This is a genomic window from Psychromicrobium silvestre, assembly GCF_013408295.1.
Classification (GTDB): Bacteria; Actinomycetota; Actinomycetes; order Actinomycetales; family Micrococcaceae; genus Renibacterium; species Renibacterium silvestre.
In genome coordinates this window covers 113,227-167,945 of sequence record NZ_JACBYQ010000002.1, presented here as the reverse complement: position 1 = coordinate 167,945, position 54,719 = coordinate 113,227, and the positions used below count along the sequence as shown (strand labels likewise).

The 54,719-nt window shown below is 60.3% G+C and carries 61 protein-coding genes (2 of these 61 only partly in view); 36 read left to right on the top strand and 25 right to left on the bottom strand.

The features are described from left to right. Positions 1–345, bottom strand: partial view of a C1 family peptidase gene (locus tag FHU41_RS08855; protein ID WP_179389329.1) — the start only. 1,011 nt of this gene lie to the left of the window's left edge; 345 of the gene's 1,356 nt are visible here — the first part of the coding sequence; the start codon lies at positions 343–345; the stop codon falls past the left edge of the window. Between the two features lie 70 nt (positions 346–415). On the opposite strand from FHU41_RS08855, the gene FHU41_RS08850 reads away from it, so the two are divergent. After that, positions 416–589 carry a hypothetical protein gene (locus FHU41_RS08850; RefSeq protein WP_179389328.1) on the top strand — a complete coding sequence of 58 codons (174 nt, stop codon included), beginning with the start codon at positions 416–418 and terminating at the stop codon, positions 587–589. Positions 590–711: 122 nt separating this feature from the next. Here the strand turns inward: FHU41_RS08850 and FHU41_RS15125 are convergent, their stop codons facing one another. Next, complete coding sequence (locus FHU41_RS15125) at positions 712–1,440, bottom strand: MBL fold metallo-hydrolase (protein ID WP_179389327.1); 729 nt, start codon at positions 1,438–1,440, stop codon at positions 712–714. A 52-nt stretch (positions 1,441–1,492) separates the two neighbouring features. Between FHU41_RS15125 and FHU41_RS08840 the strand changes: the two genes are divergently transcribed. From FHU41_RS08840 to proC, 3 genes are all read left to right on the top strand, one after another. Then, the gene (locus FHU41_RS08840; RefSeq protein WP_179389326.1) at positions 1,493–2,479 is read left to right on the top strand and encodes a Ppx/GppA phosphatase family protein; all 987 of its coding nucleotides are present in this window, start codon (positions 1,493–1,495) and stop codon (positions 2,477–2,479) included. 4 nt (positions 2,480–2,483) lie between these two features. After that, entirely contained in the window at positions 2,484–3,269 is a 786-nt protein-coding gene (locus FHU41_RS08835; RefSeq protein WP_179389325.1) for a sugar phosphate isomerase/epimerase family protein, read from the top strand. 272 nt (positions 3,270–3,541) lie between these two features. Further along, the gene (proC, locus tag FHU41_RS08830; protein ID WP_179389324.1) at positions 3,542–4,384 is read left to right on the top strand and encodes a pyrroline-5-carboxylate reductase; all 843 of its coding nucleotides are present in this window, start codon (positions 3,542–3,544) and stop codon (positions 4,382–4,384) included. A gap of 27 nt (positions 4,385–4,411) precedes the next feature. Here the strand turns inward: proC and FHU41_RS08825 are convergent, their stop codons facing one another. After that, positions 4,412–5,050 carry a potassium channel family protein gene (locus FHU41_RS08825; protein ID WP_425503321.1) on the bottom strand — a complete coding sequence of 213 codons (639 nt, stop codon included), beginning with the start codon at positions 5,048–5,050 and terminating at the stop codon, positions 4,412–4,414. A 40-nt stretch (positions 5,051–5,090) separates the two neighbouring features. After that, complete coding sequence (locus FHU41_RS08820; RefSeq protein ID WP_179389322.1) at positions 5,091–6,500, bottom strand: TrkH family potassium uptake protein; 1,410 nt, start codon at positions 6,498–6,500, stop codon at positions 5,091–5,093. Positions 6,501–6,626: 126 nt separating this feature from the next. Here FHU41_RS08820 and FHU41_RS08815 point away from each other — a divergent pair, with 126 nt between their 5' ends. The 4 genes from FHU41_RS08815 (at position 6,627) to FHU41_RS08800 (ending at position 8,986) form a co-directional block, all read left to right on the top strand. After that, the gene (locus FHU41_RS08815) at positions 6,627–7,835 is read left to right on the top strand and encodes an acetoin utilization protein AcuC (protein WP_179389321.1); all 1,209 of its coding nucleotides are present in this window, start codon (positions 6,627–6,629) and stop codon (positions 7,833–7,835) included. 68 nt (positions 7,836–7,903) lie between these two features. Continuing rightward, positions 7,904–8,362 (top strand): ArsR/SmtB family transcription factor, encoded by a 459-nt coding sequence (locus FHU41_RS08810; protein WP_179389320.1) that lies wholly within the window; start codon positions 7,904–7,906, stop codon positions 8,360–8,362. Between the two features lie 228 nt (positions 8,363–8,590). Next, on the top strand, positions 8,591–8,803 hold the full coding sequence (locus FHU41_RS08805) for a helix-turn-helix domain-containing protein (protein ID WP_179389319.1): 213 nt from the start codon (positions 8,591–8,593) through the stop codon (positions 8,801–8,803). Positions 8,804–8,887: 84 nt separating this feature from the next. Continuing rightward, on the top strand, positions 8,888–8,986 hold the full coding sequence (locus FHU41_RS08800) for a 30S ribosomal protein bS22 (protein ID WP_003792170.1): 99 nt from the start codon (positions 8,888–8,890) through the stop codon (positions 8,984–8,986). 71 nt (positions 8,987–9,057) lie between these two features. On the opposite strand, the gene FHU41_RS08795 is transcribed toward FHU41_RS08800, so the two are convergent. After that, complete coding sequence (locus tag FHU41_RS08795; protein ID WP_179389318.1) at positions 9,058–9,870, bottom strand: HAD family hydrolase; 813 nt, start codon at positions 9,868–9,870, stop codon at positions 9,058–9,060. Positions 9,871–9,954: 84 nt separating this feature from the next. Between FHU41_RS08795 and FHU41_RS08790 the strand changes: the two genes are divergently transcribed. Together FHU41_RS08790 and FHU41_RS08785 are read left to right on the top strand one after the other, a co-directional pair. Continuing rightward, positions 9,955–10,224 (top strand): glutaredoxin family protein, encoded by a 270-nt coding sequence (locus FHU41_RS08790; RefSeq protein ID WP_179389317.1) that lies wholly within the window; start codon positions 9,955–9,957, stop codon positions 10,222–10,224. A gap of 88 nt (positions 10,225–10,312) precedes the next feature. Further along, positions 10,313–10,978, top strand: a complete 666-nt coding sequence (locus tag FHU41_RS08785; RefSeq protein WP_425503320.1) for a redox-sensing transcriptional repressor Rex — start codon at positions 10,313–10,315, stop codon at positions 10,976–10,978. A gap of 2 nt (positions 10,979–10,980) precedes the next feature. Here FHU41_RS08785 and FHU41_RS08780 read toward each other — a convergent pair whose 3' ends face one another. The 3 genes from FHU41_RS08780 to FHU41_RS08770 all read right to left on the bottom strand — a co-directional run bounded on the left by FHU41_RS08780 (position 10,981) and on the right by FHU41_RS08770 (position 13,276). Further along, positions 10,981–11,658 (bottom strand): hypothetical protein, encoded by a 678-nt coding sequence (locus FHU41_RS08780; protein WP_179389316.1) that lies wholly within the window; start codon positions 11,656–11,658, stop codon positions 10,981–10,983. A gap of 97 nt (positions 11,659–11,755) precedes the next feature. Beyond that, positions 11,756–12,562 (bottom strand): hypothetical protein, encoded by an 807-nt coding sequence (locus FHU41_RS15295; RefSeq protein WP_179389315.1) that lies wholly within the window; start codon positions 12,560–12,562, stop codon positions 11,756–11,758. A 162-nt stretch (positions 12,563–12,724) separates the two neighbouring features. Further along, positions 12,725–13,276: a YceI family protein gene (locus FHU41_RS08770; protein ID WP_179389314.1), complete on the bottom strand. Its 552-nt coding sequence runs from the start codon at positions 13,274–13,276 to the stop codon at positions 12,725–12,727. A 138-nt stretch (positions 13,277–13,414) separates the two neighbouring features. On the opposite strand from FHU41_RS08770, the gene FHU41_RS08765 reads away from it, so the two are divergent. From FHU41_RS08765 to ccsB, 5 genes are all read left to right on the top strand, one after another. Beyond that, a complete protein-coding gene (locus FHU41_RS08765) occupies positions 13,415–14,077 on the top strand; it encodes a histidine phosphatase family protein (RefSeq protein ID WP_179389313.1) in 663 nt (220 codons plus the stop codon). Positions 14,078–14,154: 77 nt separating this feature from the next. Next, on the top strand, positions 14,155–14,754 hold the full coding sequence (locus FHU41_RS08760) for a TlpA family protein disulfide reductase (RefSeq protein WP_179389312.1): 600 nt from the start codon (positions 14,155–14,157) through the stop codon (positions 14,752–14,754). Between the two features lie 46 nt (positions 14,755–14,800). Then, positions 14,801–15,550, top strand: a complete 750-nt coding sequence (locus FHU41_RS08755; RefSeq protein WP_179389311.1) for a cytochrome c biogenesis protein CcdA — start codon at positions 14,801–14,803, stop codon at positions 15,548–15,550. Positions 15,551–15,592: 42 nt separating this feature from the next. Beyond that, positions 15,593–17,245 (top strand): cytochrome c biogenesis protein ResB, encoded by a 1,653-nt coding sequence (gene resB / locus FHU41_RS08750; RefSeq protein WP_179389310.1) that lies wholly within the window; start codon positions 15,593–15,595, stop codon positions 17,243–17,245. Beyond that, complete coding sequence (ccsB, locus tag FHU41_RS08745) at positions 17,245–18,342, top strand: c-type cytochrome biogenesis protein CcsB (RefSeq protein ID WP_179389309.1); 1,098 nt, start codon at positions 17,245–17,247, stop codon at positions 18,340–18,342. The genes resB and ccsB overlap by 1 nt, the downstream gene beginning before the upstream one ends. 171 nt (positions 18,343–18,513) lie before the next feature. Here ccsB and FHU41_RS08740 read toward each other — a convergent pair whose 3' ends face one another. Continuing rightward, complete coding sequence (locus FHU41_RS08740; RefSeq protein ID WP_179389308.1) at positions 18,514–18,882, bottom strand: PLD nuclease N-terminal domain-containing protein; 369 nt, start codon at positions 18,880–18,882, stop codon at positions 18,514–18,516. A gap of 79 nt (positions 18,883–18,961) precedes the next feature. Between FHU41_RS08740 and FHU41_RS08735 the strand changes: the two genes are divergently transcribed. Next, entirely contained in the window at positions 18,962–19,339 is a 378-nt protein-coding gene (locus FHU41_RS08735) for a DUF4229 domain-containing protein (RefSeq protein WP_179389307.1), read from the top strand. A gap of 54 nt (positions 19,340–19,393) precedes the next feature. On the opposite strand, the gene FHU41_RS08730 is transcribed toward FHU41_RS08735, so the two are convergent. From FHU41_RS08730 to FHU41_RS08720, 3 genes are read right to left on the bottom strand one after another with little or no spacing between them, the layout of a single operon-like run. Beyond that, positions 19,394–20,275, bottom strand: a complete 882-nt coding sequence (locus tag FHU41_RS08730; protein WP_179389306.1) for a 1,4-dihydroxy-2-naphthoate polyprenyltransferase — start codon at positions 20,273–20,275, stop codon at positions 19,394–19,396. Between the two features lie 4 nt (positions 20,276–20,279). Beyond that, positions 20,280–21,383 (bottom strand): AMP-binding protein, encoded by a 1,104-nt coding sequence (locus FHU41_RS08725; protein ID WP_179389305.1) that lies wholly within the window; start codon positions 21,381–21,383, stop codon positions 20,280–20,282. 7 nt (positions 21,384–21,390) lie between these two features. Further along, positions 21,391–22,320: a 1,4-dihydroxy-2-naphthoyl-CoA synthase gene (locus tag FHU41_RS08720; protein WP_179389304.1), complete on the bottom strand. Its 930-nt coding sequence runs from the start codon at positions 22,318–22,320 to the stop codon at positions 21,391–21,393. A 134-nt stretch (positions 22,321–22,454) separates the two neighbouring features. Here FHU41_RS08720 and FHU41_RS08715 point away from each other — a divergent pair, with 134 nt between their 5' ends. Further along, positions 22,455–22,880 carry a VanZ family protein gene (locus FHU41_RS08715; RefSeq protein ID WP_179389303.1) on the top strand — a complete coding sequence of 142 codons (426 nt, stop codon included), beginning with the start codon at positions 22,455–22,457 and terminating at the stop codon, positions 22,878–22,880. Positions 22,881–22,884: 4 nt separating this feature from the next. Here FHU41_RS08715 and FHU41_RS08710 read toward each other — a convergent pair whose 3' ends face one another. Beyond that, on the bottom strand, positions 22,885–23,316 hold the full coding sequence (locus FHU41_RS08710; RefSeq protein WP_179389302.1) for a VOC family protein: 432 nt from the start codon (positions 23,314–23,316) through the stop codon (positions 22,885–22,887). 172 nt (positions 23,317–23,488) lie between these two features. On the opposite strand from FHU41_RS08710, the gene FHU41_RS08705 reads away from it, so the two are divergent. The 6 genes from FHU41_RS08705 (at position 23,489) to FHU41_RS08680 (ending at position 29,403) form a co-directional block, all read left to right on the top strand. Continuing rightward, on the top strand, positions 23,489–25,141 hold the full coding sequence (locus FHU41_RS08705) for an ABC-F family ATP-binding cassette domain-containing protein (RefSeq protein ID WP_179389301.1): 1,653 nt from the start codon (positions 23,489–23,491) through the stop codon (positions 25,139–25,141). A gap of 124 nt (positions 25,142–25,265) precedes the next feature. Continuing rightward, a complete protein-coding gene (locus tag FHU41_RS08700; protein ID WP_179389300.1) occupies positions 25,266–26,462 on the top strand; it encodes an acetyl-CoA C-acyltransferase in 1,197 nt (398 codons plus the stop codon). Beyond that, positions 26,459–27,226 carry an enoyl-CoA hydratase/isomerase family protein gene (locus FHU41_RS08695; RefSeq protein WP_179389299.1) on the top strand — a complete coding sequence of 256 codons (768 nt, stop codon included), beginning with the start codon at positions 26,459–26,461 and terminating at the stop codon, positions 27,224–27,226. Before FHU41_RS08700 ends, FHU41_RS08695 begins: the two co-directional genes overlap by 4 nt. Then, positions 27,223–28,071 carry a 3-hydroxyacyl-CoA dehydrogenase family protein gene (locus tag FHU41_RS08690; RefSeq protein WP_179389298.1) on the top strand — a complete coding sequence of 283 codons (849 nt, stop codon included), beginning with the start codon at positions 27,223–27,225 and terminating at the stop codon, positions 28,069–28,071. The genes FHU41_RS08695 and FHU41_RS08690 overlap by 4 nt, the downstream gene beginning before the upstream one ends. A gap of 21 nt (positions 28,072–28,092) precedes the next feature. Next, positions 28,093–28,800: a tyrosine-protein phosphatase gene (locus tag FHU41_RS08685; RefSeq protein WP_179389297.1), complete on the top strand. Its 708-nt coding sequence runs from the start codon at positions 28,093–28,095 to the stop codon at positions 28,798–28,800. A gap of 9 nt (positions 28,801–28,809) precedes the next feature. Beyond that, positions 28,810–29,403, top strand: coding sequence for a GNAT family N-acetyltransferase (locus FHU41_RS08680; protein WP_179389296.1), 594 nt, complete (start codon positions 28,810–28,812; stop codon positions 29,401–29,403). A 161-nt stretch (positions 29,404–29,564) separates the two neighbouring features. On the opposite strand, the gene FHU41_RS08675 is transcribed toward FHU41_RS08680, so the two are convergent. Beyond that, positions 29,565–29,960 carry a hotdog fold thioesterase gene (locus tag FHU41_RS08675; protein WP_179389295.1) on the bottom strand — a complete coding sequence of 132 codons (396 nt, stop codon included), beginning with the start codon at positions 29,958–29,960 and terminating at the stop codon, positions 29,565–29,567. Positions 29,961–29,985: 25 nt separating this feature from the next. Between FHU41_RS08675 and FHU41_RS08670 the strand changes: the two genes are divergently transcribed. The 3 genes from FHU41_RS08670 (at position 29,986) to FHU41_RS08660 (ending at position 33,653) form a co-directional block, all read left to right on the top strand. Continuing rightward, positions 29,986–30,753, top strand: a complete 768-nt coding sequence (locus FHU41_RS08670) for a class I SAM-dependent methyltransferase (RefSeq protein WP_179389294.1) — start codon at positions 29,986–29,988, stop codon at positions 30,751–30,753. A 215-nt stretch (positions 30,754–30,968) separates the two neighbouring features. Further along, positions 30,969–33,092, top strand: coding sequence for a phenylacetic acid degradation bifunctional protein PaaZ (gene paaZ, locus FHU41_RS08665; RefSeq protein ID WP_425503287.1), 2,124 nt, complete (start codon positions 30,969–30,971; stop codon positions 33,090–33,092). 21 nt (positions 33,093–33,113) lie between these two features. Beyond that, entirely contained in the window at positions 33,114–33,653 is a 540-nt protein-coding gene (locus FHU41_RS08660) for a GNAT family N-acetyltransferase (protein ID WP_179389292.1), read from the top strand. Between the two features lie 2 nt (positions 33,654–33,655). On the opposite strand, the gene FHU41_RS08655 is transcribed toward FHU41_RS08660, so the two are convergent. The 5 genes from FHU41_RS08655 to FHU41_RS08635 form a co-directional block, all read right to left on the bottom strand. Further along, positions 33,656–34,087: a universal stress protein gene (locus FHU41_RS08655; protein WP_179389291.1), complete on the bottom strand. Its 432-nt coding sequence runs from the start codon at positions 34,085–34,087 to the stop codon at positions 33,656–33,658. Continuing rightward, positions 34,084–35,562: an MFS transporter gene (locus FHU41_RS08650; RefSeq protein ID WP_179389290.1), complete on the bottom strand. Its 1,479-nt coding sequence runs from the start codon at positions 35,560–35,562 to the stop codon at positions 34,084–34,086. Before FHU41_RS08650 ends, FHU41_RS08655 begins: the two co-directional genes overlap by 4 nt. Before the next feature lie 173 nt (positions 35,563–35,735). Next, a complete protein-coding gene (locus FHU41_RS08645; RefSeq protein WP_179389289.1) occupies positions 35,736–36,332 on the bottom strand; it encodes a TetR/AcrR family transcriptional regulator in 597 nt (198 codons plus the stop codon). After that, on the bottom strand, positions 36,329–37,648 hold the full coding sequence (paaK, locus tag FHU41_RS08640) for a phenylacetate--CoA ligase PaaK (protein ID WP_179389288.1): 1,320 nt from the start codon (positions 37,646–37,648) through the stop codon (positions 36,329–36,331). The genes FHU41_RS08645 and paaK overlap by 4 nt, the downstream gene beginning before the upstream one ends. After that, the gene (locus FHU41_RS08635; RefSeq protein WP_179390375.1) at positions 37,645–38,061 is read right to left on the bottom strand and encodes a hotdog fold thioesterase; all 417 of its coding nucleotides are present in this window, start codon (positions 38,059–38,061) and stop codon (positions 37,645–37,647) included. Before FHU41_RS08635 ends, paaK begins: the two co-directional genes overlap by 4 nt. A 249-nt stretch (positions 38,062–38,310) precedes the next feature. Here FHU41_RS08635 and FHU41_RS08630 point away from each other — a divergent pair, with 249 nt between their 5' ends. From FHU41_RS08630 to FHU41_RS08615, 4 genes are all read left to right on the top strand, one after another. After that, complete coding sequence (locus FHU41_RS08630; protein WP_179389287.1) at positions 38,311–39,990, top strand: LCP family protein; 1,680 nt, start codon at positions 38,311–38,313, stop codon at positions 39,988–39,990. Between the two features lie 74 nt (positions 39,991–40,064). Beyond that, positions 40,065–42,164, top strand: a complete 2,100-nt coding sequence (gene pta, locus FHU41_RS08625; protein ID WP_179389286.1) for a phosphate acetyltransferase — start codon at positions 40,065–40,067, stop codon at positions 42,162–42,164. After that, complete coding sequence (locus tag FHU41_RS08620; RefSeq protein WP_179389285.1) at positions 42,164–43,291, top strand: acetate/propionate family kinase; 1,128 nt, start codon at positions 42,164–42,166, stop codon at positions 43,289–43,291. Before pta ends, FHU41_RS08620 begins: the two co-directional genes overlap by 1 nt. A 43-nt stretch (positions 43,292–43,334) precedes the next feature. Continuing rightward, a complete protein-coding gene (locus tag FHU41_RS08615; protein WP_179389284.1) occupies positions 43,335–43,904 on the top strand; it encodes a GNAT family N-acetyltransferase in 570 nt (189 codons plus the stop codon). Here FHU41_RS08615 and FHU41_RS08610 read toward each other — a convergent pair. The 3 genes from FHU41_RS08610 to FHU41_RS08600 form a co-directional block, all read right to left on the bottom strand. Further along, positions 43,897–46,050 (bottom strand): S9 family peptidase, encoded by a 2,154-nt coding sequence (locus FHU41_RS08610; RefSeq protein ID WP_179389283.1) that lies wholly within the window; start codon positions 46,048–46,050, stop codon positions 43,897–43,899. The two genes, FHU41_RS08615 and FHU41_RS08610, sit on opposite strands and share 8 nt — an antisense overlap. A 45-nt stretch (positions 46,051–46,095) precedes the next feature. After that, the gene (locus FHU41_RS08605) at positions 46,096–47,121 is read right to left on the bottom strand and encodes a Rossmann-fold NAD(P)-binding domain-containing protein (protein ID WP_179389282.1); all 1,026 of its coding nucleotides are present in this window, start codon (positions 47,119–47,121) and stop codon (positions 46,096–46,098) included. 216 nt (positions 47,122–47,337) lie between these two features. Further along, a complete protein-coding gene (locus FHU41_RS08600; RefSeq protein WP_179389281.1) occupies positions 47,338–48,072 on the bottom strand; it encodes a hypothetical protein in 735 nt (244 codons plus the stop codon). Between the two features lie 438 nt (positions 48,073–48,510). Between FHU41_RS08600 and paaA the strand changes: the two genes are divergently transcribed. The 6 genes from paaA to FHU41_RS08570 are packed head-to-tail and all read left to right on the top strand — an operon-like array spanning position 48,511 to position 53,150. Beyond that, positions 48,511–49,506, top strand: coding sequence for a 1,2-phenylacetyl-CoA epoxidase subunit PaaA (gene paaA, locus FHU41_RS08595; protein ID WP_179389280.1), 996 nt, complete (start codon positions 48,511–48,513; stop codon positions 49,504–49,506). 2 nt (positions 49,507–49,508) lie between these two features. Next, on the top strand, positions 49,509–49,829 hold the full coding sequence (paaB, locus tag FHU41_RS08590; RefSeq protein WP_179389279.1) for a 1,2-phenylacetyl-CoA epoxidase subunit PaaB: 321 nt from the start codon (positions 49,509–49,511) through the stop codon (positions 49,827–49,829). Then, on the top strand, positions 49,829–50,656 hold the full coding sequence (paaC, locus tag FHU41_RS08585; RefSeq protein ID WP_179389278.1) for a 1,2-phenylacetyl-CoA epoxidase subunit PaaC: 828 nt from the start codon (positions 49,829–49,831) through the stop codon (positions 50,654–50,656). Before paaB ends, paaC begins: the two co-directional genes overlap by 1 nt. After that, on the top strand, positions 50,653–51,147 hold the full coding sequence (gene paaD, locus FHU41_RS08580; protein WP_343046296.1) for a 1,2-phenylacetyl-CoA epoxidase subunit PaaD: 495 nt from the start codon (positions 50,653–50,655) through the stop codon (positions 51,145–51,147). Before paaC ends, paaD begins: the two co-directional genes overlap by 4 nt. Further along, positions 51,147–52,337, top strand: coding sequence for a 1,2-phenylacetyl-CoA epoxidase subunit PaaE (gene paaE, locus FHU41_RS08575; protein WP_179389276.1), 1,191 nt, complete (start codon positions 51,147–51,149; stop codon positions 52,335–52,337). The genes paaD and paaE overlap by 1 nt, the downstream gene beginning before the upstream one ends. Positions 52,338–52,370: 33 nt before the next feature. Beyond that, positions 52,371–53,150, top strand: coding sequence for an enoyl-CoA hydratase/isomerase family protein (locus FHU41_RS08570; protein WP_179389275.1), 780 nt, complete (start codon positions 52,371–52,373; stop codon positions 53,148–53,150). A 25-nt stretch (positions 53,151–53,175) separates the two neighbouring features. Here the strand turns inward: FHU41_RS08570 and FHU41_RS08565 are convergent, their stop codons facing one another. The 3 genes from FHU41_RS08565 to FHU41_RS08555 all read right to left on the bottom strand — a co-directional run. Then, the gene (locus tag FHU41_RS08565; protein WP_179389274.1) at positions 53,176–53,637 is read right to left on the bottom strand and encodes a GNAT family N-acetyltransferase; all 462 of its coding nucleotides are present in this window, start codon (positions 53,635–53,637) and stop codon (positions 53,176–53,178) included. Between the two features lie 13 nt (positions 53,638–53,650). Then, the gene (locus FHU41_RS08560; RefSeq protein ID WP_179389273.1) at positions 53,651–54,586 is read right to left on the bottom strand and encodes a hypothetical protein; all 936 of its coding nucleotides are present in this window, start codon (positions 54,584–54,586) and stop codon (positions 53,651–53,653) included. An 81-nt stretch (positions 54,587–54,667) separates the two neighbouring features. After that, a protein-coding gene (locus tag FHU41_RS08555) for an Lrp/AsnC family transcriptional regulator (protein ID WP_179389272.1) crosses the window boundary here: on the bottom strand, positions 54,668–54,719 show its 3' end. It continues 386 nt past the right edge of the window; the window shows 52 of its 438 coding nt (coding positions 387–438); the start codon falls outside the window, past its right edge; it ends in the stop codon at positions 54,668–54,670.

The following is a 54,719-nucleotide window of genomic DNA, read 5'->3' as shown; positions in this document are numbered from 1 at the left end:
AGCTCGTTCCAGCTTGTCGAAATACATCGGGTAGTTCTGTGAGAACTCAAAATTCTTCAGATTGAGTGCTTGCCTGGCCTCGGCGCGGAGTAAGTTGAGGGCGGCGAACAGCCAGCAGCGGCCCGACTTCTTCTGATTCGTCACCTTCCAGTCATCGAGCCGGGTGGACATGGTGCGAGAGGTGGAAGCCACAACGCTGTGGTTGACCGCGAGGTCGTTGAGTGCGGTTCGGGTGACCGCGTTTTTCGCCAGAACTGCGGCAGGATCGGCGGCGAATCCCGCGGTGAGATCTGCTAGCTGATCGATGGTGATGGATTTTGTGGCCAATCGTTGTTGTTCAGTCATAGCTTCAGTCCTATAACGGATGCCTCAAGCAATCAATGGCTAGCCCTGGGTGAAGCGCTACACACCTACTATGGGGCTATCTCTCTGCCACGCCCACGAGCCGGATCTCGTCGATTTCCTGCCACCCGAAAAGATCGGCCACAAGCCTGCGCCACCCGACAAGTCGTGGGAGGAACTGGTGAGCACCTTGGATGCGGTGCGCGACTGGGCGGAGGAACGTATCGCCAAGGTGGATGCCTCCTGAGAAGCCTTCGACGCCGTGCGCCGGAACGCCAAAATCGGAACGCCAGCCCACAGAACAAGAGCCCACAGCACCTAAGCCAACAGAACGCCGGAACACGCTGATAGCGCTGAGCCGCAACTACCCTAGCCAGGGAGCCGATCTAGGGGAGCCCAGCTGAAGCCTTCCCGCTGCGCGTGCACGCGCCCCAATTGCTGTCCGGAGAAATGGCCAAAGCCAAGAATCTCACCGGAATCTGCCGCCCGCCGCAGTGGCTGCTTGCCGGTGTTGAGGGCCAGTTCGACGTCGTCATCCACCCGGAAGGCTATCTCCGGTTCCGCTAGCTGGGCTTCGTGATGAACCACGTCTCCGAGCAGGAGCATCGGGCCGAGCATGGACTCAACGGCTAGGGAGAGATGCCCCGGAGTGTGTCCCGCGGTGCTCCAATGCAGCCATTCCCGGCGATTAACCAGATGCCGAGCGTTCGGGAAGGATAGGGCATCGGCTCCGGGGAAGACTGTCCAGCCCAGATGATCGTCATGGAGATGGGTGTAGAAGACCTCGCTCACCATTCGACGACCAATTCCATGCTGGTTCGGGCTTTCCAGCAGAGCACCGCTACGGTAGCGGGCCGCGGCTGGGAGTTCGAAATTGGCCGGGCCGAGGCCCAGATCCACCCGCACTATCCGCTCACCCTTGGACAGCAGGAAGCTGCCAATACTCGCCTTTAGCCAGCCCTCGCCGTCGAGCATTTCAGCCAATCGGGGATGACGCAACCAGCTTTCGGTACCGCTGTTCGGGAACATTGAATGCGGATCGGCCCGGACTTCCCCGTCCGGCAGGTAGTTACAGGTAGTTACCGGTCTGGAACGCACTTATAAGTAACCCTGACGACTATCCGAGCCTCCGATGCATAAACTTGGCCACATGCGACTTGGCGTTCTCGACATCGGTTCAAACACCGTCCACCTGCTGCTTGTCGATGCGCATCCGGGTGGCCAGCCTGTTCCCTTTGCCTCCCATAAGCGACCGCTTTCGCTGGTGCAGTACCTGGACCAAGATGGTGCCATCACCGAAACAGGGCAGCATGAATTGGTGGAGTTCGTCCAGGAAGCTAAAGTCTTTGCCGCTCAACATAGTGCCGAGGATTTGCTGGCTTTCTGTACCTCCGCGATCCGGGAAGCCAGCAATGGCGAGAGCGTGTTGGAGCGGGTGCGGACGGAGACCAGTATCCAGTTGCGTGAGCTGACCGGGCCGGAGGAAGCCGCGATGACCTTCTTCGCGGTCCGCCGTTGGTATGGCTGGGGAGCCGGCACCGTTCTTGATCTGGATATTGGCGGTGGTTCCTTCGAGCTAGCAATGGGCGCCGACGAACTGCCAAGCAAGGCCGTTTCGGTGCCGCTCGGCGCCGGTCGGTTGACCCGCGACTGGCTCCCCGAGGATCCGCCCACTGCGAAGAGTGTCAAAGAGCTGCGTAAGTACATTCGATCAACGCTCAAGGCACCAATCAAGGAATTCTCTCAATTGGGGACTCCGAATCTGGTGGTGGGAACCTCCAAGACCTTTCGTTCGCTCGCTCGGATTACCGGAGCCGCTCCCAGCGCGATGGGACCCTTCGCGCGCCGTGAACTACACGCAGTCGATCTTGGCCTGTGGACTCAGCGGCTCACCGCAATGAGCGCCGCCGACCGACTGCATTTGCCCGGAGTCTCCGCAGCACGGGCCCTGCAACTCCTGGCCGGAGCCCTAGTGGCCGAGGCTGCCCTGGAACTTTTCAAGGTCTCCACCTTGCAGATTTGCCCTTGGGCACTGCGTGAGGGCCTGATCCTGCGCCGCCTGGACCAGTTGGTTTTTGACGGCCCGCTACAGCCGCCGCGCCACGTCAGCGCGCGTACGGTGGCCGAGGGAAGCTGAGGCGATGGCGATTTCGGTCTTGCTTTCCAGCGCCTCGGTGTATCCGCTGTCGGTGCACGATGCCTTTGCCACGGCTCAGGATCTGGGCTATGACGGCCTCGAAGTGATGGTGACCAATAATGCGAGCAGCCAGGATTCTGCCGCGCTGAGGACGCTGTCTGAGCGCTACCAGCTGCCGATTGGGGCTATCCACGCACCCACCCTGCTGCTGACTCAACAGGTCTGGGGAAACTACTGGAACAAGCTTGAACGCTCCATCACCCTGGCCGCCGAGGTGGGAGCCCAAGTTGTTGTGGTGCATCCGCCCTTCCGCTGGCAGAGCGACTATGCCCGGAGCTTCGCGCCCGGAGTTCGGGATCTTGCCGAGTCCAGCGGAGTGCGGGTAGCGGTGGAGAACATGTACCCATGGCGGGTTCGCGGGCGCGAGGTCAAGGCCTATCTGCCGGATTGGGATCCGTTGCCGCAGGACTATTCGGATGTCACCTGGGATTTCTCCCATGCGGCCACTGCGGGCGTATCCTCCCTGCAGGCGGTTGAAGCTCTGGGCAACAGGTTGCGTCATGTTCACCTGACCGATGGCTCGGGTTCCGGACGGGATGAGCATCTGATCCCAGGACATGGGAATCAAGAATGCGCGGAAGTTCTGCGATACCTGGCCCGCAAGGAGTTCGACGGCGCCGTGGCGGCTGAGATTTCGACCCGGAAGGTCAAAGGGGTGGGGGAGCGAGAGGAATGGCTCGCCGAGACCCTGAGCTTTGCCCGCAAGCACCTCGCCGATATCGAGTCTTAAATGAGTAAGCACCGGAGAGTCGATGTGGTCAGCGGTTGGGGGGAAACACTGACCGACTCTCCGGTGCTGTAACCGATCGCTTGGCAACGATCGATCCGCAATCACTCGCACCTTAATGAGGTAGTAACTACGTTAGGGGGCCACTCTGGGGGCAAGCTGCTACCAAGCTGGGAATTGGCTGGTAATCGGAAAAACTTCGGAATCTGGCTTTTAGTGAACCGCTTGAAGCGGCTGGACTCGTAAGCGCAGCGGGATGGTGGAAGGATGAAGTCATGATCAATCGGATTGCATTTCTGGGCTGCGGATCAATGGGCGAAGCTATTCTGGCCGGGCTGCTAGCCGGACCGCTAGAACCTGCCGCCGTGGTGGCAACTGTACGTCGAGCGGAGCGCGCCGAAGAGCTTGCCCTGAGGCACGGGGTGACGGCGATTGCGAACTCCGAGGAAGCAGAGGCGAACTCTTTCGCGGTGGCCGGCGCCGACGTCGTAGTGCTGGGTGTGAAACCCGCCCAAATAGCCCCACTATGCCGGGAGATCGCTGGGGCGCTTGGCCCGGAGACAGTGGTGCTGAGCGTGGCGGGCGCGGTCACCCTTGAACAGATCGAACGCGAGCTTCCGGCCGGTCAGCCGGTGGTGCGCACCATGCCCAATACCCCACTAATGGTGGGCCGAGGCGTGGTCGCGTTGTCACTGGGAAGCTCCGTGAGCGAGGCGCAGGCCAAGCTGGCTCACCAGGTCTTTGCCGAATCCGGAGTGGTACTGCAAGTGCCTGAGGAACAGCTGGCGGCTATTGGTGCCATTAGTGGTTCCGGCCCCGCCTACGCCTTCTATCTGGCCGAAGCGATGGCGACGGCGGCAAGAGACTTTGGCCTGGATGAGCAGACCGCCAGGATCCTGGCCAATGAGACCGTGGCGGGGGCCGGTCTGATGTTGGCACAAGACGGTGCCGATGCCACTGCTCTGCGCAAGGCCGTGACCAGCCCCAAGGGGACCACCGAACAGGCTATTGCGGTTTTTGACGCGCAAGGCCTGCCGGGAATTGTCCTTGCGGGGGCTCAGGCCGCAGCCCGTCGCTCCGAGGTAATTACCGCTGAACTGCAGAATCCGAGCGCTTAACGTCCGAATTCTGGCGCCCGGTCTTAGCTAGGGCCGGGCCGCGAAACGTTCCAGCAAATCGACGTGCCCGGAGACGATGAGCATATGCCGGGCGGAGACCTTGGTGTCCGGCTGGGCGTAGGTGAAATCCTCGCCCGGCGATTTCACGCCTACGATGGTGACACCGTATTTTGAGCGCACCTTGGACTCGGCCAGGGTAAAGCCCTGGGTTTCTTTGGGCGGGTACATTTTCACGATCGCAAAATCATCGTCGAACTCAATGAAGTCCAGCATTCGCCCGGAGACCAGGTGTGCGGCGCGGACCCCGGCATCGGCCTCGGGATAGATCACGTGATTTGCACCGATCCTGGTCAGGATCTTGCCATGCGACTGGGTGATCGCCTTGACCCAGAGATGCTCGATGCCCAGATCTACCAGATTTACCGTGATCAGTACGCTGGACTCGATGGAGGTACCCACCCCGACGACGGCGGAATTGAAGTCCTGCGCCCCCAGTTGCCGGAGCGCGTCGATATTGGTCGCATCGGCCTCCACCACATGGGTCAGAGCCCCCGACCATTTCTGCACCAAGGAGGGGTCACGCTCGATGGCGAGCACCTCGCGACCCTGTTTGACCAATTGCTCCGCAGTAGCCGAACCGAAGCGACCTAGCCCGATCACCAGCACGGGTGCATTATGGGCGGGACGCGAATTGGAGCCAGATTTATCAGCCAATGATCGGCCTCTCTTCCGGGTAGTGGAACAATTGACGGCGTTGCCTCAGGGCCAGTCCGGCGGCAAGGGTAATGGTGCCGACACGGCCGGCGAACATCAGAACGGTCAGCACATAGACCCCGGCTGGCGGCAACTGGCTGCTCAGGCCGGTACTCAGTCCGCAAGTAGCGAAGGCCGAGATCACCTCGAAGAGTACCTGATCCAGCGGGGCGTTGCTGATGATCAGCAGGGCACCGGTGGCCAGTAGCACGAAGGTGGCACCCATAATAATGACCGAAATGGCCACCCGCATGGTGCCCTGGGGGATGGTTCGACCATAAATCTTCACATCGGCGTCACCGCGCGCTTCGGCGGCAATGGCAAGGAACATTACCGCGAGTGTGGTGACCTTAATGCCGCCGGCTGTCGAGGCGGAACCGCCACCGGCAAACATCAGGGCATCGGTGAAGACCCGTGAAACAGGTTCCAGTGATTGCATATCGACCAGATTGAAGCCACCGGATCTAGTCATGATGGAAGCAAAGATTGAATGCAGCAGCTTGTCGCCATCGCTGAGATTGCCGATGCTTTTGCTGTTGTTCCACTCAAAGGCGGCGAAGCCGACCATACCGACCAGCACCAGGATCAAGGACACCTGGATGGTCAGCTTGGTGTGCAGGTTCCACTTGCGGATTCGGAAGCCCTGGCTGAGCAGGATCATCATCACCGGAAAGCCGAGGGAACCGAGGAAGACGCCAACCATCAAAGGGGTCAGAATCCAGGGGTCAGCCTCGTAGGGCACAAGTCCGTCGGAATGCGGGGTAAAACCGGCATTGTTAAAGGCCGAAATGGAATAGAAGACGCCGTGCCAGACGGCTTTGCCGAAGGACTCGCCCAGAATCATGAAGCGCGGAACGAGCACTAGGGCTAGCACGATTTCGACCACCACGGAGGTGGTGATCACGATCTTGAGTAGGGTGCCAACCTCGCCAAGCCGACCGGCGTTCATCGCCTCTTGTGCGATTAGCTTGCCTCGGACGCCTAGCCTGCGGGAGACCATTAGAGCCATTAAGGAAGCCAGCGTGAGAATGCCGAGACCGCCAACGAAAATCGCGATCAGGATCACCAATTGACCGAAGAAGGTCCAGTGCAGAGCGGTGGAAACCGTGGTTAAACCGGTAACACAGACCGCGGATACGGCTGTGAAAAGCGCATCGTGAAAGGGCGTCACCTGGCCGTTGCTCGCGGCCGCCGGCAGGGAAAGCAAGGTGGTGAACAACATGATCACCAGTACGAACACGATCAGGGCCAGACGCGCGGGAGAGGAACTTGCTACCGAGTCGATGAAATCCCGCAGCGCCACCACAAAGGCGAAACGACCGCGCTCGCTGCGCGGCTGCCAGGCAGCCTGACTCTTAGCCATCGTCGGGGAAACTTTCTGCTGGGTGGAAATAGAGACCTGACAAGTAGTAAATCACTTTTGCCGCAGGCAGGGCGCAGGAAGCCTTCGATTGCACCAGTGTGCCCGGAATCACGTAGCCTGTCAGAGATGTCTTCGCCAAGCAATGCAGCGCCGCAATTACCCGCCACCTGTGTGGTGTGGGACCCCGCGCTGACCGCCTACAATTTCGGCCCGAGCCATCCGATGTCCCCGGCACGGTTGTCCTTGACCGCGGAGCTTGCCGGACAACTGGGACTCTTTGATCGAGCCGGGGTAACGCTTACCGAACCCTATGTGGCCAGCGATGCCGAGTTGCTCACCGTACATGAGGCCGAGTACCTAGAGGCGGTCCACTCGGTCAGCGCCAATCCGCATGCCGTGGCCGAACGCGGCCTGGGGACCGAGGATGATCCAGCCTTCGCGGGCATGCATGAGGCGAGTGCGCGGTTGGTGGGCGGTTCGCTCCGAGCCGCTGAGGCGATCCTGGATGGCAGTGCGCAACGCGGAGTGAACTTCTCCGGTGGCATGCATCATGCCAGCCGCGGCAAGGCGAGCGGTTTTTGTATCTACAACGATGCTGCGGCTGCCGTGCAGCGACTGCTCGATGCCGGAGTGCAGAAGGTGGCTTACGTCGATATCGATGCTCATCACGGAGATGGCACCGAGAGCATTTTTTATCACGATCCGCGAGTATTGACGGTCTCCCTGCACGAAAGCGGGCTCTCGCTGTTTCCCGGAACCGGCTTCGCCAATGAGACCGGAGGCCCTGAGGCTATCGGCAGCGCAGTGAATATCGCGCTACCGGCCTACACCGGTGACGGGGGCTGGCTACGGGCCTTTCACGCCGTCGTGCCTCAAATTCTGCGCGCCTTTAGGCCGGAGATGATCGTCTCCCAGCACGGTTGCGATTCGCATCGGGATGATCCTCTGACGCATCTGGGCACTAGCGTCGACGCGCAACGCGAAGCCGCACTAAGTATTTCGGCGCTCGCGAACGAACTCTGCGAGGGCCGATGGCTGGCGGTGGGCGGCGGTGGTTATAACGTGGCCAATGTGGTGCCCCGGGTTTGGTCGCATTTGATTGCGATCGTGGCAGGGAAACCGATCCCACTGCGGACGGAGGTGCCTTTGGCCTGGCGGGAGAGGGTAAGCGCTACCTTCGGCAGCGAAGTACCCGCACTGATGGGCGACGATGTTGAGCTCTGGTGGCGCTCCTGGGAGGTCGGCTACAACCCGGCGGATGCCGTGGATCGCGCTGTGATGGCGACGCGGAAGGAAATCTTCCCGCTCTACGGCCTGGACCCTTGGTTCGACTGAACTGAAGCTACTCCACCAGGAGTGCCGTTCTAGATGCCTTTTCGGTTATATATCGCTAGGGTAGTTCTATGGTGAACGAAGACGTCTTTACCGTGCTTGCCGAGCGGACTCGTCGAGACATCCTGAAAGCCCTGCAAGGTGACGATAAGGCAGTGGGCGAGTTGGTCGAGGAAATCGGGGCCAGCCAACCCACGGTTTCCAAGCATCTACGGGTGCTGCGAGAGGCGGGGCTGGTGTCGATGCGCGCCGAAGGGCAGCGCCGCTATTACCGTCTGGACGTCGAGCCGCTATATCGGATCTCTGAATGGCTCGATGACTTTGGCCTGGCTTCGGTTGAGCCGAGACAGTCAGCAAGTGATCCAGCTGAGGCTGATCAGGCCCTGGTAGTTACGGAAGACCAGCTTCTGGAAACAGGAATGGACCCCGATTCGATGCCACAGCAGATTGGCCGCAGCGTGGGCAGAGCCGCCACAAAAGCGGCCGATCTATTGGCTAATCTGCCAAAATTTGGTCGTCGCAAAGATTAGCCAGCTCCCTTGAGTGCCGGATTCACCGGGATTCGATGAGCAAGAACCGGGTCTAAACCCGTCTAAGTTGAGCATCGACTGGCCCGGCGCTGAGGATCCGCTGTATAAATTTCTGGTAAAGCACTTTCACATTGGTCATTCCACCGTCTAGAGTATCCTTGACGCGGTCAGGTGTTCCTGCCGCCTGTGGGTTGTGCTTTCAACTCAAGAGTGAAGGGTTCTTAGGATATGGCCGAGAAAAACACATTCTCCGATGTGCGCTTTCTAACCGTGGCTGAAGTTGCGGATGTAATGCGTGTTTCGAAGATGACGGTGTATCGGATGATCCGTTCCGGAGAGCTTCCCGCGGTCCAATTCGGACGTTCTTACCGGGTTCCGGAGAATGCCGTGAATGAGCACTTGCGCAGCGTCGGGCTGGGCAGTTCGGCGGAGACAGCCTAAAGGCTGTACCCTGGTAAAGATCCAGATCGGTCAATATGTTGATAATCCTTGGCTCTCGCCGGGAAACAAGTTTGTGAGGACTTTGTGGGTTCAGTAATCAAGAAGCGCCGCAAGCGGATGGCGAAGAAGAAGCACCGTAAACTGCTTCGTAAGACTCGTCACCAGCGTCGCAATAAGAAGTAAGGCTTTCAGCCTGGCCCGTCACCAAAGGTGGCGGGTTTTTCTTTGCCCGCTAGCTTTCCTTCAAAGCCTATTTAGCGGTTGCGAATCCGGCTGAAACCGCGCCACAATCCGTACACCACGCCTGCCGCGGTTGCTAGCCGGAGCCCCCGAGTGGCGGCCCGTCGGCCGGAACGGAAATCGTAGATTGGCCAATTATTGTCCCGGGCATGACGGCGTAGCTTGGCATCGGGGTTAATCGCCACTGGATGTCCTACTGAGGTGAGCAATGGAATGTCGTTATAGGAATCGCTATAGGCCCAACTGCGCTCCAGGTCTAAACCTTCTCGTTCGGCTAGTGCCCTAAGCGCCACGGCCTTGGCCGGGCCGTGCAGGATGTCTCCGACTAATCGGCCGGTGTAGAAGCCGTCCTTGATCTCGCCCACGGTGCCCAATGCCCCGGTCAGTTTCAGCCGGGAAGCGATCACCTCGGCCACCTCAATCGGGGTGGCCGTGACTAGCCAGACCTTACGACCTACCCGTAGATGCTGTTCGGCCAGTGCGCGGGTTCCCGGCCAGATCTTGGAGGCGATCATCTCGTCGTAGACTTCCTCGCCTACATTCGTGACGAAATCAGCCTTGATTCCGGCGGCCAGCGTGAGGGCTGAATCCTGCACCGAATGAATATCGTCCATATCCTCGCCGCGGACGATGAACTTAGCCTGCTTCCAGGCGAATCCAGCGACCTGGCGCAAGGTGAAAGCCTTCTTCTGATACATCTTCCGGGCCAGATGAAAAAGGCTGGCACCGCGCATCAGGGTGTTATCAACGTCGAAAAAAGCTGCCTCTCCCGGGTGAACTACGCTAGCCGAGGGCTGCTCGACAACGTCGCTCTTCACTTCGGGCATACTTCGAGTTTAGTCAGTATTCTCAAAGATTCCTGACTTTACGCTCCGTCTTCGCAACTTATGGTGTCGAAGTAGGGTGGTTACATGCCCGATTTTTCCTCGCCCACAGTGCTGACCTTACTGGTCAAGGACGGCTGTTCACTCTGCCAGGACGCACGGGAGGTAGTGGCGCAGGTCGGCGCAGAGTTTGGCCTGGGTTTCAGCGAGCTCTCGATTGTGGTGGACGGGGAACCACTGCCCGAATATCAGCAGTATCTAGAAGAGCTGCCGGTGCTATTGATCGACGGCGTGCAACGCGATTTTTGGCGGATCGACCCCGAACGCTTGCGCAGATTGCTACGTGCACGGCAGTGACTTGGGCTTGGACAAGCCGAGGACCTAAAGTTGTTCTGTGTCCACGCCGCGAGTTCCGCTGAATGCCGATCCGGGAGCTGAGGCGGACCTGCCCGAGCTGGAACCGCAAGTTCCCGCCTTGCCTGCTGCCGCCGTCGCCCGCCTTACCTTGTACCTTCGGGCGCTGAACGCTTTTCTGGCCGAAGGAGCTGAGCGAGTTTCCTCCGAGGACCTAGCCGAGGCTTCCGGAGTGAGCTCTTCCAATGTGCGCAAGGATCTTTCCTACCTGGGTTCCTATGGAACCAGGGGAGTCGGCTACGAGGTGCAGTATCTGAGCCGCCGGATTGCCACCGCGCTGGGCCTGACTCAGGACTGGCGGGTCGCCATTGTGGGCGCCGGTAACCTGGGCCGTGCGCTGGCTCGCTACGCGGGCTTCGAGTCCCGAGGCTTCGACGTCGTCGCCTTGTTGGATCGAGATCAGCTGATGATCGGCCAGGAGGTTGGCTGGTTGCGAATCTCCGATGCGGAGCAGCTCGAGGTGACACTGGAGCGCACCAAGGCAAATATGGTGGTGTTAGCGTTGCCTGCCGAAGCCGCGCAGCAGGTTTGTGATCGGGTGATTGCTGCCGGGGTGCACAGCATCCTCAGCTTCGCCCCGGTGCTGCTGCAGGTCCCGGACTATGTGAATCTGCGCAAAGTGGATATGGCTACGGAGTTGCAGATCCTGGCTTATCACGCCCAGAGGCTGCCCGAGGCTGGGACCGCTAGCGCCTGAGCTCAGCGCTTAAAGTATGCCCGGTTGGCAGGCAGCCAGCAATAGATGATCCCGAAGGCGCCGAAACCGACCTGTAGCAGGCTCAAGGGGCTCAGACTGACCAGTAACACCAGCGAGAGCACGGCTAGCACAGTGCCTAGGACCCGGGCCCAGGAGCGGCCCGCGCGGATTTTGAAGGCGATGAGCACGTAGAGCCCGACGGCGACCACACCCATTACTGCGGCGGTCACCATGGAGGCGGTAATGACCGAAGAAATATCCAGGCCTGCAGTGGCGAATTCGGGGTACTCGTTGAGCTGTTTGAGTAAAGCAGCTCGTATTTCAGGAGAGTTGAAGGCGAAGAACGAGGTCACTGCGGTGACCAGCATGATTGCTCCGGCCGCCAGGATCAACACAAAGGCACGATTGATCTGCAAGGGAACACTGCCCGGCTGACCAGCAGTGCCGGGCGGTTGATTGCCAAGCCAAGTTGGCAGAACCGGACCGTTGCCGCTCGGCTTGGTTCCACTCGACTTGGTTCCGGTTTCGCCGGGCTGCTCCGTGGGCATTCCGGGGGCTTGATACCCGGGCGGCGCATATTGGCCATAGCGGGGGACTCCCGGGGTGATCTCCGGAAATTGTCCTGGACTGTGCGGAGCCTGGTTCGGCTCCGATCCCTCGGGGCTTGCTGGCGTGCTCATCGTATTCCTCGTGGTTTTCCGGGACAGAACAAAGGGCCGGGTGGGTCGCTTAACCCTACCCCGGCCCCTTGCCGATTATTGCCTGATAAATGTTGCCTTAGAAGGCGGGAGGTGCATTGCGGCGCGAGTTCAGCCAAGCGGTCGACTCGGGCAACCACATCAGCACGGTGGCAACAACGCCGATCAAGCCGGTGCCTGCGCCAAAGAAGACCAGCACAATTGAGACGGCCGCGATAATGCTGAGCGCCAGCCGAGCCCATTGGAAACCCTCTTTGAGCTTCATAGCGAAGACCACAATAGCCGCGATCAGCACCAGGGAAATGATCGAGACGATCAAGCCCGCCACTCCCGCTCCGCGCTCGTTAGGACGCGTGAGTGAGATCAAGCTGTTCAGGTCGTTGTAATCCGGAGTGGCTATCCGAATGATGCTGAAGATCAGGCCGATAACGGTCGAGATCAGCCAGAGCCCAGCGGTGATCAGCCAGAGAATGTACGAGATCTTGAGCAGCTGGGGTAGCCCAGCGACGCTGAAGATGCCGGAGAAGCCGCCCTTTGGCATTACGTCATTGAAGGACTTCGGTCCATCGGTTGGCATCTGGAACTGGAAGTTGCCCTGACCAGGTTGTTGGCCAGCTTGCTGATACGGCTGCTGGTATCCCGGCTGTTGTCCGGGTGGCTGGTAACCAGGCTGTTGATAGCCGGGTTGTTGAGGTTGGCCAGGGGGTGCCTGGTATCCGGGGGCCGGCTGCTGTGGCACCTGATACCCGGGCGCTGGCTGCTGGTAGGGCTGCTGTGGTGCACCCTGGGGCGCCTGGTAACCAGGTGCCTGAGAAGGGTCAGCAGGTTGTTGCGGGGGCTGGTAGCCCGGCTGTCCTTGATTCGGGTCCTCCGTGGGTGTACTCATGTCATTCACTGTATTGCTATTCCCAGGGTTTGCATAGGAAAACCAGATCACAATCCACCGCTCAAAAAGGCCGCTCCGCCCCATCAAAAAGCTGTTTGACGGGGTGGAGCGGCCTTAGCGAGAAGTTCCCGAGATGAAACTCAGATGGAACTCAAACCGAGCTTAGGCGGCAGTGAACTCTGCTTCGATGGTGATGGTCACCTTATCGCCGACCAGTACGCCACCGGCCTCCAAGGCTGCGTTCCAGGTCAGGCCGAATTCCTTGCGGCTGATCGTGGTCTTGCCGCTGAATCCGGCGCGAGTGGCGCCGAAGGGATCAACGGCTACGCCGTTGAATTCGATATCGAAGGTGACCGGGTGGCTGATGCCACGGATGGTTAGGTCTCCGGTCAGCGCGTAGGTCTCGCCCGCGGCGGTGATCGAGGTGGAGCTGAAGGTCAGCTCCGGGAACTGCTCGACGTCGAAGAAGTCGGCGCCGCGCACGTGGCCATCGCGATTGGCATCGCCGGAATCGAAGCTTGCAGCCTTGATGGTCGCCTGCACGGAGGAATCGGCCAGGGACTCGCCGACCGTTGCGGTAGCGGTGGCCTCGGTGAACTTGCCCCGGGTCTTGGAGATGCCGGCATGCCGCACCGAGAAACCGATCTCGCTGTGCGAGTTATCGAAGGTCCAGGTGCCCGTGGTCAGGCCGGTGGGAATGGTTTCAACGCTCATGATGACTCCTAATAGTGCTCTAGTTCTGCTGTACAGGGATGACGGAAATGAACCGTTCATGGTTAAGAATCATGCAAACGCATGTTTTATTCCAGATCTGATTAACCTTTCTTAACTTGGCTTTGAGAGAATGGGCAGATGTCCCAAGCCACTGTGCATCTGCTGCGTCACGGCGAAGTCTTCAATCCCGATGGCGTGCTCTATGGCCGGCTGCCGGAATTTCATCTCTCGGACCGCGGAGTTGCGATGGCCGTGCGGTTGGCCGAGCACTTCCGTGCTTTAGCGGACGACGGCGCCACCATGGCTTATTTGGCGGCCTCACCTCTGACTCGGGCGCAGGAGACGGCGCAGCCCAGTGCAACGGCGCTCGGCCTGGATCTGAATACCGACGAGCGGTTGATCGAGGCGCAGAATCATTTTGAAGGTCTCAAGGTCAGTGCCTCGGAGTTGCTCAAGCCCAAGTACTGGCGCTATTTTCGCAATCCTTTTCTGCCCAGCTGGGGCGAGCCCTATCGGGAGCAGGTGGCGCGGATGCGCCTGGCTATCGATGCCGCCCGCCTGGAAGCTTTGGAGCGGGGAGGTGACGGCGCCCAAGCCATTCTGGTCAGCCATCAATTGCCGATTTGGGTGACTCATTTGAGCTTGCAGAAGCGGCAGCTCTTCCACGATCCCCGAGCGCGAGAGTGTACTTTGGCCTCGCTCACCACGATCAATTTCGAGGGCTCGGAGGTCACCGGAGTTCGCTATAGCGAACCCGCCGCTGCATTGTTACCGGGAGCGGCTAGCACTCCCGGTGCTTGAGCGCAGTTTGAGACCTGTCGGACAATGCGCGACAATTGAATTCGACGACCTGTAGAAAAGTCGGTGAGGTGGACCCCATGTTAAATCGACGCGCGCTCTTCGGTGCTGCCGGGGCGACGGCTGCCGCAGCCCTGCTTGCCCTGAGTGGTTGCTCCGCACCGGACCCGCTGGCCGAACAAGCCAAGGCGGGAGACGGCAAGAACTACGTGGCCGGAGATGGCTCGGTTACCGAATATGCGGTTGACCATCGTGGCGGAACGGTGTCTTTTTCGGGTACTTTACTGGACGGCAAAGCCCTCGATTCCAAGTCCTTTGCCGGTAAGGTCACGGTCTTGAACTTCTGGTACGCCGCCTGTGCCCCTTGCCGACTAGAAGCCCCCGACCTGGAGAAGCTGAAGCAGGAATTCGCGCCGAAGGGTGCGCTCTTCTACGGCGTGAACATTCGGGACGACGTGGCCAATGCCGTGGCGTTTGGCCGGACCTTTGGCATCAGCTACCCAAGTTTTAACGACAAAGACGGCTCGGTGTTATTGAGTCTCGCTAGCTATGTGCCGCCAGCGGCGGTGCCCACCACCTTGGTGCTGGACAAACAAGGACGGGTTGCCGCCCGAATCCTCGGCGTGGCGGATAAGTCCACCCTCAAAACCTTGATCAGCAGCACCCTGGCCGAGAAGTGATCTGCGCGGAAGCGAGCAGCCCTGACGTGAACAGCGCAGGTCGGCGGTGAACAATCCTTTCGGCGAGGCAGTGAGCAGCGGCTCGCTCCTTCTGGCTTTGCCGGTGGCCCTACTAGCCGGGCTGGTCTCCTTCCTTTCGCCCTGTGTGCTGCCCCTAGTCCCGGGATACCTGGGATACGTCACCGGCTTGACCGGGGTGGACCTGGCCAAGCAGCGGAAGGGTCGGATGCTGCTCGGTGTGTCTCTCTTCGTGCTCGGTTTCACCGTGGTCTTTGTGGTGCTTGGAGCTGCCGTGGGTGGCTTGGGGGCTTGGCTATCCATTAACTCGGCCTGGATCACTCAGCTGCTGGGCGTCGTCGTTATTATCCTGGGCATTGTCTTCCTGGGTGGGTTCTCGCTTATGCAAGGGGAGGCGCGGATCCATGCCAAGCCGAAAGCCGGTCTCTGGGGTGCGCCAATACTTGGGCTGACTTTCGGCCTGGGCTGGGTGCCCTGCATTGGTCCCACTTTCGCCGCAGTGCAAGCACTCTCCTTCTCCGGTGGGACGGATGCGCTGAAGGGCACGCTGCTGACCTTCGTCTATTGCTTGGGGCTGGGACTACCATTCCTACTGATAGCCCTCGGCTTCCGGCGCGGAATGGGGGCGCTGAGCTTTTTCAAGAAACACAAACTAGCGCTGCAGCGAATCGGCGGCGGCTTGTTGATCGTCGTCGGGCTGCTGATGGTGACCGGTGCCTGGAATTACCTGATCAGCACCATGCAAGGCTGGATTTTCACGGTCAGGTTACCGATTTGATGGGTACTGGGTTTTGATGGGTACTGGATACAGGGGAGCTAGATGAGCGAGACCAAGGAAACGCAGAGCATCGAAGTGGCTCTGCCCCGCCTGGGGCTCTGGGGGATGCTGCGCTGGGCCTGGACCCAGCTGACCTCGATGCGGACGGCTTTGTTCTTGCTGTTGTTACTTGCGGTGGCGGCCGTGCCCGGATCGTACTTCCCACAGCGTATCCAGGACCCCTCGGCGGTGACTCGCTATATCCAGGACAACCCGGTGGCCGGGCCGATCATGGACTGGTTCAAGCTCTTCGATGTCTTCTCCTCGCCGTGGTTCTCTGCGATTTACATTTTGCTTTTCCTCTCGCTAATCGGCTGCGTGGTGCCGCGGGCCAGGCAGCACTACAAGGCGATGCGCTCCCAGCCGCCGCGCACTCCCCGCAGGCTTTCAAAGATGGCGGAGTATGGCACCTTGCAGATTCCGGCGGACTCGGGCAAGAGCGCATTGGAGGCTGTTCAGGAAGCTGCCGCCATCTTGAAGCGGCGTGGTTACCGGGTAGATGTCCGGGCAGACGGCGACCGCCCCAGTGTCGGCGCCGAGCGCGGCTTCCTCAAGGAAGTGGGAAATCTGCTCTTCCATGTCTCCATGATCGGTGTGCTGGCCGCCGTCGCCCTGGGCGGGCTATTCGGCTATTCCGGTCAGCGCGTGCTGGTTACCGGCGAGAGCTTCGTGAACACGCTGATCGGTTACGACTCGTTCACCCCGGGGACAAACTTCAACTCGGACTGGCTGCAACCATATTCGGTGAAGCTCGACGAGTTCACCATCCAGTTCGACCGGAACGCGGCCGCTAAAAAGGTACAGCCCCTCGATTTCACCGCCAAGGTGACGGTCAAGGACTCGCCCAATGCCCAGCCCGTGCAGAAGGAACTCAAGGTCAATGAGCCGCTGAGTATTGGTGGCACCGACGTTTACCTGTTAGGGAACGGCTACGCCCCTCATTTCACCGTCAAGGACGGACAGGGCAAAGTCGCCTTCTCCGGTTGGGTGGTCGGCGGGAAGCCCGATGCCACCTACGCCTCCGGCCTGGTGATCAAAGTTCCGGACGCCAGACCCGATCAGTTGGCTTTCGCCGGCACCTTCCTGCCGACAGCGGCTAAGGATGCCAATGGCCTAGACGTCAGCATTGACCCGGACCTCGGTCATCCAGAGGTGCTCCTGAACTCCTATTTCGGCGATTTAGGGCTGGACAGCGGCATTCCGCAGAACGTCTTCAATCTCGATGTCTCCAAGCTCACCCCGCTCAATGATCGTAAATTGCCGGCCGGAGGCATCACCCTGACCGGTGGCCAGACTTACCAGTTGCCGGCCGGGAAAGGCTCGATCCGTTTCGACAACATCACCCGGTACATCGGCCTGGAGGTCCGACACAATCCGGGACAGGGTTATGTGTTGATTTTTGCGGTTACCGCGTTGCTCGGACTGATCGGTTCGCTCTTCCTCTCCCGGCGTCGGGTCTGGGTGCGCACCGGCAGCCATCCGGACGGGCGGGTAATGGTCGAATACGGCTTGCTTGCCAGGGGCGAGGACTATCGACTGAGCCGCGAGGCGATGCTGCTGAGGTCCCAACTGGCCAAAGCTTGGAGCGTGGCGGAGAATCAAGATACTGGCGATCAGAAGAGCAAGCCGGTCGAATTGGAAATGAAGGAAAGCTGATGCCAGAGATCAACGAACAGCTGGGCGAATACAGTGCCCTGTTCATGCTGCTCGCCGGAGTCACCTATGCGGTTGCTTTTTGTGCGTTCACTTGGGATCTGGTGGTCTCTAGCCGGACCACGAGGGCCATTGAAGCCCAATCTAAGCAAGCCGCCGAGACCGCTCAAGCTGAGCCAGTCGCCGTCGGAAGTTCGCGTTCCGCCAGGGCTTCGTCGCTCGGTTCGGTTTCCGCCAATGGCACCACTCTGGACCTAGCGGAACGCCCCAGCACTCACTCTGGAAGCAGCTCTCCCATGCTGGCCGATGAGTCAATGAAGTACGGTGGCGAGCGGCGAGCCGCTGCCAGAGCCGCGGTGGCCCTTACCCTGCTGGCCGCACTGCTCAATGGCACCGGAGTGTTGCTGCGCGGCCTGGCCGCTGGCCGGGTGCCGTGGGGGAATATGTACGAATTCTGCACCACGGGTGGTTTCCTGGTGGCAGCGGTCTTCCTGATCGTGTTGACTCGGCGTGATCTGCGCTTCCTGGGTACCTTTGTGGTGGGCTTGTCCCTCATTATGCTCTTCGCTGCTTCCAGCGCATTCTGGGTTCCAGTGGGGCACCTGGTACCAGCCCTGCAGAGCTACTGGCTGGTCATCCACGTTTCCATCGCGGTGCTTTCCGCATCGCTTTTCACTCTGACTTTCGCGATGAGCGTGCTGCAACTCCTTCAGTCTCATCGTGAGGTTGTGCTGACCTCCGGTAAGCGGGATCGTCTCCCGTTCATGCGGCTGGCACCTTCGGCGCTGAGCCTGGAAAACCTTTCCTATCGGCTCAATGCGATTGCCTTCGTAGGCTGGACCTTGACCCTGATCTTTGGCGCCATGTGGGCGGAGAAGGCCTGGGGTCGTTACTGGGGCTGGGACACCAAGGAGGTCTGGACCTTCGTGATCTGGGTGGTCTTCGCTGGTTATCTGCACGCCCGCGCAACTCGAGGCTGGACCGGCACCCGGGCGGCTTGGCTCTCCATCGTTGGCTACGCCTGCGTGGTGTTCAACTTCACCGCGGTGAACATTTTCTTCACCGGCCTGCACTCCTACGGCGGGGTTTCGCCGAACTAGGGTTCAGCTTGCCCGCTTCTCGTCGTCGGCTTTCCGCGGTCAGTCTGCATTTCTACGCGTTCGCGATAGTTCGCTGACCTCGCGATAGCCCTCTGTCGCGACATTGAGCTATCGCGAGGCTAGTTGGCTATCCCGAGCAAGGTGTGCTGGGGGAGACGTAGCTCAGCGAACTCAGTTTTCCTGATCGCGAAGCTTCCGCTCCCGCTCTTCCAGTTCGGCTTGTAGCTGTCGCAGACGTTCCTCTTCGGCCTTCTGCTTCCGGGCGACATCGAGATTGCGCAGGAATTCCGGATCATCGTCGGGAGCCATCGGTGCGGTCGGGTGCGCCCGCGGTACCTGTCGCGCTGCGTTTCCATTCCCATACTGTGGCCTGCCCAGCGCGAACCAGAGCACCACCCCGATCAGGGGAAGGAAGATAATCAGCAGCACCCAGGCCACCTTGGGTAGGGTGCGGACGCTGCTTCCCTCGCTGCGCAGGCAATCGATCAGAGTATAGAGCTCTAGACCGAGAAGAATCAGCAGCGGCAGGTATCGGAGCATGATTTATTCTAGCTTCCGGAAAAGGGCTATCCGAAAGCGTTCTCTGAAAGCACACAGGCCCAGCGGGTAAACTGGTGTCGTGGCTTTTTTGAAGTATTTCCTGATCAGAGTGGGCATTCTGATCCCCCTATTCGTTATTTTCATGTTGCTGGGCCTCGGAGCTGTCTTCTCCGTGATCGCGGCAACGCTGATTGCCTTCTGTGTGGCTTACCTCTTCTTCCGCCCGCAGCGCAATGCTGCCGCGGAGTCAATCCGTACTGCGGTCTCGCCGGAAGCCCGAAAAGATCGTGCCAAAAAACGGGTGACGGACGGCGACATCGAAGACTCGCTAATCGAGGCGAATCCCGAAGTGGGCATCGACAACGATCAGAAACCTTCCGCGAGGAAGTTGCCCCCGGCTGAGCAGCTTGGCTCGGTTGACGAAACCAGCCGGGTGCCCAAGGACTTCACGGTCTGAAGCGCCGTAAGTCTGAACCGGTCGAAGTCTGAACTGGCTTAGTCTGAAACTGGCCTAGAACAGCTTCGGCAAGACCATCGCCAGGCCGTAGAGCACGCTGAATCCCAGGTTGATCAGACCGGTCTGTTTGAGCACCGGAATCAGCGCCTTACGGGTTTTACCGGAGAGCATGACCCAACTGGGCACCAAGGTGGCTGGAATCAGCAGCAGCACCAATAAGATCCAAGGTTTCTGCGTCACCAGCGCCAGTGGAAGCAGAATCGCTATGGCGAGTAGCAGCACATAACTGAGCCGGGCATTCCGATCTCCCAGCCGAACCGCCAAGGTGCGTTTGCCCACCTCGGAATCAGTGGGAATGTCCCGCACATTATTGGCCATCAGCAGCGCGACGGCGATTAGCCCGGTGCTGATCGCGCCCACGAGTGAGGCCCAGCTCAGAGAGCCAGCCTGGGTGTAGGTGGTGCCTAAGGTGGCAACCAAGCCGAAGAAGACAAAGACAAAAACATCGCCCAAGCCGAGGTAGCCGTAGGGGTTCTTACCCCCGGTGTACCCCCAGGCGGCCAGCACGCAGGCCACTCCGATCAGGATGAACCACCAGGACTGGGAGATTAGTACCAGTACCAGTCCGGCCAGCATGGCGACCGCAAAAGTGCCGAAGGCGGCATACTTTACCTGCCGCGGACTGGCCGCCCCGGAACCGACCAATCGCAGCGGGCCGACCCGAACGTCGTCGGTGCCGCGGATGCCATCGGAATAGTCATTGGCGTAGTTCACCCCGATTTGCAGGAAGAGGGCGACGGCGGCAGCCAGCAAGGCGTTCAGCCAGCGGAAGGAACCCAGGTCAAAAGCGGCAGCTGAGCCGACGATGACCGGGGCGATTGCCATCGGCAGGGTGCGCAGCCGGGCGCCTTCTATCCATTGTGCAGCGCTCGCCATGGTCTTATTTTCCCCGATCTTTGGCTTGAAGCTGTTCCAGCAGGCTCTGCCGGTCGATTTTTCCCTGCGGCAACAGTGGCAGTTCCTTCAGCAGCAGAAATGTCTTGGGTACGGCATGGGGCGCCAGGATTCCGGCAGCTGCTTGATGCAGCGCGGATTCGGCCAGCTCGCTTACGACGGCGGCCACCACCTTCTGTCCCCATTCGGCATCTTCCAGCCCGGTGACGAAGGCTTCGTGCACGCCCTCGATGCCTCGCAGACTGTCTGCTACTGCCTGGGCTGAGACCTTGAGGCCACCGGTAATGAGCACGTCATCGGCTCTGCCCAGTACCCGCAAAGCTCCCCGTTCGTCCCATTCGCCCAGGTCGGAAGTCCGGTACCACCGGGTGTTATCAAAGGTTTGGAAGGTTTCGGCGGTACGTGCGGGATCATCCAAATAACCTTCGGCTAGTACCGCCCCGCCCAGCCAGATCACCTGCTGCCCCGCCGAATCCGGGCGTAAGGCGAGCTCGACGCCTTCTAGTGGGTCGCCGTCGTACACACAACCGCCGCAAGTTTCGGCGCTGCCGTAGGTGGTGACCACCTTGATTCCAAGCTCGCGAGCGCGAGCGAGTAACTGCTCGCTCGCCGGGGCTCCGCCGAGCAGCACCGCATTGAATCTGCGCAGTGCGGGCCAGCTTTCCGGAGCGTCCAGCAGCCGAGCTAGCTGGGTGGGTACCAGCGAGGTGTAACGGATCGGATCGGTCATTTCGGTGGCTGCCGCACTAAAAGACTCCGGGCTGAAGTCGCCGTGCAGCTCCGCAGGCCGGGTGCCGGCGAAGAGCGAGCGGATCAAGACCTGCGCGCCCGCCACATAGAACACCGGAAGTGCCAGTAGCCACTGCCCTTCGCCTCCCAGAGCCAAGGCGGTGGCCATCGAGGAAGCCGCCAGCGCGTCGACGCTCAGCATGGTCTGCTTGGGTGCCCCGGTAGAACCCGAGGTGCCCACCACAAGGGCGATTCCTTCCGGAGCCTCGATCAGCTCGACGCCGTCCGGGCTGATTTTGACCGCGGGTCCTTCGTCGGCCAATGCCGCCGCCAGGGCAGTTAGTAGTTCTTGAGTATTCATTACCGGCTCAGAAGTAATGCGGGAAGCTGGACCAGTCCGGATCGCGCTTTTGCAGGAAGGCGTCCCGGCCTTCCACCGCCTCGTCCGTCATGTACGCCAAGCGGGTGGCTTCCCCGGCGAAAACTTGTTGGCCAGCCAAGCCGTCGTCGGCCAGGTTGAAGGCGAACTTGAGCATTCGGATGGCCTGCGGGGACTGCTTGGCGATATCCGCAGCGTATTCCAAAGCCACCTCTTCGAGCCGTTCATGGTTTACGGCTTCGTTGACCGCGCCAAACTGAACCATTTCCTCGGCCGAGTATTCTCTGGCCAGGAAGAAGATTTCCCGAGCGCGCTTTTGGCCGATTTGCCGAGCCAGCAGCGCCGAGCCGTAGCCCGCATCGAAGGAACCCACGGTGGCATCGGTCTGCTTGAACTTGCCATGCTGTTTAGAGGCGATGGTGAGGTCCGCAACAACGTGGAGTGAGTGTCCGCCACCGGCGGCCCAGCCATTGACGACGGCGATCACCACCTTGGGCATGGTGCGGATCAGTCGCTGCACCTCCAGGATGTGCAGCCTTCCGGCCCGTGCCGGATCGATGGTCTCCTGGGTCTCGCCCTCCGCGTAGCGATAACCGTCGCGGCCTCGGATTCGCTGATCGCCGCCCGAACAGAAGGAGTGGCCGCCGTCCTTGGGACTCGGGCCATTCCCGGTCAGCAGCACGGTGGCGACGTCGGGAGTCATCCTGGCGTGGTCGAGCGCCCGGTATAGCTCATCCACGGTTCCCGGACGGAAGGCATTGCGTACCTCTGGGCGGTCGAAGGCGATCCGCACGGTGGGCAGATCTTGGCCGTTTTCGTGTTGCCGATGGTAGCTGAGGTCCTGAAAATCCTCGAAGCCGCTGACCGTTCGCCAGCGCTGGGGGTCGAAGATATCTGAGACTTTCCGGGTTTCACTCACCGGACTATTCTACTGATCAGCCACCCCCGTTGTGCCGAGGGCGGTGGCGGCTGCGAGACTGGAGGGATGAAGTTTTCACTCCACGGGTGTGCCAAGTTGTGAAGAGATCTGTCACGAGGTTGAAGCGTTTCGCCGTGATCGGTTTGTTTGGCTATGGGGTGCTGGTGCTACTTCTGGTGCTCTGGCCGAGTCATGTCGATGCTCAAGTGGCTCCAGGGCTTTCTGCTCTGCTCGATGCCTTGCATCGTCACGGCGTGCCGGGCTTCGTTGACTACGGCTTCATCGAGGTGAGCGCCAATGTGCTCATGTTTGTGCCGCTGGGTCTCTTTCTCGCAATACTTTTGGGGCGTCGCTGGTACCTATCGATTCCGGCTCTGCTGTTGCTCAGCTCGGCGGTGGAACTCACTCAGCAATTCTTCCTGCCTGGACGTACCGGGTCCTGGTCGGATGTAGTGGCTAACACTTCTGGGGCTGCCCTAGGTGCTTGCCTCGTCGGATTCTTGATCCTTCCGCGATCAAGGACGAAGTCCGGAACCGAGGTAGTGCCCCCGGAACGCTGATAGCTCAGGAGATGCAGAACTCATTGCCTTCCGGATCTGCCATGGTGTACCAGCTGTGCGGTCCCTGATGACCTTCCCAGAGGAAGCGTGCTCCGCGTGCTTCCAGTGCGGAGCGTAAGTCGTCCTTATTGTCGCCGCCGAGGCGGACATCCCAGTGCACTCGATTCTTGACGGTTTTGCTCTCGGGGGCTGTCTGGAACAAGATCCGACTGCCATCGCGCACTTCCTCGGGTGGGTTGATGGCTTGGCCGTCCTTCCAGACCAGAGTGCCGCGATGGATCAGGGTATCGGATTCGGACGCATGGCCCTGCTTGACCATTGACCGAATGAACTCTTCGTTGCTCGGCTCCACCTGCCACCCGAGCGTTTCCGCCCACCAATCGGCTTGCGCATGGGGGTTAGTGGCATCAACTGCTATCTGAAGTGAGTAGCTCATGGCAGCAGACTACGGTGATTCGCTTTGCTCGGCCAGGGCATTTAGGACAACTTCAGCCCTGAATCGAAGCAGCTGAATCGGCAGATCCGACGGTGCTACCCTGAGGGCATGAACAACTAATCGCAATCCTTCCCAAACGTGACTCCATTGACGTTGATTGCGAGGTTCATCGATGACTTTTTCTGCTGAGTTTCCTTCCCAAACTGTGGCTCCCATTGTGCTGCGTGGCGTCGCCCACGGTTACGCCGATCGGCTGCTTTTCGAACAGGTGGAACTCACCATTTCGCCCGGCGAACATGTCGTTATTGTGGGTGAGAACGGTGCCGGGAAATCCACCTTGCTCCGTTTGATGGCCGGAGTGGAAGCTCCCGACGCCGGTCAGATCACCTTCCCGAAACGGTCCGGCTACCTGCGGCAAGGGTTAGAGTTTCCGCTCGGAGCCACGGTGACCGAGGTGATTGACGATGCCCTTGCCGAGCCAAGGGCGATGGAAGCCGAGTTACTGGAGCTTTCGTCCCAGCTGGTCGAGGCCTCACCGGAACAACTCTCCCGCTACGATCAGCTCGCCACGGCCTTCGCGCTGCGTGACGGTTACCAGGCCGAAGCCTGGCTGGACGCAGCCATGGACAGGCTGGGGCTAGGGCAACTCGATCGGCAACGTTCGGTTGATGCGCTTTCCGGGGGCGAGCGTGAACGGCTGGCCCTGGCCTGTCTGCTCGCCGACCCGGCACCGGTGCTATTGCTGGATGAACCCACGAATCATCTCGACGCCGCCGGGCTGGATTGGCTGGAAAATAACTTGGCGGCGCATCGGGGCAGCGTGGTGGTGGTATCGCATGACCGGATGCTTTTGCGCAGGGTGGCGCACACCATTATCGAAGTGGATGCTGAGCGGAGTGCGGTCCGGCGTTATGGCAACGGTTATTCCGGCTATCTGAGGGAGAAGCAGGCCGAGCACGCTCGTTGGGAGCAGTCCTATCAACAGTGGCAGGATGCCATGGCCAGGGAGCGTCAGAAGGCTGTGGCCGGCACCGGACGTAATGGTTATGGTCGGGTCCGGGACCACGACAGGATGGCCTTCGATTTCAAGGCGGGAACGGTCGATGAGGCTGTTCGCTCGCAGATTCGTAATGCGCAGGAACGGCTCCGCAGACTCGAGGAGAACCCGGTGGAACGGCCGCCTCAACCGTTGCGGCTCTCGGCCAGGCTGGGCGTTCCGCGGTCCTCGGGAGTTGTGCTGGAGGGGCATGACCTGCTGCTCCCCGCTCGGCTAAATGTTCCCTCCTTCACCCTGGACGCCACCGAGAGAGTGCTGCTCAGTGGTCCCAATGGCGCGGGGAAAACCAGCTTACTGGAGGCGCTCTCCGGGCGAGTAGTAACGGCCGGGGAGCTGCGACGTCGCGCTCCACTGGGGTATCTCCCGCAAGAGGTTCCGTTCCCTGCTCAGCCCGAAATGCGGTTACTGCCAGCCTTTGCTGCGGGACGTATCGGGGATATCGAGCGGCAGGCGGAGGAACTGCTCACCTTGGGGCTGTTCCGTTCGGCGGACTTCCTACTCCCGGTGGGAACGCTTTCGGCCGGTCAGCATCGCCGTCTTGCCTTGGCCCGGCTGCTGCTCGGGGATTTTGAGGTTTTGCTGGTGGACGAACCAAGTAATCACCTGGCGCCGCAGCTCGTCGAGGAATTGCAAGAACTCTTTGCAGGCTTTTCCGGCGCGCTTTTGCTGGTCAGCCATGACCGGGTGTTTCACGAATGGTTCTCCGGACTGTCCTCCGCCCGCGAAATGCGGATGGAGAATGGCCGTTTACTGGAGTCGTCATCCTAGGGGCCCGCTGTCATCTGAGCAACGATGATTGACCCGGCATGTCCGGTGTGAAATATTTATAGAACGAACGGTCAGTAATTTGCTGAGCAGATTGCTGCCGGTGGATCGACGCTGAGGAGCGGACATGGCGGAAGCCTTTCTAGTCGACGGAGTCCGGACCCCGGTGGGTCGTTATGGTGGGGCGCTGTCCTCGGTTCGTCCCGATGACCTGGCGGCCACGGTGATTTCTGCACTGATGCAGCGCACCGGAATCGATCCCGCCTTGGTCGAAGAAGTCATTCTGGGCAGTGCCAACCAAGCGGGTGAGGACAACCGAAATGTCGCCCGAATGGCACTTCTGCTTGCCGGAATGCCGGATACCGTTCCCGGAATCACGGTGAATCGACTCTGTGCTTCTGGGATGTCCGCTATCACCCTGGCATCCCAGATGATCAAGGCCGGGGCCGCCGATCTGGTGGTTGCCGGTGGCGTTGAGTCGATGAGCCGAGCCCCCTGGGTGATGGCTAAACCTGAGAAGGCTTTCGCCCGTCCCGGCGAGGTGTTCGATACCTCGATTGGCTGGCGGTTCACTAACCCGCGCCTCAAGCAGCGGGATAAAGCGACCTATTCGATGCCGGAAACCGCAGAAGAGGTTGCCTCCCTGGATGGGATCAGCCGAGCCGATGCCGATGCTTTTGCGCTGCGTTCCCATCAGCGAGCCCTGGCCGCGATGGACGCCGGTCGCTTCGATGCCGAGATCGTGGCGGTGGAAGCCCGAGCCGGGCGTTCGGTGCACACCGTCTCCGTCGATGAAGGGCCCCGGAGGGATACCTCCCTGGAGACCTTGGCCGGCTTGCGGCCCGTGGTCCGGCCGGACGGGGTGGTCACCGCGGGTAATGCCTCCTCACTCAACGATGGAGCCTCGGCAATTTTGGTGGCTTCAGAGGCAGCGGTGCAGAAATACGGATTAACCCCTCGCGCTCGCATTGTCGATGGTACGACGGCGGGGCTCGCCCCAGAGGTGATGGGGCTTGGCCCGGTTCCGGCGACCCAAAAGCTCTTGGCGCGGACCGGCGTCGAACTTTCCTCCATTGCCGCTGTGGAACTCAACGAAGCTTTCGCCACTCAGTCCTTGGCTTGCATCCGCCGCTTGGGTCTTGATCCGGAAATCGTCAATGCCGACGGCGGTGCGATTGCGCTGGGGCATCCGCTCGGTTCCTCCGGGGCCCGAATCGCCATCACCCTGCTCGGCCGGATGGAGCGGGAGGGTGCACATCGTGGCTTAGCCACCATGTGCATTGGCGTTGGTCAGGGTGCAGCGTTGTTGGTGGAGAAGGTATGAGCCTGCTTCCGGACGCCAAGACGCTGCTGATTGAGGACTCACCTGACCGTGTGGTGGTTAGGCTCAACCGGCCCGAGGTGCGCAACGCGATTGATCAGCAGATGATCGACGAACTGCACCAGGTGTGTGCTTTTCTGGAGTCGAATCCGAAGATCTTGATTCTCACCGGTGCGCAGACCGACAAGGGCGGAGTTTTCGCCTCCGGAGCGGATATCGGCCAACTCCGTGATCGCGGCCGTGAAGATGCGCTCGCGGGAATTAATATCAAGCTTTTTATTCGAATTGCCGAACTCAAAATGCCGGTGATCGCTGCTTTGGACGGCTTTGTGCTGGGCGGTGGAGCCGAGCTCGCCTTTGCCGCCGATTTCCGGATTGGCACACCATCGATTCGGATCGGCAATCCGGAAACCTCGCTGGGCATTATGGCCGCGGCGGGAGCCTCCTGGCGGCTGCGAGAGCTGGTGGGTGAGCCGTTGGCTAAGGAAATTCTGCTGGCTGGCCGGGTGCTGAATGCCGAGGAGGCTTTGGCGGCTCGGCTGGTTTCCTCACTCCACGACCCGGCCGAATTACTGCCTGCCGCACACGCGCTGGCCGAGCGGATCGCGGCGCAAGATCCGCTCGCTGTCCAATACACGAAGGCGGTATTCCATCTACCTCGCCAAGCGCATCCTGAGGCCGATATGCAGGCTCAGGCCGTGCTCTTCGAATCGGCGGCGAAGTACCGGCGAATGACCGCGTTCCTCGAAAAGAAGGCCAAGAAATGAGCAGTTTGCCCGCAGTGGTCGGAGTGATCGGTGGAGGCCGAATGGGGGCGGGAATCGCCCATGCCTTTTTGGTCAATGGCTGCCGGGTGGCGGTTGCCGAAGCCAATGACGACGCCGCTGCGGCCGCTCGCAGCCGGGTCACCGAAGCGGTACAGAAGTCCGCGGAGCGGGGAGTGCTGGCGGGCAACGTCGAGGATGCTCTGGAGCGGCTTTCCGTGCTGACTTCGGTGGAAGAGCTGGGCGGCTCTTCACTGGTGATCGAGGCGGTGCCGGAGGTTTTTGAGCTCAAGGTTTCCGCGCTGCAGCGCGCAGAGAGCGTTCTTTCCGCTGAAGCTGTCTTAGCCACCAATACCTCATCGCTTTCGGTCAATGCCCTGGCCGGAATGCTGGCGCGGCCGGAGCAATTCCTCGGTCTGCACTTCTTCAATCCGGTTCCGGCTTCGACCCTGGTCGAGGTGGTGGTGGGTGAGCGAACCGCCGATTCGCTGGTGACCGAAGCGCGGGGCTGGGTTGAAGCGCTGGGCAAGCGGGCCGTCGTCGTTCGAGACGCGCCGGGCTTTGCGTCTTCACGTTTAGGCGTTGCCATTGCCCTGGAGGCAATGCGGATGGTCGAAGAAGAGGTGGCTTCCGCCGAGGACATCGACACCGCGATGGAGCTGGGGTACAAGCATCCGATGGGGCCCTTGCGGACCACCGATGTGGTGGGGCTCGATGTGCGATTGGGCATTGCTGAGTACCTTGCATCCACGCTGGGGGAGCGCTTTGAGCCGCCCCAGATCCTGCGCGATAAGGTAGCGCGCGGGGAACTAGGGCGGAAGAGCGGCCAGGGTTTCTTTACTTGGTAGTCGCTCTGATTGACTGAGGCGATGATTGAATTGCCGCGTGAGGTGGATTGGGAAGGCGCGTTCAACGCGCGAGATCTAGGCGGGCTAGGCGAAGTTCTGCCGGGCCGGGTGTTCCGGATGGCTCGCCGTGAGTCACTCAGCCAGGCTGGTTGGCAGCAGATGCATGACGCCGGTGTGCGCACCATCATTGACCTGCGGAACGCGGACGAGGCGGGGCGTAGATCGAATGATCCGACGGTCTCCGAACTCTTCAGTATCAAAGTGCACTTGCTGCCGGTCGAAGACCAGTCAGACCCTCAATTCCAGACGGTTTTCCCGATACTGAATTCCCCCGAGTCGATCTGGCCGATGATGCGGATCTGGCCGGATAAACTCGTTGCCGTCTACCGGGCCATTGCTCGGGCGGAGGGTGCCGTGGTGATTCACTGTGCCGGTGGTCGCGACCGGACCGGCATGATCGTGATGGGGCTATTGCAACTTGCCGAGGTACCTGCGGAGCTGATTGCCGACGATTACGAGACCGGTGTGCGGGTGAGTGCTCCTTCCGATCCAAAGTTCGACGGCGTCCAGCCCGGCGAGAGCAACCCGGTCCTCGACGATTGGGCAAAACGCACCCGGCAGGCCATGCTTACCGCTGCGGCGGAGGCCGACGTCGAAGGTTATTTGCTTGAATTTGGGGTCCAGGCTCAGGAGATTGGCGCTATCCGGAGCCTGCTACTTGGCCCCTAGGATGGTTCTATGACCACCTTTGAACCCGTCACTCTCACCGGTAAATATGTGCAGTTGGAACCGTTAGTTGTGGAACACCACGACGGTCTGGTGGAAGCGGTTCAAGATGGAGAGCTGTGGAAGCTCTGGTACACCAGGGTGCCCAGGCCGGAGCAGATGCGAGCCGAGATTGAGCGACGGCTGGAGCTTCAGCAGGCGGGTTCAATGCTTCCCTTCACCACTCGCAGGCTGAGCGACGGCAAGATCATCGGCATGACCACTTATTGCGATATCGATGTGCAGACCCCTCGGCTGGAGATCGGATACACCTGGAATGCCGCCGGTGCACAGGGGAGCGGGACCAATCCCGATTCGAAGCTGCTCCTGCTGAGACATGCCTTCGAGAACCTAGGCTGCACCGCCGTCGAGTTTCACACCCACTGGATGAACCAGCAGTCCCGCGAAGCAATTGCCCGGCTGGGGGCGAAGCAGGATGGCGTGCTGCGGGCGCATCTGCGGATGCCGGACGGCACTGTGCGGGATACCGTGGTGTTCTCGATTATTGCCTCCGAGTGGCCGATGGTGAAGTCGGGGCTGGAATTCCGGCTGCAGAAGGAGCGCTGACCCGGTTCCGTTCTACATCGACAGTGATCTGTTCTGGCTACTTTCCAGAATTCGGCACCCGTTTCCCCTTTTTGCGCCCGGTGGTAGCGGCGCATTTAGGGGCAACGGATGCCGATCTGCGCGGCTGCCAGGTCGAAGTGCCTAAGGAGTGAAGGTTGGTCTTACTTCCGGTCCAGTAATAGATTGCTGATTCGCAGCGTGCAAAGCCGCTCGCCGGATTCATTGGCGATGATCACCTGATGGCTGGTTAGCGTGCGGCCCAGTTGCAGCGGGGTGGCGGTGACCGTGATGATGCCTTCCCGCGCCGATTTGTGGTGCGTGGCTGAGACATCCACGCCTACGGCTGTTTTGCCCAGGGTGGAAGCATAGATCACCGCGGCCCAGGAGCCCACGGCTTCCCCGATGGCCAGTGAGGCGCCGCCGTGCAGCAGCCCGAAGGATTGCCGATTTCCCGCTACCGGCATCGTCGCTACCACCCGGTCAATGGACTCTTCGAGGATCTGCACACCCATCTTCTCGTCCAACTCGCCGAGGACGATCTTCCACTGTTCGTTCATGATCCAAGCCTATTAGGCTCAGGGTATGAGTTACGACGACGGCAGCGTCGGGGATGCGAATTATGGTCAGATCGGTCTGGGGTACTCAAACTACCGCAGGCCGGAACCGCTGATCGCCCAATACATCGAGACGGCTCTCGGTGACGCTCGAACGGTACTCAATGTCGGCGCCGGGGCCGGTTCTTATGAGCCGCGAGACCGGGAGGTGACCGCCGTCGAACCAAGCGCCACCATGCGAGCGCAGCGCCCGTCCGAACTTAGCCGGGCGATTGACGCCAGCTCGGAGAGCCTGCCATTTCCTGACGATTCCTTCGACGCTTCAATGGCCACCTTCACGGTGCATCAGTGGCAGGATCTGGAACAAGGGCTCAGCGAGATGCGCCGAGTGACCCGAGGGCCGGTAATTATCCTGAGCTGTGATCCGGCCTTATTGGACCGGTTCTGGCTGGTCGATTATGCGCCCGAAGTGATTGCCACCGAGGCCAGCCGCTACCCCGATCCGCAACGCATCGCGGACATCCTGGGCAAGGCAAAGGTCCAAACCGTGCCGATCCCGCTGCAGTGCAGTGATGGTTTTGGCGAGGCCTACTATGGCAGGCCGGAGATGTTGCTCGATCCGGGTGCTCGGCAGGCTAATTCCGCTTGGAGTTTCCTCGGTTCGCAGGAAGCGGCGGAGTCGGTAGCAAGCCTGGAAGCAGATTTGCTCAACGGAAGCTGGGATGAGCGCCACGGCGAGCTCAGGACCCAGCCCTTCTTCGAAGGCTCCCTCGTCCTCATTACCAGTACCCCCTAGCCTCCCGGCGACTCAAACTCGCTCCAAACTCAACCCAGTTATCCCATTCGGTGTTGCAGGTGTTGCCAATGTGGCGATTTTCCCTGTATTTCTGCCCCTCCAGTAACACCCAGTGGGACAACTGGGTAACGCTTGGCGGGGTGGGGTGGGTGGGTTAGACTTGGTGGATTACTGACCGATCGTTCAGTAATGTGCTGTGATGGAGGATGTCGACGATGACAAGCATTGATACCGAACTGCTGACGGTTCCCAGCTACGTCCAAGAAGCTTGGTGGACCCCGCAGAACACTCCGGCCGGGGCGCCGATTGTCCGCGATGCCAATACCGGCGAGCCGCTTGCCAAGGTGAGCTCCGAAGGTCTCGATCTGGCCGCCGTCGTCCGCTATGGCAGGGAAACCGGGCAGCGTAATCTGGCCGACTTCACCTTTCACCAGCGAGCCCTCAAACTCAAGGAACTCGCCCAGTTCCTGAACGGTCGGCGCGAGGAACTCTACGAAATCTCCGCCAAAACCGGCGCCACCAAGATCGACAATCTGGTCGATATCGATGGCGGCATCGGCGTGCTCTTCACCTTCGGCTCCAAGGGCCGCCGGGAACTGCCCAATTCCAATGTGATTATTGACGGCCCACTTGAGGTGCTCTCCCGGGATGGGTCCTTCGCGGGCGAGCATATTTATACTCGAATCCCGGGCGTCGCGGTGCAGATCAACGCCTTCAACTTCCCGGTCTGGGGCATGCTGGAAAAATTCGCTCCCGCCTTCCTGGCTGGGGTGCCCAGCATCGTCAAACCCGCCACCCCCACCGGCTACCTGGCCGAGGCGATGGTGCGGTTGATGATTGAGTCCGGGATTCTCCCTAAAGGCTCGATTCAGCTCATTTCCGGCTCCGCCCGGACCCTGCTCGATGAACTCGATTACCGTGATCTGGTGGCTTTTACCGGCTCCGCTTCCACCGCCAAGGCACTCAAGAGCCACCCGCAGGTGGTGTTTGGTGGGGTGCGATTCACCTCGGAAACCGACTCTCTTAACGCCGCGATTCTGGGCCCAGACGCAGCCGCCGGAACACCGGAATTCGAAGCCTTCGTTCGCTCCGTGGTCACCGAGATGACGGTCAAAGCCGGGCAGAAGTGCACCAGCATTCGGCGCACCATTGTGCCTGTCGCGCTTAAGGACGACGTCGTCGCCGCGATCTCCGCCAGGCTCACCGAGAAGGTGGTCCTGGGCGACCCCCGAGCGGAGGGGGTTACGATGGGTGCCCTAGCCTCGCTGGAGCAACTGGCCGATGTGCGCGCCGCCGTGCAGACCATGCTCAACGCCGGTGGCGAGCTGGCGTATGGCTCCCTGGATGCCCCTATGGTCACCAGAAGAGACGGTTCGGTCGGCTCGGCGGAGGACGGCGCATTTATGTCCCCGGTGCTGCTGAGCTGGAGCGATCCAGCTGCCCCGGAAGTGCACAATCTGGAAGCGTTTGGCCCGGTGACCTCGGTGATCGGCTATGACAGCCTGGATCAGGCCATTCAATTGGCCGCAATGGGTGCGGGTTCCCTGGTAGCTTCGGTATGCAGCAACGATCCGCTCGTGGTGCAGCAGTTGGTGACCGGAATCGCGGCTCATCACGGCCGGGTATTGGTGCTTAACCGGGAGGACGCTAGGAGTTCCACCGGGCACGGCGCCCCGGTGCCGCATCTGGTACACGGCGGCCCCGGTCGGGCCGGCGGAGGTGAGGAACTGGGCGGTATCCGCTCGGTCCACCACCATATGCAGCGGACCGCCCTGCAAGGCTCACCCAATATGCTCACCGCGGTGACGGGCGTCTGGCATCCGGGCGCGGACCGGCACTTCGATGGCACGCACCCCTTCCGTAAATCCCTGGCCGAGCTGCGGATTGGTGATGCTTTTGGTTCCGAGCTGCGCGAGGTCAGCCTGCAGGATGTCACGGACTTCGCGAACAGCACCGGCGATACCTTCTACGCACACACCAATGAAGAGGCCGCCGCAGCCAACCCCTTCTTTCCCGGCATCGTGGCGCACGGTTATTTGTTGCTCTCCTGGGCAGCCGGACTCTTCGTAGAGCCCGCTCCGGGGCCGGTGCTGGCGAACTACGGCTTGGAGAATTTGCGTTTTATTACTCCCTTGGCGGCGGGGGATTCCTTCCGGGTAACCCTCACAGCCAAGCAAATCACTCCGCGCGAAGATCAGGATTATGGCGAGGTTTGCTGGGATGCCATCCTGCATAATCAGCACGATGAGATTGTCGCCACCTACGATGTGTTGACCTTGGTGGCCAAGACCCAGGAGCCGGTGGATGGTGGAGCGGGAACATCGTCAATGCTTTCCTAAACAATTAGCCCAAGGAGGCGCATGCAACCGTTTTTACGAGCCTGGCAGCCCGAAGACGCGGAAGCCTTGATCGCGGCATTCTTAGCGTCGGATATGGCCAGCCAGGGCGGCCCCTTAGATGCCCTCGAAGCTGCCCGCTGGATTGAAACCCGGCGCTGGGGAGCCTCTAAGGTGATTCGCTCGCTCGCCGTGGACCTAGCCGGAGTGGCGGTGGGAGGAGTCACCCTGAGCGGTATCGAGACGGTGCACAACACCGCCTGGATGTCGTACTGGGCAGCGCCGGAGGCTAGAGGCCGGGGTCTGACCACTCGAGCCGTGGCAACCTTGGCTGACTGGGCGTTCGGTAACCTCGACGTCTTTCGGCTCGAGCTGGGGCACCGGCTCAACAACCCTGGTTCGGGAAAAGTTGCAACAGGGGCCGGATTCGTCCCTGAGGGTCTTGAGCGGCAAAAACTCCGGTACGACGATCAGCGTTTCGACGTCGTTACTTACTCAAGACTCAGGGCGGATCCGGCTCCTGAGGTAGACCTGCTTCCCTTGAAGCTAGTCGGCGGGGTCTAGATTCAGCCCGCCTGGGCCTGCGAAGGTGGCATGATCAGCACCGGGCAGCTGGTCTGGTAAACCAGCTTGTGCGCCAGCAGCGGAGAAGTCGGAGTGATCGCGCCGCGCGGGGCGTCCACCACCAATAGTTCCGCTCCCTCGGACTCGCTGAGCAGCACCTTGCCGGGTGAGCCCTTGACCAATCGGCACTCGACCTCCTCGGGCAAGGTCTCCGCCACCTGATCCCGCAGCGCCTGCTCCGCGTTAGCGAAGAGCTGAGCCGGGTCCACGCTGACGGCTGGGGGCCTGCCACCCGGTGCACTGGGTGCGCGAGGTGCGCTCCAGGCTTGCACCGCAATCAGCGGAATCTTGCGTAATTTTGATTCCCGGGCGGCCATCCGCAGCGCTCCGGGCGAGCCACTAGAGGCACTCACTCCCACCACGATAAACGTCATAGTTCGGATCCTTTCGCTGCTGCTGGTTCTTTGACTTTGGAGAGTGGGTCGGCCACCTCTTCGAGTGCCTTTCCTTCCGCGTCGATGCCGAAGAACAGGGCGATTAATCCGCCCAGTAACATCACGGCGGCACCCAGGTAGTAGCCTCCGGCCAGTGGATTGCGATCGGTACCGTCGCCTACCAGTGCGCCGAAGATGACCGGGCCAAGTGAGCCAACGATCTGCGCTACCGCAAAGAAGTAGGAAATGGCTTGTCCGCGCAGTTCCAGTGGGAAGATCTCACTGACCGTCAAATAAGCGGAGGAAGCTCCCGCCGAGGCGAAGAAGAAGGCGATACACCAGAGCACCACGTGCACGGTTGCGCTGATTGAGTCGGCTTGGAAGAGGGCTGCGGAAATGGCCAGTACGACGGCGGCCAGACCGTAAGTAGCGAAGATCATCTTCCGTCGACCAATGGTGTCGAAGAGCGGCCCCAACAAAAGCGGACCGATCAGGTTGCCAATCGCGAAGGGGAAGAAATAGAAAGCAATATCTCCCTTGGGAATGGCGTAGAAGTTTTCCAGCACCATGGCGTAGCTGAAGAAGATTGCGTTGTAGAGGAAGGACTGGGTGATCATCATGCTCAGTCCCAGGAAGGTGCGCTTCGGGTACTCCACGATAAAGACCCGAACCACCTTGCCGAACGGCACGCTCTTCATCGGTGCTATCAACATGGCCTGATCATCGGTGACCTTGCTGAGCTGCCGCCCGGAAGCCTTGATATCCTTTTCGATCTTGTCCACGGTGGTATTGGCTTCAAGCTCTTTACCGTGGGTGACCAACCAACGTGGACTCTCCGGGATGTGCCGTCGGAGATAGATAATGACTAACCCCAGGGCAGGGCCAATGAAGAAGCCGATCCGCCAACCCCAGCTATCGGCGAACTCCTGGTTACCGGTGGGCAGCAGGAAGAAGTTGGCGGCAGCGCCCAGAGCCGCACCGGCCCAGTAGGTGCCGTTGACCGCGATATCCACCCGGCCGCGATATTTCGAGGGGATCAGCTCGTCGATAGCCGAGTTAATCGCGGTGTATTCGCCGCCAATGCCCATGCCTGCTATGAACCGGAACACCCAAAGGAACCACATATCGGTGGAGAGTCCAGCGATTCCGCTAGCTACCAAGTAGATGGCCAGGGTGAGGATAAAGAGTCGTTTCCGGCCGAGCCGGTCGGCCAGGCGTCCGAAGAAGAGTGCACCAACTACCTGGCCGAGTAGATAGATGGTTCCGGTCAGGCCAACTTGAGCGTTGTCCATACCGAGTGAATGGGCGAAGCCATTCTGGGCGACGATCTGAACTTCTAGGCCGTCCAGGATCCAAGAAACCCCGAGGCCAACCACCACCGTCCAGTGGAATCTTGTCCAGGGTAATCGGTCCATCCTGGCAGCGATCACGCTTCGAATCGGCTGTGGTGCCTCTTCGCTAAGAGTATTCGACACGGCGCTCCTCCTTGAGTCTCATTGGGGGAGGCCTCCCTCGGCAGCCCCAACTTGCCGACGAGTCGAGCAGTCAATCGCCCGACTCATTGGGTAGCAACTTACCCCCGAGGAGCTGTCTTGACAAATGTCCAGGATCGAAATGTTTCAATCCGGGGTCATATTCAGGATGGTTTTTAGCTTTGCGCGTGCAGCCCGTTGAACACCATGGCGATGACCTGGTCGGCGAGTTCTTCGGCGCTCAGTGGCCCTTCTGGGCGGTACCACTCAACAATTGAATTGATCGTTCCGAAGAGCAAACGCTCGGCGATTCTGGCATCCACATCGGACCGCAGCGAACCCGCGGATTGGGCCGCCTCGACCAAGGAAGAGACCTCCCGGTCGAAGTCACGACGGCGACGCAGGGCTTCCCGTTCCATCTCGGTGTTTCCGCGTAGTCGGAGCAGCAGGGTGACATAGGGTAATTTGTCCACGAGTACGCCGATGGTGCCGCGTAAGACGTGTTCCAATCGACTATCGGCCGGCCCCTCCAGTGCAGCTGGCTCGGTCAGAAGTGCTTCGAGCCCACCAAGCGCCTGCTCGAGGGCCAGCTCCAGCAGTGCTTCCTTGCTGGCTACATGGTGATAAATCGCCGATTTGGAGACACCCAGTTTCTCGGCCAGGAGTCCCATCGAGGTCGCTTCGTAGCCGTGCAGGTTGAAGGCTTCAACGGCGATCTGTAGGACCGCGTCCTGATCGTATCCGGGTCTGCCCCGACGGGCCGGGCTGCTCATCGCGCGGTACGCAAGTCATAGACGCGGCGTAACTTACCGTTGGATCGCTCAAGGCTCCCTGGCTCAACAACGGCAATGACCGCCGTCGAGCCGATCTGTACCTTGATCTCTTTCCGAAGCTGCAGTGCAGCCGCCTCCCGTTCCACACTGCTCGACTCCGGGCGAGGTTCGATCTTAATGGTGAGCTCGTCCATCCGCTGGCCGGCGGGCCTGCTGATCTCGAGTTGGAAGTGTGGGCTGAGCGCGGGAATCCGCAGTGCGATCTCCTCGATTTGAGAGGGGAAGAGATTGACGCCGCGCAGAATGATCATGTCGTCACTGCGACCGCTGATCCGGCTCATTCTCCGCATTCCTGGGCGTTCGGTGCCGGGAAGCAAACTGCTCAGATCCTTGGTCCGGTAGCGGATAATCGGCAGCGCTTCCTTGGTCAGCGTGGTGAACACCAGCTCTCCGGATTCGCCGTCGGGCAGCACGGTTGAATGGTCGAAGGGATCGATGATTTCGGGTCGGAAATGATCCTCCCAAAGGTGGCTGCCGTCCTTGCTTTGCACGAATTCTCCGGCGACACCGGGGCCCATCACCTCGGAAAGCCCGTAGATATCACAGGCGTCCAGACCCATTCCGGCTTCCAGCTCCTGACGCATCTCCTCGGTCCAAGGTTCGGCACCGCAGATAGCGTATTTGAGCGAGGTGCTCCGCGGATCAATGCCACGGTGGGTGAAGGCGTCCATGATGGTGAGCAGATAGGTCGGGGTGCACATGATGACATCGGGTTCGAAGTCCAGGATGAGCTGAAGCTGCTTTTCGGTCTGGCCGCCGGACATCGGGATCACCGTGGTGCCCAGAGCCTCTGCACCGTAGTGGGCGCCCAGACCTCCAGTGAACAGCCCGTAGCCGTAGGCGATGTGTACCTTATGCTCGGGACGTGCTCCGGAAGCCCGCATCGAGCGGGCTACCAGGTCCGCCCAGTTACGCAGGTCGTTCGAGGTGTAGCCCACTACGGTGGGCTTACCGGTTGTTCCGGAAGAGGCATGAATTCGGGCCACTTCCTGTTGGGGGACCGCGAACATGCCGAAGGGGTATTCATTGCGCAGATCATCCTTCGTGGTGAAGGGGAAGTGCTGTAGATCCGCCAATGTACGCAGGTCCTCGGGGCGCACCCCGGCCGCATCGAATTTCCGCTGGTACAGCGGTACGCGCTGATAGGCGTAGGAGAGAGTGTGCTGGAGTCGGCGTAGCTGCAATGCTTCGATGCGCTCGCGGTCGAAGAACTCGGTCTCGGAATTCTTCGGCTCGGGGTTTTGTGACTCGGTCATCGTGTTTCCTTTCCGGAACGGGCTGGGACCGTGCGTGAGCGGCCCCGGAATTCGGCAATGAGCTGTTCCGCGCCGTCTTCTTGTTGGGCAAAAACTTGAACATCATAGAGGCCGCTACGTCCGGTGGCAGCTCGGCGGCTGGCAATCGCCCGTAGCTTTTGACCCGCATAGGAAGGGGCCAGAAAGTTCACATCCACCCCGGAGGCGACGGTCTGCGTGGACCCGTCGGCATCAAGCGGATTGCAGGCGAAGGCAAAGGCAGAATCGGCGAAGGCAAAGATCATCCCGCCGTGGCTCACGCCAAAGCCGTTCATCATTTCCGGACGCAGGGTCATTGACAGTGCGGCATGGCCATCGGCCAGTTCGTCAATGGTGATGCCTAGCCAGGATGAGGCTGCGTCGTGGGCGAGCATGGGATGTGTCACTGGAGCCTCCAAGAATTACTTACCGAATGTTCATTAGGTAATCGCGAATCCGGGTTGAGGTCAAGAGCATCTCACTAACCGGAAACTATGAGTCGGCTGACAGCGATTCCCGGCTGCCACCGTCGACGAGGTAACTTGGCACTTGAATCCGGTAGGCTTCACTCAGATCCGTGTCAAATGCGATCGCAATCATTTATGAGCTGGACCCAGGGGTGGGTGGTCGGAAGAAGGTAGCAGATGGGACGCAGGTCGGCTGGTCGTGCTACGCCTCGGCACCTCAAGTCGATTGACGGGGTGCCTGCGTCCAGGTCAATCTTTAGCTTCCTGGTGCTCAACGCTTTCTTCCCCGGCATCGTTCATTTCCTCCGCGGTAAACACCCGGTGCGCTGGGCTTTTCTAGCGGTACCGGCCGCGATGTGGGCGGGTGCGACTTACGTTGGCCTTTCCGCAGCGACCGATCGGCGTTGGCTGATCACCCTGCTCACCCATCCGGTGAACTCGATGATCTTGATTGTCTGCCTGCTGGTTATCTCCTTGTGGTATCTGGTGACCTATCTCGATCTGTTACGGCTGATTCGATTCCCGCTTTTGAGCCGCGGCATGAAAATCGGCGTGATCGCGGTGCTGGTGCCGCTTTTGGTTCTCACCAGTGGCAGCACGGCCTATGCGGCTTATCTCATCAATATCGGTCGGAGCGCGCTGGGAGATATCTTCACCGGTCCAGCCACCGCAGATGGCCGGACTCCGGTGAAGCCGCTCTTGAATCCCGTTGATGGCCGCTACAACATCCTGATGATGGGCGGAGACGCGGGGGCAGACCGCGAGGGCCGTCGCCCGGACAGCATCATGGCGATCAGTATCGACGCCACCAGTGGGGCAATCACCACGATCAGTATTCCGCGCAATCTGCAGAACGCACCCTTCCCGGCGGATTCGCCCATGAAGGCGGCGCTGACGAATGGCGATGGCACGGATGGCACCGATGGCGCTTTCAATTGCGGTGATCAGTGCATCATCGGGAACCTGTACGCCAAGGTCAACGAGAAGTACAAGGATCTCTATCCGAACGCCGGGGATCCTGGGGCGCAAGCGATGCTGGAGACCTCCTCGGAGATCCTGGGCATCAAAATGCAGGCCTACGTGATTGTGGATATGGATAACTTTGCGCATCTGATCGATCTGATGGGTGGAGTGACAATCAATGCGGGAGGGTGGGTTCCGATCAGCGGGGCCGCGCTCGATAACGTCGGTGGCGTACACCTGCCGCCGGAAGGCTGGATTGCCCCTGGCAAGCAGAAACTGAACGGCTATCAGGCGCTTTGGTACTCTCGGTCGCGTCAGTGGGTGCTGGACTATTCGCGGAACCTACGCCAGCAGTGCATCGTGCAAGCGATGGTGAAACAGATGGACCCCCTGACCATGTTCACCAAGTTCAGTGAGATCGCGAAGGCCGGGACCCAGATCATCGAATCGGATATTTCCACCGCCCAGATCGGCAGCTTCATAGACCTGGCGCTGAAGTCTCAGTCTCAACCGGTGAAGCGGCTGACCATCGGGCCGCCGGATCTGGTGTCCAATGTGCCGGGCCAGACCGACTTCCCCACCTACCCGGATTTCGCGCTCAGTAAGCAAAAGGTGGCGCAGTTGTTGGGCAAAACCGCTTCGGCCACGAAAAAGCCGAGTGCCAGCAGCACGGGAGCCAGCAGCAGTGCGGCCAGCAGCTCAGCCACTACGCAGAGTACGACGGCGAAGCCTTCAACACCGGTCAGCACACCTAAGCCAACTACCTCTTCGGCACCAGCGATCACCAAGGAGTACCTGCAACAGCTAGCCGTCGCGGAGTACAACGGGGACGCCGCCGCCGGAGCCACCCTGACCTCGCTGCTGGCCAATAACGGGAACTGTACCCCGGGCTAAGGCAAGCCAGCCGCCGTCGAGGTTTTGCTCACAATCCTGCTCGCTGAAGAGGCATCTTTGGCAAGATAGGGAAGGTGACTCAGGGAATCTATGTCAGTGCGGCCATGCCAGGCTCCGGTAAATCGCTTATCACCCTAGGCCTGGCTGATGCCTTGCATCGACGTGCAGACCGAATCGGCTTCTTCAGGCCCATTGCGGAGGACGCCGAGAACGATCCGATGGTCGCCATGGTGGCTCGTCGCTTCGACCTGAGCCCGAAGGTTTGCCGTGCAGGTCTCAGCGCGCAGCAGGCTCGTGGTCTGCTAGCGGCCGGTCAGCGCGAGGAGATCGACGCCCAGTGCGTGGGAATCTACAGCGAGATTGCCCGCGAGGTAGACGTGGTGATCGTGGAAGGCACCGATCTGACCGGGCAGGATGCTGCTGTCGAATTCGACCTAAACGCGCGGCTGGCCAATGATCTAGGCTGTTCGGTGCTGGCAGTGGTGAGCGCCAAGGGACGCACGACGGCGGAGGTAGCGGACGCGGTTGACGTCACCAGGAAGGAACTCGCCGCCGCAAAATGCTCGCTGTTGGCCATGATGGTCAACCGGGCCGCTCCCGGAGACCTCACCGGAATTACCTCGACCCTGCGCCCCGGAGCTTCTGGCAAAGCCGTTTACGTGCTGCCGGAAATTGACGAGATAGCTCAGCCCACCGTTGGCGAGGTTGCCACCGCCCTGGGCTTGCGGCAGATTGCCGGTAGCCCCGAGCAGGAGCGCGATGTTGAATCGATCAAGGTTGCCGCGATGAGCGTTGGCAACTTTCTCCGGGTGCTTGATCCGGGAGCTCTGGTGATTGTGCCGGGGGATCGGGCGGATATCATCATCGCCACTCTGGCATCGACCTTCTCACCGGAATTTCCGGTTCCTTCGGGCATGATTCTGACCGGCGGCTTGGCTCCGGATGCGCATATTTATCCGCTGCTGGCAGGGGCACCCTTCCCGGTTTTTGACAGTCCCGAAGACACCTATGGAACGGCAAAGAAGGTTAGCGAGGTGCGCAGCGAGATCTGGTCCTCGCCGCGTCGCAAGGCTGCCGCCGCCCTGGGCGCCTGGTCTAACCGGGTGGATGAAGCCGAACTACTGGAACGCCTGGATCTGCCACGGCCGGTGCGGATGACGCCCTTGCGGTTCCTGCACGAGTTGATTGAGCGAGCCCGCGGTGAGCGGCGGCATATTGTGCTGCCTGAAGGTCAGGACCCGAGGATCTTGCGCGCCGCGGAGATTCTGCACCGCCGTGATGTCTGCGACCTGACCATTCTTGGTCCCGAGGCGCAAGTGCGGGAGCTTGCGGCTAGCCACGGCGTCGACCTGCGTGGCATCACCCTGATCGACCCGGCCAATAGCGAGTTATTGGAAGGCTTTGCCGAGGAGTACGCCAGGCTCCGTGCGCATAAGGGCATGGATGTGGTCCGAGCCCGGGAAATCATGCTGGAAGCATCCTATTTTGGCACCATGATGGTGCAGCTCGGTGTGGTTGACGGGATGGTTTCCGGTGCGGCGCATACTACTGCGAACACCATCCGGCCTGCCCTGGAATTTGTCAAAACCGCCGAAGGCGTCAAGATTGTTTCCTCGGTGTTCCTGATGCTGCTGCCGGATCGTGTTCTGGTCTACGGCGACTGCGCGGTGAACCCCGAACCCAATGAGGAGCAATTGGCGGATATCGCCATTGCCTCCGCGCAAACGGCCGTGCAGTTCGGCGTGGAACCGAGGGTGGCGATGCTCTCATACTCCACCGGTGAATCCGGTTCCGGTGGGGCGGTGGACGAGGTGCGTCGGGCAACCGAACTGGTCAAGGCTCGCAAACCCGAGCTCGCGGTGGAAGGACCGATTCAGTACGACGCCGCCGTCGATGCTTCAATCGCCGCCTCCAAACTACCCGCTTCCGAGGTGGCTGGGCAGGCAACCGTCTTTATCTTCCCGGATCTGAACACCGGGAACAATACCTACAAAGCCGTGCAGCAATCCTCGGGGGCGGTCGCCGTCGGACCCGTTCTGCAGGGCCTGCGAAAGCCGATTAACGATCTCTCCCGGGGCTGCACCGTGGAGGACATCGTGAACACGGTGGCGATCACGGCCATTCAGGCCCAAGGTATTCAAGCCCAGGACACACAGGCCCAGGGGGAGCAGTAATGCGCGTTTTGGTGATTAATTCCGGTTCCTCCTCGCTGAAATATCAAGTGCGAGACACCGAAGCCGGAACGGTGCTACTGGAGGGGCTGATCGAAAAGATCGGCGCGGGAGAGGTAGCCGATCATGCGGCGGCCCTTGAACTATTGGCTGCGGAGCTGAGCGGGATCGACATCGATGCGGTGGGGCACCGAGTGGTGCACGGCGGGGAGCGATTTGGTGAGCCGGTACTCATCGATCCCGAAATCACCCGTGCCATTGAACGACTCAACCCGCTCGCGCCCCTGCATAATCCGGCCAATGTGCTGGGCATTAGAGCAATCGCTGCTAAATGGCCCCGGCTCCCGCAAGTCGCGGTTTTCGACACCGCTTTCCACCGGACCCTGCCCGAGCACGCCTGGCGTTATGCCGTTCCGGAGGAACTTTATAGTCAGCACGGGATCCGCCGCTACGGCTTCCACGGCACCAGCCACGAATACGTTGCCCGCCAGGCCTCGGACTTCCTCGGAATACCCTTGGAGCAGTTCGACGGCGTGCTGGCGCACCTTGGTAACGGTGCCTCGATCACCGCGATTCAGGCCGGTAAGAGCATCGACACCTCGATGGGCTTCACTCCCCTGGAGGGGCTGGTGATGGGTACCCGAAGCGGTGATCTGGACCCCTCAATCCTGGTGTTCCTGGCCAGGCAGGGTTATTCCGCGGATCGTATCGATGCGCTGCTCAACCGAGAGTCCGGGTTGCTTGCCCTGGCCGGGAACAACGATATGCGCACCGTGGTGGAGGCAGCCGAAGCCGGAGACGAGCGAGCCGCAATGGCGCTCGCGGTGACCAGCTACCGGCTGGCCAAGTACATCGGCGGCTACCATGTGGCGGTGGGTGGCGCTAAGGCGCTCGTGTTCACCGCGGGAATCGGAGAGAACTCTTGGCAGTTCCGGGCGCTGGTGACCGCACGCCTCGGTGCCCTTGGCGTCCGGCTCGATGAGCCAGCGAACCGGGAACGTTCGAAGCAGTCGCGCGTTATCAGCACTGCAGATTCGGCTGTTCCGGTACTCGTCATTCCCACGGATGAAGAACGTGCCATCGCCGAGGCAACCGCAGCCCTGGTGAAGCGTTTGGGGCCGGAGAGCTAAGGATTTTCGGCAGGATTCGCGGTACGGTGTGAGGGTGTCATCGATGCCGGAAATCCCTTATCCCCTGAGTACCGAACGCCTGGTGCTGCGGCGTTTTAGCCCGGAGGATCTACAGGCTTATTACGCCTATCAGTCACTACCGGAAACCGCACGGTTCCTCTTCAACGAGGCACGTAGCCTGGCCGAGTGCATGGAACGGGTGGGACGGTTTAGCCGTGCCGAGTTCAGCAAACAGGGAGATTGGGCCAGCTTCGTGGTGGAGCGTGCCGATCAGCCCGGCCTGATTGGCGAAATAGCGCTCAAATGGGAAGAGGGTGGCGACGCTCAGCACGGTTTTGTCGGCGAGATTGGCTGGACCTTGGCCCCGGAGGGCCAAGGTCATGGTTACGCCACCGAGGCAGCGCGCGCCGTGCTCGCCCTCGCCTTTAACACCCTAGGGTTCCGCCGAATCCAAGCCCGATTGGATGCCGCTAACGATGGCTCCCGCAAGATCTGCGAGCGACTCGGCATGAGTCGAGAAGCCACCTTACGAGACAACTGGTACCTCAAAGGTGAATGGTCCTCCGAGGCGGTCTACTCGATTTTGCTCAGCGAATGGCAGCAACCTAACTGACCGAAACCACCGAGTCGACGGGTTCTACCGCCCCGAGCGCATCGGCCAGGAAAGCATAATCCCAGGCTCTGGTCTTCCAGCCTTCGTACCGGCCGGAAGCACCTCCGTGCCCGCCGTCCATTTCGATCTTGAGCACGATTGGCTCCGAACCGGTGGTTGTTTCGCGCAGAACCTGTACCCATTTCGCGGGCTCCACATAGAGCACCCGGGTGTCGTTGAGGCTTGTCACGGCCGCGATCTTCGGGTAGTTCACCGCCCGCACATTTTCATAGGGGGTGTAATCCTTCATGTACTGGTACACCTCGGGATCCGTGATGGGATTTCCCCACTCCTCCCATTCCAGGGCGGAAAGCGGCAGATCCGGGTCAAGAATGGTGGTCAGGGCGTCAACAAAGGGAACTTGGGCGACGACGGCCGCGTACTTTTCCGGAGCCAGGTTCAGGATCGCTCCCATTAACAGGCCGCCAGCGGATCCGCCCAGGGCAGCAATTCTCGCCGGATCGGCCCAGCCCGAAGCGGCGAGCCAATCGGTGGCCGCAACGAAATCGGTGAAGGTGTTTTTCTTCGTCAACTTCTTGCCGTCCTCGTACCAGCCACGGCCGAGTTCACCGCCGCCGCGAATATGTGCAATAACAAAGACGATGCCGCGATCCAGCAGGGACAACCTAGGGATGGCGAAGCCGGGGTCCATGCTGACCTCATAGCTGCCGTAACCGTAAATCACCGCCGGATTGCCGCCGTCGCGCGGGGTGTCCGCCCGTCGGATCACCGAAAGCGGTACCTTCACCCCGTCCGCGGCCACTGCCCACTCTCGTTCCGCGACGTAATCGGCCGGGTCGTAGCCACCCAGTACGGGGCTCTCCTTGCGAAGCAGGAGCTCGCCGGTGGCCAGCACGTAGTCGTAGACCCGGGGAGGGGTAACGAAGGAGGTGTAGTTGAGCCTGATCTGTGGCGCGTTGAACTCGGCGAGCGAGAGTTCCACGGTGCACAGTGCCTCATCGAAACCGGGTTCCAGCGGTGTGCCCTCCAACCGATCCAAGGGCAGCAGCAGCACCTTCTCCGTGGTGTCCTGGCGGACCGAGATGAAGGCATGACTGGCGTTGGAGGCGGTGCCATTGACCCGAACGGTATCGCTGTGCGCCAACACGGTGGTCCATTGCTGCTCGTTCAGCGGTTTAGTGAGTTCGCTCAGCGGCACCAGAGAGACCATGGAGTTACGGGCTTTTCGGTTGTGAGTCACCAGCAACTGTTGTTGCCCACCCACGGTGACCGGATCCACGTCGTACAACACTCCTTCGTCTCGGGAGATCACCTGTCGCAGCCCGGCCTCCCGGTCGGCAAAGTCTAGGATCCAGCTTTCGCTGTACTCCGAGCAACCGACGCTGATCAGAAGTAAGTTGCGGTCGGCGGAGAGTTCAAAGCCGGTCCACATCCCCAGGTCGTCCTCCTGGTAGATCACGGTGTCTTCGGCGGAATCGGTGCCGAGCCGATGCGACTTCACCTGGTAAGGGCGCCAAGAGTCGTCCACCACGGTGTAAAAGATCTCCTGGCCGTCGGGGGAGAAGGCTAGGCCGTAGAAAATCCCGGCGATCTCATCCGCAAGCAGTGTGCCCGTTTCCAGGTCCTTGATCCGCAGGGTGAATCTTTCATCCCCTGCGTGGTCTACCGCATAGGCCAAAAGCCTGTGGTTACGAGTCAGGGCTTGGCCGCCCAGGGAGAAAAAGGGCTTCCCTTCGGCCTCGGCGTTGCCGTCGAGGATCACCTGTTCACCCGGAATCGGCTCGCCCGGGACGATGGCTGGCGGGGTCCAGTCAGCCACCTGATCACCGGTATCGATTGCGGGGACGCGGCAGTGGATAGCATACTGCTTGCCCTCTTCCATCCGCAGGTAGTACCACCACTGATCACGGCGATAGGGAACCGAGAGATCGGTCTCCTGGGTGCGGTTCTTGATTTCCTCGAAGATCGCTTGACGAAGCTGCTCCTGATGCCCGGTGACCGAATCGGTGAAGGCTTGCTCAGCCTCCAGATGAGCCAGTACCTCCGGGTTTTCCTTCTCCCGCAGCCATTCGTAGCTGTCCGTGAAGGTATCGCCGTGGTGGGTTCGGGTGGTCGGGATCTTCTTCGCAACCGGAGCATTAGTCATGGAAATACTCTATTGACCCCTACGACGGCGTGGTAGCCATTTCGCTCAGCGCGGCATTGCCTCGCGGAGGTAGGCATCCTCGGCAGCGTAATCGAGGTACTGACCGAAGAACGGGTCGTCTGCGGCGGGCGCTCTGCCAGCTTCGACCTGGGCCAGTAGCCAGTCGAGTTCGAGGCCGATGGTCTCCCGGAAGCCGCCCACCGGCTGATAGCCGAGAGCCTTCGCAGCGCTAGTGTCCAGGACGATCGGTGGCGTGAAGTCCCAGGGATGCGTGCCAAGATCCGACTGCCCGGGTTCTAGCAGAATCTCCTGCCACTCATAGCCCATATGTTCGGCGATAGCTCGAGCAATTTCTAAGCCATCCGGCGCATCTGGATCGGCGCTATTCAGAATTCGCTGGCCCGGGAGTAAGGCGATCCGGGCGATCAAGGCGGCCGTGTTCACCGCTGCCGTGGTGTGATCGGCGCCGAGCCCGCGGTTTGCCAGAAAAACGGCAGGCCTACGATCTAGTATCCGCTTGAGGAAGACCCACTCGCGTGGCCGTGCCGCACCTGCGCCGTGTACCTTTGAAGCCCTGACCACGGAGACGGGGTAACCGCTATCGAGGAGTACTTGTTCGGCAGCAACCTTATTCGCGCCGTAGCCTTCTTGGCTCTGGTAGTCCGCATAGCCCGGAGACATGGTGGCTTGGTTCTCTCGAATCGAGCCGGGAAAACGTGGCGGCTCCTCGGAGTTGATATGGCGGCCCTGGTCGTCGATGTAAACCGCTTTGCTGGAGAGCATTACGGTATGCCCGATGCCGGGCAACGCGGGTAGGAGCTGTTGCGCATGCTGAGCCGTGAAGCAGAGTCCGTCAAGGAGTAGATTCGCGCCAGCGCTCAGCGCTGAGCGAAGCGCCTCTGGTTGATAGCGGTTAAGGCTCTTGAAGATGGCGCCGGCGTCCAGGAGGGTTTGCGGCACGTGGAGGCTGTTCCGCCCGATGATATCGACGGACCATCCCGAGGAGATCAGTTGCTGAGCGGCTGCCCGGCCCAGGACGCCGGTGCCACCGAAAACTACAGCATGAGGCATTCGAGCAGCTTATCTCAATTTATCTCAATGGAATTGGCCGGTACCCGTAATAGTTGCAACTTTGTGCGTGATTAATGATTGAGAGGCCCTGTTTCGAGCAACAGGAAATTCCAAGGTAATTTTCAGGAAATTCTCTGGATTCATTATTTCTTTTACACTCAGGGATACTTCGGACTTATGGCGGGGAATAAGCGCAGGTTATTCCCCGCCATAAACTTAGATCCGAGTATCGGAAAGAATCGGTACCATGAGGTAGAAGTTCTCGATATGCAGAACTTCCTTGAGTACCTGCACGGCATCGCCAATAGCGGAAATGACGGTGACCGTTACGCCGACATTGCTGCCCACGGTGTTGTTCGTGGTCACCGCATCCTCTGGATCAACCTGAGCGGTGATCGCGTAGTTGGTGTGCGTTCCCGAGGTCAGTGAGACACTCACCTGCTGGTACTTCAGCGGGATGCTGGCGAGCACTTCGCCTTGACCCACTCCGGCAGCGGCGTTCGCGGTGAAGCTCGCGCCGGTGTTGTCCGTTCGGATGATATTTGCTCCGGCCACCGTGTCGCGTAGCTTGATCAGATCGACGGCATATTGGAGCTGGCCATGGATAACTTCGCTGCCAGTACTGATAATCGGGCAGTTATTGATGATATTCAGTGCCGAAGGATAGGTCACCGAGATGTTGAAGGCGGCCCAGCTTGCCGCAGCAATTGCTGCTATCAGCGCGTCGATGGCGACCCGCACCGGTAGGCCCGAGGTCCCCGGGTATTGATTCTTCAGATTCCGCAGGGCAGTGATGGTGTCCTGGGTGAGGTCGATATTGACCGAGTTTGCGAACGCCGGAAGGTAGTCCAGGTTCGTAGTGGTTGCCGGGGCTGCTGCCGAGGCGCTGGGTGCCAGCAGGGACGAGGAGAGGAGTGCACCTGCGGCTCCGACCGCTACGCCGCCAAGCATGGCGCGTCTCCCCAATAAATTCGACGTCGGAGCTGTTAATTTGTCTTCTGCACGATTTTCACGCACTTTATCCCCTTTGTACAGGTATTTACGATTGGTTTCATCCCCCCAGCGACGAGCAGTCAGCTTCATTTCTGAGGCTGACACCTTTCATAAGGCCCGTTCTCGGGTACCGCTAGGCGGTGCCCGAAGATGATCATAACCACACTCAGCGCGCTATGGCTATTAAATTTCGATTAATTATCTCAAATTCTAAAAAATTCCGCGGAATCCACAGAAAAGTCCGAAAACCTGCCCCGTCGGTTGCGCTATCGAGACACCTGGCGGCGGCGGCGAGGATTTGCGGGGTATTCGTGTTGACTGCCGCTCCAGCCCTTCGATATACTGAACGAACGGTCAGTAATTCAATTCCGGAGTCGGAACCCCAAAGGAGTAGCGATGGCGCACAAACTTGAGCCGGTGAGCAGCACCGCAGGCGAGCCAGCGGACGACGCCGGTCAGGCGGCTTTTGATCGAATCATCGCGGCGGACTCTAGGATTGAGCCCCGCGATTGGATGCCCGCCGCTTACCGGAAGACCTTAGTGCGGCAGATCTCCCAACACGCTCACTCTGAGATTGTCGGAATGCAGCCGGAGGCCAACTGGATTTCCCGGGCACCTAGCCTCAAGCGCAAGGCCATCCTGATGGCCAAGGTTCAGGATGAGGCCGGTCACGGCCTCTATCTATACTCTGCTGCGGAAACTCTGGGGACTCCTCGGCAACAACTCACCGAGGATCTGATTGCGGGCAAGGCGCGCTACTCCTCCATTTTCAATTACCCCACCAGGAGCTGGGCCGACGTCGGCGCCATTGGCTGGCTGGTAGACGGAGCCGCGATCTGCAATCAGGTGCCGCTGTGTCGAGCTTCTTATGGACCTTATGGCCGAGCCATGGTGCGGATCTGCAAGGAGGAATCCTTCCATCAACGTCAAGGTTTTGAGATTCTCCTGGAACTCGCTCAAGGCACCCCGGAGCAGAAGCAGATGGCACAGGACGCGGTCAATCGCTGGTACGCACCTGCACTGATGATGTTCGGCCCGCCGGACGATGACTCGCCGAACTCCAAGCAGTCGATGGCTTGGAATATCAAGCGCTTCTCCAATGACGAGCTACGCCAGCGCTTCGTCGGCATGATGGTGGAACAGGTCGAGGTGCTCGGGCTGACTCTGCCGGACGATCAAGTCCGGTTTGATGAAGAGTCCCAAAAATGGGAGCACGGACCGCTCGACTGGGACGAGTTCAAGGAAGTGCTGGCAGGCCGGGGGCCCTGCAATGCGCAACGCTTGGAACGCCGTCGAGAAGCCCACGAGGATGGCGCCTGGGTACGTGAGGCCGCTGCGGCCTACGCGCTTCGGCAGCGCAATGCGCAGGAACAGAATGAAGAGGTTGCCTGATCATGACCGAAGTTAATAACCAAGCCGGTAGCCAAGCTGATCAGCAGCCCTGGCCACTCTGGGAGGTCTTTGTTCGCTCCTCCCGTGGCCTGTCACATGTGCACGCGGGATCTTTGCACGCACCGGACGCTTCGATGGCGTTACGCAATGCCCGGGACCTGTATACCCGCCGCAATGAGGGCGTCTCCGTCTGGGTCTGCCCGGCGGAGGCTATCTCCACTTCGGATCCGGATTCCAAGGGTGCATTCTTTGAATCCCCGCAGGGTAAGGACTATCGACATGCGACGTATTACACCAAGAGCGAAGGGGTGAAGCACCTCTGATGGCAGCCGAATCAGCTACTCGAATCACACCCGGTAATGCGCTGCGGCCAGAGGATATTGCCCAGGCTGGTGCCAAGCCGAGCGAGGACATTGCCGAATACGCCCTGCGTCTGGGGGACGATGGCTTGATCCTGGCCCAGCGTTTGGGCTGGTGGATTTCCCGCGCCCCGGAACTGGAAGAAGATGTGGCGCTGGGCAATATTGCGCTGGACCAGCTCGGTCACGCGCGTTCCTTCCTCAGCTATGCTGCCGGTGCCTGGGACAAAACCGAAGATGACTTGGCGTATTGGCGCGGCGAGAATGAGTTTCGCTGTGCTCAACTTTTTGAGCAGCCCAATGGCGATTTTGCCCGCACCATCGCCAGGCAACTAATTGTCTCGGTCTATCAATTCGAACTGTATCGGCGTCTTCAGGACAGCAGCGATCCGACCTTGGCAGCAATTGCCGCCAAGGCTGTCAAGGAAGTTGATTATCACCGCGACCATGCGAGCCAATGGGTGCTCAGGCTTGCCCTGGGTACCGAGGAGTCTCGGCGCCGAATGATCGAGGGGCTCAAGCTTAGCTGGCCGCATCTTGAGGAGCTTTTCGACCAGGACGAGTTGTACGCCAGGCTCGGAACCGTCGCCGTGCCGCCGTCGTCCTTCCGAGCCGACTTTGACGCCTTCATTGCCGCGGTACTGAGCGAGGCTGAATTGGAATTGCCGCAATTGCCGCAATTGCCGCGCGCCAGCGGCGGTGGCAGGCGTGGCGAACACAGTGAGCATCTCGGCTATCTGCTGGCCGAGATGCAGGTGCTAGCCCGCGAACATCCGGGGGCGAGTTGGTGAAGACCTTAAACGAAGAGGCGCTGTGGGAGATTGCGGCGCGGATCAACGATCCCGAAATTCCGGTTCTCAGCATTGCCGAATTAGGGATTTTGCGAAGTGTTCGGGTGGACGCCGGGGAGGTGACCGTGCAGATTACTCCGACCTACTCCGGTTGCCCGGCGATGGAGGCGATTCGGGACGATCTGACCACCGAATTTGCCCAGGAGGGTCTTAGCGCCAAGGTGGAACTGGTGCTTTCGCCGGCCTGGACCACGGACTGGATGAGCGAATCCGGTAAGGCGAAGCTGGCTGAATACGGCATTGCGCCGCCCTCCGGCCGAGCCGCCATAGGCAGCCAGAGCACCCCGGTACGGCTGAGCTTGGCGGTCAAATGCCCCCTTTGCCAGTCGCTCAATACCCGTGAGCTAACCCGCTTCGGCTCTACCTCCTGCAAGGCGCTTTATAAGTGCCAGGACTGCCTGGAGCCCTTCGACTACTTCAAGGTGCATTGATGGCAGTGATTCGTAAGCCCGCAGCAAAAAACCGACGGACCTCCTTCCACGCCCTGGCGGTGAAGGAAGTGCGCAGGCTCACCGCCGATGCCATTGAGGTGGGGTTCGAAGTCCCCGCCGAGCTGGCCGGTCAGTTCGACTACCTGCCGGGACAATATGTCGCATTGCGAACTACCTTGCCCGACGCGGACGGGGAGCCCAAGGAGCTTCGGCGCAGCTACTCGATCTGCGCAGCTCCGCAATCCTTTCCGGATGGCAGCAGCGAGATCCGGGTAGCGATTAAGAAGGATTTGGGAGGTCAATTCTCTACCTGGGCCAATGCCGAGCTCACGGTGGGGGACACCCTGGAAGTGATGAGTCCGATGGGTGCCTTCACCTCTCGGCATCACAATGTGCTCACCGATCTGAATCATCCTGAGCAGTTGGCTGCTGCCCAGGCTGGCGGATCTTTCGTGGCGATAGCGGCAGGTTCCGGCATTACCCCGGTAATTGCCATCGCGCGCACCTTGCTGGAGTCCAATCCGAAGACCAGATTCGACCTGGTCTACGCCAATAAGGCTGCTATGGACGTGATGTTCCTTGAGGAACTGGCGGATTTGAAGGATAAATATCCAGCCCGTTTCGCCCTGCACCACGTGCTTTCTCGGGAACAACGGATTGCGCCGGTGTTGAGCGGGCGGATCGACGCTGAGAAGCTCAAATTGTTGCTCGGTGCCGTGTTACCGGTGGAGCAGGTTGACGAGTGGTTCCTCTGTGGCCCCTTCGAGCTGGTCCAACTCTGCCGGGACACCCTAGCCGAGCGGGGCGTTCCTGCAGAGAGGGTGCGCTTCGAGCTCTTTACTACCGGAAAACCCGATCAGCCCCAGGCACAGCATGGGCGGCCGGTAGTCGTTGACGAAGCCGATGAGAGCTTCGAGGTCACCTTCACGCTGGACGGGCTCAAGGGTTCGGTGAAGAGCCCCACGCACGCTCGGGAAACCATTCTGAACGCGGCCTTGCGGGTGCGGCCAGATGTGCCCTTCGCCTGTGCAGGCGGAGTCTGCGGCACCTGCCGAGCCAAACTGGTCAGCGGAACCGTGGAGATGGAAGAAAATTATGCCTTGGAGCCGGACGAACTGGCCAAGGGCTATGTGCTCACCTGCCAGTCCCATCCGACCTCAGAAAAGGTCACCGTCGACTACGACGTGTAATCTGCAGAACAGGACCGAGGGAAGGCGCAGTAGATGATCGAACTGAAGATCGACGGCGGCGTGGCCGAAGTGGTGTTGAACGCACCGCAGAAGCTCAATGCCTTGAACGCACAAGCTTTGAGTGATTTGAAGAGCGCGGTGGACGAGGCTGCGGCAGAGGCTAGCGCGGGCAGGGTTCAGGCGCTTTTACTGCGCGGCGAGGGCAGGGCTTTCTGCGCGGGTCGTGACCTGGCCGAGGTTGTTGTTGAAACCGACGATGCCCTGGATTTTCTGGAGGGCAAGATTGTGCCCGCGATGCGGTCGATTATGGACTTCCCGGCTCCGAGCTTTGCTGCTGCTCAGGGCGCTTCCTTGGGAGCGGGCCTGGGTCTGCTGATTGCCGCCGATGTGGTTTACGTGGCCGAGAACGCCAAAATCGGCTCGCCCTTTGCGAACCTGGGCATGGTCTTGGACTCCGGCGGGCACTGGCTGTTCACCGAACGACTGGGAACCCACCGGACCTTGGATTTGATCTATACCGCGGATCTGATCAGCGGCAGCGAGGCCGTGCGCTCCGGGCTGTTCAGCCGGGCCTTCCCCGGCGAGGAACTGCTGGAACAGACTCGGCAAATCGTGGCTCGGGTGGCTAAGGGCCCCATCAATGCTTATCAGGATGGCAAGAAACTGGTCGAGGCGATCCGTGACCAGCGGCTCGGTTTCTGGGAGGCTCTGGATCTGGAGAACAAGGTGCAGGCCGCAATTGTCAGCACCGAGAATTATCGCGAAGGGATCGAGGCCTTTCAGCGGAAGCGTCCGCCCGCCTTTAAGAACTGAGCGGGTTCAAGGTCTGGTGGCCGAGCTAGCTCAGTGGGATCTCGAAGTAGGCCTGAGCGTCGTCTCGGCGCACCTCCCCGAATCCATTGACCGTCAGTACCCGCTGCGAGGCCAGGTTGTCTAGGTCGGTGACCGCCTGAACCAGGCGAACCCCGTGCTGTTGGGCGATCTTCAGTATCCCGGCTACCGCGTTACTTGCCAGCCCCTGCCGTCGCGCGGAGGGCACAATCCCATAACCGATGGTGACCGCGGATTCGGCGTCCGGTGGCCCGAAGAACCCGATGCCGCCGACGGCCAGGCCATCGCCGTCGTGCACCGAGTAGAGGCCGAGGACTGCTTGTTCTGGCGGCAGCTCGGGGCTGGCTAGGAAGAAACGCAAGGCGTCGAGCTCGTCCGCCAGGGGGTAGTCCTCGGCCCAGCGATCCGCCGCGGTGGGCTCATTCCGAAAGATCCGCTCGGCCCGAGCCCGGGAGATAAGTTCAAGCAAGATGCGGTGACTCCTATCCGGTGACGTAGATGTTGTCTAGGGCATTTGTCCAGCCGCTCGAAATCGCCGGGACACTGCTTTTACAAACCACCCCTACGATCAGAACCGAGCTGGTCCCGGGCATGGCTCGATAGGCCATCTGCAGCCGGACCTTGATGCCGTTGCTATTGGTGTAACTCACTGTCTTGGGATAGAACTGCAATTTAGTCCCTCCCAATTTGTCCATGCTGACGCTTGCGAAGGAAGCGCTTGCCTCTTCCTTCGCGTCGGGGTATTCCTTCTTGAGGCTCTGCACTGTGTTCACAGCCCAACTGAGAGTTGCCAACTGGTCAGAACTCTTGTCGGAGGCGCCCAGATCAGTGGAGAAGAGCCGGTCTGTACTCAAAAGCAGATAGCATCCCACCGAGTTTTTGTACCTCGTGCCGTCGGTGACGTCGCCCTGATCTGGGGTCCAATCCGACGGAGTCTCGGTGCCCCACACCGGTGCCTGCTTGTAAGGCGCGGGTGCGGAGAGCAGTATGGAGCTGTCCGCGAGTGGAGCGCTGACGGGTGTCTGGGTCTTTGAACTTGGATCGGCAACCGGAGTCTTTGGCAGATTGGTGGCGATCAAAGCCGTTACCAAGACGATGATGCCAAGCAGCGGCACGCCGATGGCGAACCAGCCCCAAGTAGGGAATTTCTTTTTCGGAGGCGTGGGCTGCCAGCCGCCAAAGCCCTGTTGCTGATTACCGTACTGTTGGCTCCTGTACTGCTGATCTGGATACTGCGGCCCACCATACTGCTGACCCTGGTATGGGCCGGGATCAGGTTGTCCTGGATAAGGAGGCTGTCCGTCGTAACCGGCGCCCGGTCTTGGAATGGGCGGGGGAGTGCGGTTTGGTCTCCCGCCTCCGTAGCCTTGAGAGCCGTCAGGGTAGCCTCCAGGCGGAGGATAATTCGGAGTACTCATGATCGGCCTTTCCCCGGCGAGTGAAGCAATTTAGCAATCATATCGCCTTAATGGGGTAGAGAGAAGGTAAATCTTGAAATATTAACGCGTATCCACGTCTTCGAAGATCAAGTACGTCTGGGTGTCCACAACG

Bases quoted from the DNA above. Each gene is read 5' to 3' on its own strand.
- FHU41_RS08850 (WP_179389328.1), top strand. From the start codon at position 416: ATGGGGCTATCTCTCTGCCACGCCCACGAGCCGGATCTCGTCGATTTC.
- FHU41_RS08840 (WP_179389326.1), top strand. From the start codon at position 1,493: ATGCGACTTGGCGTTCTCGACATCGGTTCAAACACCGTCCACCTGCTG.
- FHU41_RS08835 (WP_179389325.1), top strand. From the start codon at position 2,484: ATGGCGATTTCGGTCTTGCTTTCCAGCGCCTCGGTGTATCCGCTGTCG.
- proC (WP_179389324.1), top strand. From the start codon at position 3,542: ATGATCAATCGGATTGCATTTCTGGGCTGCGGATCAATGGGCGAAGCT.
- FHU41_RS08820 (WP_179389322.1), bottom strand. From the start codon at position 6,500: ATGGCTAAGAGTCAGGCTGCCTGGCAGCCGCGCAGCGAGCGCGGTCGT.
- FHU41_RS08815 (WP_179389321.1), top strand. From the start codon at position 6,627: ATGTCTTCGCCAAGCAATGCAGCGCCGCAATTACCCGCCACCTGTGTG.
- FHU41_RS08810 (WP_179389320.1), top strand. From the start codon at position 7,904: ATGGTGAACGAAGACGTCTTTACCGTGCTTGCCGAGCGGACTCGTCGA.
- FHU41_RS08805 (WP_179389319.1), top strand. From the start codon at position 8,591: ATGGCCGAGAAAAACACATTCTCCGATGTGCGCTTTCTAACCGTGGCT.
- FHU41_RS08795 (WP_179389318.1), bottom strand. From the start codon at position 9,870: ATGCCCGAAGTGAAGAGCGACGTTGTCGAGCAGCCCTCGGCTAGCGTA.
- FHU41_RS08790 (WP_179389317.1), top strand. From the start codon at position 9,955: ATGCCCGATTTTTCCTCGCCCACAGTGCTGACCTTACTGGTCAAGGAC.
- FHU41_RS08780 (WP_179389316.1), bottom strand. From the start codon at position 11,658: ATGAGCACGCCAGCAAGCCCCGAGGGATCGGAGCCGAACCAGGCTCCG.
- FHU41_RS15295 (WP_179389315.1), bottom strand. From the start codon at position 12,562: ATGAGTACACCCACGGAGGACCCGAATCAAGGACAGCCGGGCTACCAG.
- FHU41_RS08770 (WP_179389314.1), bottom strand. From the start codon at position 13,276: ATGAGCGTTGAAACCATTCCCACCGGCCTGACCACGGGCACCTGGACC.
- FHU41_RS08765 (WP_179389313.1), top strand. From the start codon at position 13,415: ATGTCCCAAGCCACTGTGCATCTGCTGCGTCACGGCGAAGTCTTCAAT.
- FHU41_RS08760 (WP_179389312.1), top strand. From the start codon at position 14,155: ATGTTAAATCGACGCGCGCTCTTCGGTGCTGCCGGGGCGACGGCTGCC.
- resB (WP_179389310.1), top strand. From the start codon at position 15,593: ATGAGCGAGACCAAGGAAACGCAGAGCATCGAAGTGGCTCTGCCCCGC.
- ccsB (WP_179389309.1), top strand. From the start codon at position 17,245: ATGCCAGAGATCAACGAACAGCTGGGCGAATACAGTGCCCTGTTCATG.
- FHU41_RS08740 (WP_179389308.1), bottom strand. From the start codon at position 18,882: ATGCTCCGATACCTGCCGCTGCTGATTCTTCTCGGTCTAGAGCTCTAT.
- FHU41_RS08730 (WP_179389306.1), bottom strand. From the start codon at position 20,275: ATGGCGAGCGCTGCACAATGGATAGAAGGCGCCCGGCTGCGCACCCTG.
- FHU41_RS08725 (WP_179389305.1), bottom strand. From the start codon at position 21,383: ATGAATACTCAAGAACTACTAACTGCCCTGGCGGCGGCATTGGCCGAC.
- FHU41_RS08710 (WP_179389302.1), bottom strand. From the start codon at position 23,316: ATGAGCTACTCACTTCAGATAGCAGTTGATGCCACTAACCCCCATGCG.
- FHU41_RS08705 (WP_179389301.1), top strand. From the start codon at position 23,489: ATGACTTTTTCTGCTGAGTTTCCTTCCCAAACTGTGGCTCCCATTGTG.
- FHU41_RS08700 (WP_179389300.1), top strand. From the start codon at position 25,266: ATGGCGGAAGCCTTTCTAGTCGACGGAGTCCGGACCCCGGTGGGTCGT.
- FHU41_RS08695 (WP_179389299.1), top strand. From the start codon at position 26,459: ATGAGCCTGCTTCCGGACGCCAAGACGCTGCTGATTGAGGACTCACCT.
- FHU41_RS08690 (WP_179389298.1), top strand. From the start codon at position 27,223: ATGAGCAGTTTGCCCGCAGTGGTCGGAGTGATCGGTGGAGGCCGAATG.
- FHU41_RS08685 (WP_179389297.1), top strand. From the start codon at position 28,093: ATGATTGAATTGCCGCGTGAGGTGGATTGGGAAGGCGCGTTCAACGCG.
- FHU41_RS08680 (WP_179389296.1), top strand. From the start codon at position 28,810: ATGACCACCTTTGAACCCGTCACTCTCACCGGTAAATATGTGCAGTTG.
- FHU41_RS08675 (WP_179389295.1), bottom strand. From the start codon at position 29,960: ATGAACGAACAGTGGAAGATCGTCCTCGGCGAGTTGGACGAGAAGATG.
- FHU41_RS08670 (WP_179389294.1), top strand. From the start codon at position 29,986: ATGAGTTACGACGACGGCAGCGTCGGGGATGCGAATTATGGTCAGATC.
- paaZ (WP_425503287.1), top strand. From the start codon at position 30,969: ATGACAAGCATTGATACCGAACTGCTGACGGTTCCCAGCTACGTCCAA.
- FHU41_RS08660 (WP_179389292.1), top strand. From the start codon at position 33,114: ATGCAACCGTTTTTACGAGCCTGGCAGCCCGAAGACGCGGAAGCCTTG.
- FHU41_RS08655 (WP_179389291.1), bottom strand. From the start codon at position 34,087: ATGACGTTTATCGTGGTGGGAGTGAGTGCCTCTAGTGGCTCGCCCGGA.
- FHU41_RS08645 (WP_179389289.1), bottom strand. From the start codon at position 36,332: ATGAGCAGCCCGGCCCGTCGGGGCAGACCCGGATACGATCAGGACGCG.
- paaK (WP_179389288.1), bottom strand. From the start codon at position 37,648: ATGACCGAGTCACAAAACCCCGAGCCGAAGAATTCCGAGACCGAGTTC.
- FHU41_RS08635 (WP_179390375.1), bottom strand. From the start codon at position 38,061: ATGCTCGCCCACGACGCAGCCTCATCCTGGCTAGGCATCACCATTGAC.
- FHU41_RS08630 (WP_179389287.1), top strand. From the start codon at position 38,311: ATGGGACGCAGGTCGGCTGGTCGTGCTACGCCTCGGCACCTCAAGTCG.
- FHU41_RS08620 (WP_179389285.1), top strand. From the start codon at position 42,164: ATGCGCGTTTTGGTGATTAATTCCGGTTCCTCCTCGCTGAAATATCAA.
- FHU41_RS08615 (WP_179389284.1), top strand. From the start codon at position 43,335: ATGCCGGAAATCCCTTATCCCCTGAGTACCGAACGCCTGGTGCTGCGG.
- FHU41_RS08610 (WP_179389283.1), bottom strand. From the start codon at position 46,050: ATGACTAATGCTCCGGTTGCGAAGAAGATCCCGACCACCCGAACCCAC.
- FHU41_RS08605 (WP_179389282.1), bottom strand. From the start codon at position 47,121: ATGCCTCATGCTGTAGTTTTCGGTGGCACCGGCGTCCTGGGCCGGGCA.
- FHU41_RS08600 (WP_179389281.1), bottom strand. From the start codon at position 48,072: ATGCTTGGCGGCGTAGCGGTCGGAGCCGCAGGTGCACTCCTCTCCTCG.
- paaA (WP_179389280.1), top strand. From the start codon at position 48,511: ATGGCGCACAAACTTGAGCCGGTGAGCAGCACCGCAGGCGAGCCAGCG.
- paaB (WP_179389279.1), top strand. From the start codon at position 49,509: ATGACCGAAGTTAATAACCAAGCCGGTAGCCAAGCTGATCAGCAGCCC.
- paaC (WP_179389278.1), top strand. From the start codon at position 49,829: ATGGCAGCCGAATCAGCTACTCGAATCACACCCGGTAATGCGCTGCGG.
- paaE (WP_179389276.1), top strand. From the start codon at position 51,147: ATGGCAGTGATTCGTAAGCCCGCAGCAAAAAACCGACGGACCTCCTTC.
- FHU41_RS08570 (WP_179389275.1), top strand. From the start codon at position 52,371: ATGATCGAACTGAAGATCGACGGCGGCGTGGCCGAAGTGGTGTTGAAC.
- FHU41_RS08560 (WP_179389273.1), bottom strand. From the start codon at position 54,586: ATGAGTACTCCGAATTATCCTCCGCCTGGAGGCTACCCTGACGGCTCT.